The 55,266-nt window shown below is 66.2% G+C and carries 54 protein-coding genes and 7 tRNA genes (2 of these 61 only partly in view); 43 read left to right on the forward strand and 18 right to left on the reverse strand.

What is annotated here, in order from left to right; genetic code table 11:
- The 5 genes from ACIPR8_RS05030 to ACIPR8_RS05050 all read left to right on the forward strand — a co-directional run.
- Positions 1-301 carry the final stretch of a PilW family protein gene (locus ACIPR8_RS05030; protein ID WP_446540328.1) on the forward strand. It extends 887 nt beyond the left edge of the window, so the window shows 301 of its 1,188 coding nt (coding positions 888-1,188); its start codon lies beyond the left edge, outside the window; the stop codon is at positions 299-301.
- Between the two features lie 7 nt (positions 302-308).
- Positions 309-794 (forward strand): pilus assembly PilX family protein, encoded by a 486-nt coding sequence (locus ACIPR8_RS05035; RefSeq protein WP_323439415.1) that lies wholly within the window; start codon positions 309-311, stop codon positions 792-794.
- A complete protein-coding gene (locus ACIPR8_RS05040; RefSeq protein ID WP_446540329.1) occupies positions 791-5,446 on the forward strand; it encodes a pilus assembly protein in 4,656 nt (1,551 codons plus the stop codon). Before ACIPR8_RS05035 ends, ACIPR8_RS05040 begins: the two co-directional genes overlap by 4 nt.
- An 11-nt stretch (positions 5,447-5,457) precedes the next feature.
- Positions 5,458-5,877, forward strand: a complete 420-nt coding sequence (locus ACIPR8_RS05045) for a type IV pilin protein (protein ID WP_446540330.1) — start codon at positions 5,458-5,460, stop codon at positions 5,875-5,877.
- Positions 5,878-5,931: 54 nt separating this feature from the next.
- Positions 5,932-6,008: transfer RNA gene (locus tag ACIPR8_RS05050), tRNA-Asn, on the forward strand.
- Positions 6,009-6,070: 62 nt separating this feature from the next.
- Here the strand turns inward: ACIPR8_RS05050 and ACIPR8_RS05055 are convergent.
- The gene (locus tag ACIPR8_RS05055) at positions 6,071-6,625 is read right to left on the reverse strand and encodes a GspH/FimT family pseudopilin (RefSeq protein ID WP_446540331.1); all 555 of its coding nucleotides are present in this window, start codon (positions 6,623-6,625) and stop codon (positions 6,071-6,073) included.
- 151 nt (positions 6,626-6,776) lie between these two features.
- On the opposite strand from ACIPR8_RS05055, the gene uvrB reads away from it, so the two are divergent.
- The 3 genes from uvrB to ACIPR8_RS05070 all read left to right on the forward strand — a co-directional run bounded on the left by uvrB (position 6,777) and on the right by ACIPR8_RS05070 (position 9,154).
- Positions 6,777-8,792 (forward strand): excinuclease ABC subunit UvrB, encoded by a 2,016-nt coding sequence (gene uvrB, locus ACIPR8_RS05060; protein WP_313251362.1) that lies wholly within the window; start codon positions 6,777-6,779, stop codon positions 8,790-8,792.
- A 96-nt stretch (positions 8,793-8,888) separates the two neighbouring features.
- Positions 8,889-8,963 (forward strand) — tRNA-Val (locus tag ACIPR8_RS05065).
- 116 nt (positions 8,964-9,079) lie between these two features.
- A tRNA-Val gene (locus ACIPR8_RS05070) sits at positions 9,080-9,154 on the forward strand.
- 80 nt (positions 9,155-9,234) lie between these two features.
- Here ACIPR8_RS05070 and ACIPR8_RS05075 read toward each other — a convergent pair.
- Both ACIPR8_RS05075 and ACIPR8_RS05080 read right to left on the reverse strand, forming a co-directional pair.
- The gene (locus ACIPR8_RS05075; protein ID WP_446540332.1) at positions 9,235-10,293 is read right to left on the reverse strand and encodes a 4Fe-4S dicluster domain-containing protein; all 1,059 of its coding nucleotides are present in this window, start codon (positions 10,291-10,293) and stop codon (positions 9,235-9,237) included.
- Positions 10,290-10,580, reverse strand: coding sequence for a hypothetical protein (locus ACIPR8_RS05080; protein ID WP_132862702.1), 291 nt, complete (start codon positions 10,578-10,580; stop codon positions 10,290-10,292). Before ACIPR8_RS05080 ends, ACIPR8_RS05075 begins: the two co-directional genes overlap by 4 nt.
- Positions 10,581-10,776: 196 nt before the next feature.
- On the opposite strand from ACIPR8_RS05080, the gene hemN reads away from it, so the two are divergent.
- The 4 genes from hemN to ACIPR8_RS05100 all read left to right on the forward strand — a co-directional run bounded on the left by hemN (position 10,777) and on the right by ACIPR8_RS05100 (position 15,305).
- Positions 10,777-12,186: an oxygen-independent coproporphyrinogen III oxidase gene (gene hemN, locus ACIPR8_RS05085; protein ID WP_446540333.1), complete on the forward strand. Its 1,410-nt coding sequence runs from the start codon at positions 10,777-10,779 to the stop codon at positions 12,184-12,186.
- A gap of 67 nt (positions 12,187-12,253) precedes the next feature.
- Positions 12,254-12,340, forward strand: a tRNA-Leu gene (locus tag ACIPR8_RS05090).
- A gap of 22 nt (positions 12,341-12,362) precedes the next feature.
- Positions 12,363-13,652 (forward strand): nucleotide sugar dehydrogenase, encoded by a 1,290-nt coding sequence (locus ACIPR8_RS05095; protein ID WP_323439434.1) that lies wholly within the window; start codon positions 12,363-12,365, stop codon positions 13,650-13,652.
- 30 nt (positions 13,653-13,682) lie between these two features.
- Complete coding sequence (locus tag ACIPR8_RS05100) at positions 13,683-15,305, forward strand: FMN-binding glutamate synthase family protein (protein WP_446540334.1); 1,623 nt, start codon at positions 13,683-13,685, stop codon at positions 15,303-15,305.
- 121 nt (positions 15,306-15,426) lie between these two features.
- On the opposite strand, the gene ACIPR8_RS05105 is transcribed toward ACIPR8_RS05100, so the two are convergent.
- Positions 15,427-16,665 (reverse strand): TIGR03862 family flavoprotein, encoded by a 1,239-nt coding sequence (locus ACIPR8_RS05105; RefSeq protein WP_446540335.1) that lies wholly within the window; start codon positions 16,663-16,665, stop codon positions 15,427-15,429.
- Positions 16,649-17,080 carry an FKBP-type peptidyl-prolyl cis-trans isomerase gene (locus ACIPR8_RS05110; RefSeq protein WP_192288069.1) on the reverse strand — a complete coding sequence of 144 codons (432 nt, stop codon included), beginning with the start codon at positions 17,078-17,080 and terminating at the stop codon, positions 16,649-16,651. The genes ACIPR8_RS05105 and ACIPR8_RS05110 overlap by 17 nt, the downstream gene beginning before the upstream one ends.
- 61 nt (positions 17,081-17,141) lie before the next feature.
- Between ACIPR8_RS05110 and ACIPR8_RS05115 the strand changes: the two genes are divergently transcribed.
- From ACIPR8_RS05115 to ACIPR8_RS05125, 3 genes are all read left to right on the forward strand, one after another.
- On the forward strand, positions 17,142-17,507 hold the full coding sequence (locus tag ACIPR8_RS05115) for a DUF6164 family protein (RefSeq protein WP_132862708.1): 366 nt from the start codon (positions 17,142-17,144) through the stop codon (positions 17,505-17,507).
- A 26-nt stretch (positions 17,508-17,533) separates the two neighbouring features.
- A complete protein-coding gene (locus ACIPR8_RS05120) occupies positions 17,534-18,289 on the forward strand; it encodes a sulfurtransferase (protein ID WP_446540336.1) in 756 nt (251 codons plus the stop codon).
- Between the two features lie 188 nt (positions 18,290-18,477).
- Positions 18,478-19,470 carry an LLM class flavin-dependent oxidoreductase gene (locus ACIPR8_RS05125; protein ID WP_192288072.1) on the forward strand — a complete coding sequence of 331 codons (993 nt, stop codon included), beginning with the start codon at positions 18,478-18,480 and terminating at the stop codon, positions 19,468-19,470.
- Between the two features lie 64 nt (positions 19,471-19,534).
- Here the strand turns inward: ACIPR8_RS05125 and ACIPR8_RS05130 are convergent, their stop codons facing one another.
- Positions 19,535-20,194 carry an exopolysaccharide biosynthesis protein gene (locus ACIPR8_RS05130; RefSeq protein WP_132862711.1) on the reverse strand — a complete coding sequence of 220 codons (660 nt, stop codon included), beginning with the start codon at positions 20,192-20,194 and terminating at the stop codon, positions 19,535-19,537.
- Positions 20,178-21,488: a hemolysin family protein gene (locus ACIPR8_RS05135; protein ID WP_132862712.1), complete on the reverse strand. Its 1,311-nt coding sequence runs from the start codon at positions 21,486-21,488 to the stop codon at positions 20,178-20,180. The genes ACIPR8_RS05130 and ACIPR8_RS05135 overlap by 17 nt, the downstream gene beginning before the upstream one ends.
- Positions 21,489-21,763: 275 nt before the next feature.
- On the opposite strand from ACIPR8_RS05135, the gene ACIPR8_RS05140 reads away from it, so the two are divergent.
- Positions 21,764-22,390, forward strand: a complete 627-nt coding sequence (locus ACIPR8_RS05140; protein ID WP_132862713.1) for a DUF47 domain-containing protein — start codon at positions 21,764-21,766, stop codon at positions 22,388-22,390.
- A gap of 13 nt (positions 22,391-22,403) precedes the next feature.
- The gene (locus ACIPR8_RS05145) at positions 22,404-23,525 is read left to right on the forward strand and encodes an inorganic phosphate transporter (protein ID WP_132862714.1); all 1,122 of its coding nucleotides are present in this window, start codon (positions 22,404-22,406) and stop codon (positions 23,523-23,525) included.
- A gap of 370 nt (positions 23,526-23,895) precedes the next feature.
- Here ACIPR8_RS05145 and parE read toward each other — a convergent pair whose 3' ends face one another.
- Positions 23,896-25,785 carry a DNA topoisomerase IV subunit B gene (gene parE, locus ACIPR8_RS05150; RefSeq protein WP_446540337.1) on the reverse strand — a complete coding sequence of 630 codons (1,890 nt, stop codon included), beginning with the start codon at positions 25,783-25,785 and terminating at the stop codon, positions 23,896-23,898.
- 158 nt (positions 25,786-25,943) lie between these two features.
- On the opposite strand from parE, the gene ACIPR8_RS05155 reads away from it, so the two are divergent.
- From ACIPR8_RS05155 to truD, 8 genes are all read left to right on the forward strand, one after another.
- Positions 25,944-26,195, forward strand: a complete 252-nt coding sequence (locus ACIPR8_RS05155; RefSeq protein WP_132862716.1) for a hypothetical protein — start codon at positions 25,944-25,946, stop codon at positions 26,193-26,195.
- Between the two features lie 129 nt (positions 26,196-26,324).
- On the forward strand, positions 26,325-27,989 hold the full coding sequence (locus ACIPR8_RS05160) for a CTP synthase (protein WP_132862717.1): 1,665 nt from the start codon (positions 26,325-26,327) through the stop codon (positions 27,987-27,989).
- Positions 27,990-28,135: 146 nt separating this feature from the next.
- A complete protein-coding gene (gene kdsA / locus ACIPR8_RS05165) occupies positions 28,136-28,969 on the forward strand; it encodes a 3-deoxy-8-phosphooctulonate synthase (RefSeq protein WP_132862718.1) in 834 nt (277 codons plus the stop codon).
- A gap of 177 nt (positions 28,970-29,146) precedes the next feature.
- The gene (eno, locus tag ACIPR8_RS05170) at positions 29,147-30,439 is read left to right on the forward strand and encodes a phosphopyruvate hydratase (protein ID WP_446540338.1); all 1,293 of its coding nucleotides are present in this window, start codon (positions 29,147-29,149) and stop codon (positions 30,437-30,439) included.
- Between the two features lie 5 nt (positions 30,440-30,444).
- Positions 30,445-30,807: a cell division protein FtsB gene (gene ftsB / locus ACIPR8_RS05175; protein ID WP_313251336.1), complete on the forward strand. Its 363-nt coding sequence runs from the start codon at positions 30,445-30,447 to the stop codon at positions 30,805-30,807.
- Positions 30,804-31,502: a 2-C-methyl-D-erythritol 4-phosphate cytidylyltransferase gene (gene ispD, locus ACIPR8_RS05180; RefSeq protein WP_446540339.1), complete on the forward strand. Its 699-nt coding sequence runs from the start codon at positions 30,804-30,806 to the stop codon at positions 31,500-31,502. Before ftsB ends, ispD begins: the two co-directional genes overlap by 4 nt.
- 51 nt (positions 31,503-31,553) lie before the next feature.
- Positions 31,554-32,054: a 2-C-methyl-D-erythritol 2,4-cyclodiphosphate synthase gene (gene ispF / locus ACIPR8_RS05185; protein WP_192288077.1), complete on the forward strand. Its 501-nt coding sequence runs from the start codon at positions 31,554-31,556 to the stop codon at positions 32,052-32,054.
- The gene (gene truD / locus ACIPR8_RS05190) at positions 32,051-33,085 is read left to right on the forward strand and encodes a tRNA pseudouridine(13) synthase TruD (protein WP_446540340.1); all 1,035 of its coding nucleotides are present in this window, start codon (positions 32,051-32,053) and stop codon (positions 33,083-33,085) included. The genes ispF and truD overlap by 4 nt, the downstream gene beginning before the upstream one ends.
- A 69-nt stretch (positions 33,086-33,154) precedes the next feature.
- On the opposite strand, the gene ACIPR8_RS05195 is transcribed toward truD, so the two are convergent.
- Positions 33,155-33,694, reverse strand: coding sequence for a Smr/MutS family protein (locus ACIPR8_RS05195; RefSeq protein ID WP_446540341.1), 540 nt, complete (start codon positions 33,692-33,694; stop codon positions 33,155-33,157).
- A 170-nt stretch (positions 33,695-33,864) separates the two neighbouring features.
- Between ACIPR8_RS05195 and surE the strand changes: the two genes are divergently transcribed.
- From surE to ACIPR8_RS05215, 4 genes are read left to right on the forward strand one after another with little or no spacing between them, the layout of a single operon-like run.
- On the forward strand, positions 33,865-34,644 hold the full coding sequence (surE, locus tag ACIPR8_RS05200) for a 5'/3'-nucleotidase SurE (RefSeq protein WP_132862725.1): 780 nt from the start codon (positions 33,865-33,867) through the stop codon (positions 34,642-34,644).
- Positions 34,641-35,318: a protein-L-isoaspartate(D-aspartate) O-methyltransferase gene (locus ACIPR8_RS05205; RefSeq protein WP_132862726.1), complete on the forward strand. Its 678-nt coding sequence runs from the start codon at positions 34,641-34,643 to the stop codon at positions 35,316-35,318. Before surE ends, ACIPR8_RS05205 begins: the two co-directional genes overlap by 4 nt.
- A 19-nt stretch (positions 35,319-35,337) precedes the next feature.
- Positions 35,338-35,952, forward strand: coding sequence for a YqaA family protein (locus ACIPR8_RS05210; protein ID WP_192288079.1), 615 nt, complete (start codon positions 35,338-35,340; stop codon positions 35,950-35,952).
- Entirely contained in the window at positions 35,949-36,731 is a 783-nt protein-coding gene (locus tag ACIPR8_RS05215) for a peptidoglycan DD-metalloendopeptidase family protein (protein WP_446540342.1), read from the forward strand. Before ACIPR8_RS05210 ends, ACIPR8_RS05215 begins: the two co-directional genes overlap by 4 nt.
- A 129-nt stretch (positions 36,732-36,860) precedes the next feature.
- Here ACIPR8_RS05215 and ACIPR8_RS05220 read toward each other — a convergent pair whose 3' ends face one another.
- Both ACIPR8_RS05220 and yhbY read right to left on the reverse strand, forming a co-directional pair.
- Entirely contained in the window at positions 36,861-37,241 is a 381-nt protein-coding gene (locus tag ACIPR8_RS05220; protein ID WP_446540343.1) for an Mth938-like domain-containing protein, read from the reverse strand.
- A gap of 18 nt (positions 37,242-37,259) precedes the next feature.
- Positions 37,260-37,565 carry a ribosome assembly RNA-binding protein YhbY gene (yhbY, locus tag ACIPR8_RS05225; protein WP_132862730.1) on the reverse strand — a complete coding sequence of 102 codons (306 nt, stop codon included), beginning with the start codon at positions 37,563-37,565 and terminating at the stop codon, positions 37,260-37,262.
- Between the two features lie 64 nt (positions 37,566-37,629).
- Here yhbY and rlmE point away from each other — a divergent pair, with 64 nt between their 5' ends.
- The 14 genes from rlmE (at position 37,630) to ACIPR8_RS05295 (ending at position 50,527) form a co-directional block, all read left to right on the forward strand.
- On the forward strand, positions 37,630-38,262 hold the full coding sequence (gene rlmE, locus ACIPR8_RS05230; protein ID WP_192288081.1) for a 23S rRNA (uridine(2552)-2'-O)-methyltransferase RlmE: 633 nt from the start codon (positions 37,630-37,632) through the stop codon (positions 38,260-38,262).
- Between the two features lie 53 nt (positions 38,263-38,315).
- Positions 38,316-40,244 (forward strand): ATP-dependent zinc metalloprotease FtsH, encoded by a 1,929-nt coding sequence (gene ftsH, locus ACIPR8_RS05235; RefSeq protein WP_132862732.1) that lies wholly within the window; start codon positions 38,316-38,318, stop codon positions 40,242-40,244.
- A 110-nt stretch (positions 40,245-40,354) separates the two neighbouring features.
- A complete protein-coding gene (locus ACIPR8_RS05240; RefSeq protein ID WP_323439445.1) occupies positions 40,355-40,540 on the forward strand; it encodes a hypothetical protein in 186 nt (61 codons plus the stop codon).
- Entirely contained in the window at positions 40,540-41,436 is an 897-nt protein-coding gene (gene folP, locus ACIPR8_RS05245) for a dihydropteroate synthase (protein ID WP_446540344.1), read from the forward strand. The genes ACIPR8_RS05240 and folP overlap by 1 nt, the downstream gene beginning before the upstream one ends.
- Positions 41,436-42,389 (forward strand): tRNA (adenosine(37)-N6)-dimethylallyltransferase MiaA, encoded by a 954-nt coding sequence (gene miaA, locus ACIPR8_RS05250; RefSeq protein WP_446540345.1) that lies wholly within the window; start codon positions 41,436-41,438, stop codon positions 42,387-42,389. The genes folP and miaA overlap by 1 nt, the downstream gene beginning before the upstream one ends.
- A 91-nt stretch (positions 42,390-42,480) precedes the next feature.
- Entirely contained in the window at positions 42,481-42,759 is a 279-nt protein-coding gene (gene hfq, locus ACIPR8_RS05255; protein ID WP_132862736.1) for an RNA chaperone Hfq, read from the forward strand.
- Between the two features lie 14 nt (positions 42,760-42,773).
- Positions 42,774-44,084, forward strand: coding sequence for a ribosome rescue GTPase HflX (gene hflX / locus ACIPR8_RS05260; protein ID WP_192288084.1), 1,311 nt, complete (start codon positions 42,774-42,776; stop codon positions 44,082-44,084).
- Between the two features lie 105 nt (positions 44,085-44,189).
- Complete coding sequence (locus tag ACIPR8_RS05265) at positions 44,190-44,681, forward strand: CinA family protein (protein WP_192288085.1); 492 nt, start codon at positions 44,190-44,192, stop codon at positions 44,679-44,681.
- A 111-nt stretch (positions 44,682-44,792) separates the two neighbouring features.
- On the forward strand, positions 44,793-45,437 hold the full coding sequence (lexA, locus tag ACIPR8_RS05270; protein WP_132862738.1) for a transcriptional repressor LexA: 645 nt from the start codon (positions 44,793-44,795) through the stop codon (positions 45,435-45,437).
- A 187-nt stretch (positions 45,438-45,624) separates the two neighbouring features.
- Positions 45,625-46,662 carry a recombinase RecA gene (gene recA / locus ACIPR8_RS05275; RefSeq protein ID WP_132862739.1) on the forward strand — a complete coding sequence of 346 codons (1,038 nt, stop codon included), beginning with the start codon at positions 45,625-45,627 and terminating at the stop codon, positions 46,660-46,662.
- A 113-nt stretch (positions 46,663-46,775) separates the two neighbouring features.
- Positions 46,776-47,267 (forward strand): recombination regulator RecX, encoded by a 492-nt coding sequence (recX, locus tag ACIPR8_RS05280; RefSeq protein WP_132862740.1) that lies wholly within the window; start codon positions 46,776-46,778, stop codon positions 47,265-47,267.
- Positions 47,268-47,366: 99 nt separating this feature from the next.
- Entirely contained in the window at positions 47,367-50,018 is a 2,652-nt protein-coding gene (alaS, locus tag ACIPR8_RS05285) for an alanine--tRNA ligase (RefSeq protein ID WP_446540346.1), read from the forward strand.
- Positions 50,019-50,158: 140 nt separating this feature from the next.
- Positions 50,159-50,362, forward strand: a complete 204-nt coding sequence (gene csrA / locus ACIPR8_RS05290) for a carbon storage regulator CsrA (RefSeq protein WP_132862742.1) — start codon at positions 50,159-50,161, stop codon at positions 50,360-50,362.
- 72 nt (positions 50,363-50,434) lie between these two features.
- Positions 50,435-50,527, forward strand: a tRNA-Ser gene (locus ACIPR8_RS05295).
- Between the two features lie 501 nt (positions 50,528-51,028).
- Here ACIPR8_RS05295 and ACIPR8_RS05300 read toward each other — a convergent pair.
- The 7 genes from ACIPR8_RS05300 to ACIPR8_RS05330 all read right to left on the reverse strand — a co-directional run.
- Positions 51,029-51,105, reverse strand: a tRNA-Arg gene (locus ACIPR8_RS05300).
- Between the two features lie 50 nt (positions 51,106-51,155).
- A tRNA-Arg gene (locus ACIPR8_RS05305) sits at positions 51,156-51,232 on the reverse strand.
- Between the two features lie 62 nt (positions 51,233-51,294).
- Positions 51,295-52,137, reverse strand: coding sequence for an alpha/beta hydrolase family protein (locus ACIPR8_RS05310; protein ID WP_446540347.1), 843 nt, complete (start codon positions 52,135-52,137; stop codon positions 51,295-51,297).
- Positions 52,134-52,943: a bifunctional hydroxymethylpyrimidine kinase/phosphomethylpyrimidine kinase gene (thiD, locus tag ACIPR8_RS05315; protein ID WP_313251290.1), complete on the reverse strand. Its 810-nt coding sequence runs from the start codon at positions 52,941-52,943 to the stop codon at positions 52,134-52,136. Before thiD ends, ACIPR8_RS05310 begins: the two co-directional genes overlap by 4 nt.
- 34 nt (positions 52,944-52,977) lie before the next feature.
- Positions 52,978-53,649, reverse strand: a complete 672-nt coding sequence (locus tag ACIPR8_RS05320; RefSeq protein WP_446540348.1) for a YoaK family protein — start codon at positions 53,647-53,649, stop codon at positions 52,978-52,980.
- A gap of 11 nt (positions 53,650-53,660) precedes the next feature.
- Positions 53,661-54,152: a hypothetical protein gene (locus ACIPR8_RS05325; RefSeq protein ID WP_132866051.1), complete on the reverse strand. Its 492-nt coding sequence runs from the start codon at positions 54,150-54,152 to the stop codon at positions 53,661-53,663.
- A gap of 5 nt (positions 54,153-54,157) precedes the next feature.
- Positions 54,158-55,266, reverse strand: partial view of a PhoH family protein gene (locus ACIPR8_RS05330; RefSeq protein WP_132862792.1) — the 3' portion only. It continues 292 nt past the right edge of the window; 1,109 of the gene's 1,401 nt are visible here — the last part of the coding sequence; the start codon falls outside the window, past its right edge; it ends in the stop codon at positions 54,158-54,160.

A 55,266-nucleotide genomic window follows, 5' to 3' on the forward strand; every position in this document is an offset into this window, starting at 1 on the left:
CCAGGATCGCGAGCTGGACCCGGGCAAGTCGCCGACCGGCTATATCGACCGGCAGTACACCGCGGACGAGATCGAATCCACGCGTGCCGGAGCGGCCACGGTGGCCGATGCCTGGCGTCGCGTGGGGGCGGTGCAGATCGGTCTGGTGATGTCCAGTCCTGAGCGTGCCTCGTCGGTGCAGGCATCCGACGAGCACCGGTTGAATGCGCTGGGGGTGACGTTTGCCGCCCCGGAAGACAGGCGCTTCCGGTCCGTCTATCAGACGACCATCGCGTTACGTAACCGCCTTTACGGCAATTGAGGGCGCCATGAAGCGGATGAAGGGTTTGCGGGGTGGTCACAGGCAGCAGCGTGGCGTGGTGTTGTACATCGCGTTGATCATCCTGGTGCTGCTCGCACTGATTGGCGTCGTTGCCATGCGGGTGACGAACATGCAGGAGCGCATGTCCGCCAATTACATGCGAACGAATCAATCGTTCCAGCTGGCCGAAGAGTCGGCACGCAGCGTCGAGGCCGCCATCAATGCCGCGGTGACGGGGGCATCGGGGACTTATGCGGCCAACCAGGAGGTCTGCTCCCCGGTCTTCGATCCCCAGACCTGGGCCGAGGGCGTGGACACGGCGACCGCCACCTACACGCGGCGGATCGATACCTGTTTCGGTTCCTCCAGTTCGAAAATCGGCACCAAGCTCAACGAGCAGACCGGCAACATCTACGAAATCACGGTTCTGGCCAGCGACGATAACGCGAACGCCTCTTCCACGGCGGTCATCGACACGATCTTCATCCCATGAATACCAAGCGCTCTTTCTCGAAACTCTTCGGCTCGACGTGGGTCAAGCTGACGGCGGGCCTGGGAATGGTCGGCGGCGTGATCGCGGTGGTCGCGACGTTGCCGGCGGCGCAGGGGGACTACAACCTCTCCCAATCACCCTTGTACCTTGCCCAGTCGCAGCCACCGTTGATGATGATGGTGATGTCGCGCGACGAGCAGTTGTTCAACAAGGCGTACAGCGACTACACCGACCTGGACCCGGAAGCGAACGACGGTATCGATACCACGTACAAGAACTCGTTCGAGTACGCGGGCTATTTCGACTCGACCTTCTGCTACAACTACAGCGGCGGCGTGTTCAAGGCGGTAGGCAAGGCAACCGGCACCCCGGCGCGCTATTGCGGAAGCAGCACCGGTCGCTGGTCGGGCAACTTCCTGAACTGGGCGACGATGAGCCGGCTGGATATCCTGCGCCAGGTGCTCTACGGCGGTCAGCGCAGCGTTGATTCGACCACCCAGACCATCCTCGAACGTGCATCCATCCCGAACGACCTGCATGCCTGGGTCAAGGTGTACAGCGGGTCGGACCTCAGCCAGCTGACGCCGTACAGCGGGACCTACTCGTTCTGCAACGCGACCATTGCCTCGGGTGGCGCGCCGCTGATGCGTGCGGCCAGTGGCAACTGGTCCGAATGGGCGGCAACCGCGTCCTACCAGTGCGGCAAGGGCCGTTCAGGCGAGGGCAGTGCAGACACCCCGACCCAGACGACGGACTTCAATGTGCGCGTGGAGGTCTGCGACCCCGCCGCCAACGCGAGTGACCGCCGCGAGAGCTTCTGCCAGAAATACAGCAATGGCACCACCGATACGTACAAGTCGGTGGGCTTGCTGCAGCAGTATGGTGAAAGCGGACGCCTGCGCTTCGGCCTGATTTCAGGCACGTATTCCAATCCGCGTGATGGCGGCGTGCTGCGCAAGAACATCGGCAAGCTGGCGGGCAATTCGACCGGCAACTGTACGGCGAACTCGGGGGACGAGATCAACCTCTCCACGGGTCAGTTCTGCACCGGCGCCGCCGACAACGTTGGCAGCGTCATCCAGACCATCTCCAACTTCAACCTGCAGGGCTGGAACTACAGCAACAACTGGAGTGACTGCAATACCTACGGCATCCTCAATCGTCAGGGGCAGAGTGGCAACGGCAACCTGAAGGATCCGGGCACCACGGGCAGCGGCAGTTATCAGTGCAGTGCATGGGGCAATCCGCTTGCGGAAATGTATTCCGAGGCGTTGCGCTACGTCGGTGATATCGGCAACACGCGTGCCGGCACCTACAGTGCAAGCGGCGACCAGGCGGGCCTGCCCAAGACGGTGAGCTGGGCGGATCCCTATCGGTTGCCGGCGCAGGGCGGCAATTCCTACTGTGCCGCCTGCAACATCCTGGTGATGTCGTCGGGCCTGCCGTCCTTTGACAGTGACAACGTCCAGTCCGTGCCGCACCTGGAGGGTGCCGCGGCGGCGACGAATCGTCTCGGCGACGATGAGGGCATCAGCAACAAGAGCTACATGGTGGGCCGGGTTCAGGAAACGCCGCGCTGGGCCTCGATGAATACCCACGAGGATATCTGCACCAGCAAATCGGTAACCCAGTTGGGGCTGGTGCGCGGCATCTGCCCGGATATCCCGTCCATGGAGGGCGGCTACCAGATGGCGGGCCTGGCCTACGCGGCAGCGACCACCGATCTGCGCCCGGGCCTCCAGGACAAGCCCGATACCTACAAGGTGACCGCGCAGACCTATGCGGTAGCACTGGCGGAAACCCTGCCGAAGTTCGAGATCACGTTGGGTACGGGCAAGATCTCGTTGTCGCCGCTGTGCCAGGCGAACAATTCCGGGGGCGCGACAGCCGCAAGTAGCGGGTGGCGCAGTTGCTTCCTGGGCTCGGTTGGCGTTGGTCCGAAGACGGCCACGGTCAATCCGAAACATGTTTACGGCAGGCCGCTGCTGGCAAATGGCAAGGCCGGCAGCTTCTCGCTGGTCTGGGAGGACTCGTTGTGGGGCAACGACCACGATAATGACGTGGTCACCATGCTCACCTATTGCATCGGTGCGGCGTGCAATGACTCCGGCCTCAATCCGCAGAACAAGTCCACCACGAAGGACATCTGCTGGCGTGCATCCGGTGGTGGCTGTGCAGCCGGTACGTTGAACGTGGGTGAGAACGAGGTACTGGTTCGCGTCGAGAACCTGTCTGCCTATGCGGGCAACGCGATGCTCACCGGTTACGCCGTTTCCGGCTCGAACAGCGACGGCGTCCAGCGCATCCTGCTGCGGCCGGGCAACAGCAACGGCTCGGTACTGACGTCGACCGACACCGCTCCGACGAACTGGACCCAGGCGCAGGTGCGCCGATATACATTGGGCGCCAGCAGTGCGGGCGTGCTCGAGAGCCCGCTGTGGTACGCCGCCAAGTACGGCGGTTTCACCGACCTCAATGGCAATGGCAAGCCGGATCCGGGCGAGTGGGATACCCGCGAGGCCGGGTCGCCGGACAACTACTTCCTGGCCCGCAACCCGACCAAGCTGCGCGAGCGTCTCGGTGAGATCTTCGAGAAAGCCGCAGGCAGCAAGGCGCCGGTGTCCGGTGGTGCGGCCGGTGCACGTATTTCCAGCAACTCCCTCACCGTTGCCGCCAGCTACAGCGTGCCGGTGGATTCCAACGACTGGACCGGTGACGTCGTGGCCACGCGTGTGCAGAGTGATGGCACGGACGGTGCACAGATCTGGAGTGCCGCGGCAAAGCTGGATCCAAGTGCGCGTCGTATCTACATGGCGACCGCGCCCAACAGTGTTTCCGGCTCGACCAACGTCCCGGTGTCGGCGGCGGAGTTCACTTCGGCGAACGTCCCGGGTAACAGTCGCGAACAGAAGTTGGCGGCGATGGGGCTGGAAACGGTGCCGACCTGGTTTGGCACGCGCACGGTCGATACGCTGGTCAGCTACCTCAAGGGGGGCGTGGTCAGTGGCTTGCGCTCGCGTTCGACGATCATGGGTGACATCGTCAATTCCTCGCCCGTGGTTGTTTCGCGGAACGATGATTACGGCTACGGTGCATGGGCGACGCAGACCGACGTGGGCTGGAAGGCGCCGCTCGGCACGTCCTACAAGTCCTACCTGACGACGAAGCTCACCGGCGCGCCGCCGATGGTGTACGTGGGCGCGAACGATGGCATGTTGCATGCCTTCGATGCGACGGATGGTGCTGCGGGTGGCACGGAGCGCTTCGCCTTCATTCCGTATGGCTCGCTTTCGCACATCGCCGAATTGGCCAATCCGACCTACGCGCATCGTTACTACGTGGATGGCCTGATCACGGTTGCCGACGCCCACTTCGACTCGGCCTGGCACACGGTGCTGGTGGGTTCGACCGGTGCCGGCGGCGCATCCGTGGCGCCTTCGGCAAGCCTGGCCGGCGCTGGCTCGGTGTTTGGCCTGGATGTCACCGCACCTTCCTCGTTCGACCAGACCAAGGTGCTCTGGGAGATTTCAGGGAAGAATGACAGTGACATGGGTTTTGCCCTGGCCAAGCCTGCCATCGTCCCGATCGCCAGCGCTTCCGGTGTGCGCTTTGTCAGCGTGTTCGGCAATGGCGTGAACTCCAGCAGTGGCCGGCCGGTCCTGTTCGTCGTTGACATCCAGACCGGCGAAGTACTCAAGAAGCTGACGCCCACCGATGCCGCCTATGCCGGGCGCAATGGTGTGATGAACGTGGCGGCGGTCGCGCTGAACAACGGCAATGGCGTGGCTGACACCATTTACGCGGGAGACATGCAGGGCAACCTGTGGAAGTACGACATCTCCAGCGTCGATCCGGCCGATTGGAACGTCGCGTTCAGCGGAACGCCGCTGTTCACCGCGGAAAAGGATGGTGCCGCACAGCCGATCACCGGTGGCCTGGAGGCCTCCAGTGGGCCCGGCGGTGGTGTCAGCATCTTCTTCGGGACCGGTCGGTACTTTGCCGTGGGTGACAATACCGGCGGTACCGGGCTGCCCGTCCAGAGCATCTACGGCATCGTGGACAACCGCTCCACCGCGATTACTGGTGGGCGTGGCTCCCTGGTGGGACAGTCGTTGCTCGCGGCAACCAGCGACTCGGACCTCGAGGTGCGCGGCGTGACCTCCAACCCGGTCAACTACGTGACCAAGCGCGGCTGGTACGTCGATCTGCAGGTGATCGGCGGCGAGGCCAAGGGTGAGCGCGTCATTGGTACGCCCAGCATCCAGAACGGCAAGGTGTTCTTCACCACCTTCACGACGGCTGAGGCGCAATGTGGCGCGGGTGGTGGTATCAACTGGTTGTATGGGCTGGACGTCCTGACGGGCGCCGGTGGCCTGTCTGGCCTCAGCCTCACCCCGGGTGGTGAAGCCGTGTGCACCGGGAGTTGCGGTGGAGTGTCGCTGAACAACGCGAAGAATCCGACATCGCCGCCGGTCAAGGATTCCGCCATCTTCGTGCCGCCCCTGACACCGTGCGATCCCACGGACCCGGCTTGCACGATCGACAAGCAGATCCAGGGTGAAACATGTACGTTCGTGCTGCGTGCCAATGGTGCGCCCCCGCTGTACATGCCGCGTCCGTGCGGACGTCAATCGTGGCGACAGGTTCGGTGAGGAAAATGGCAATGAAATCTGCAGGCAAGCTTCATGCACGGGTGGCTGGTTTCACCTTGATCGAACTGATGATCGTGGTTGCGGTCATCGCCGTTCTGGCCGCCATTGCAATTCCCAACTACAGCGAACATGTGCGCAAATCGCACCGCGCCCAGGCCAAGGCGGACCTGGCCGAGTACATGCAGCTGGCCGAGCGTTACCACACGGTCAACAACACGTACGTAGGTTTCGGCTTGCCGAACGATCAGACGCCGCGCGAGGGTGGGGCGGCGTGGTACACGCTGGAGATCAGCCCGGACGCCACCGCCAGTGCGATCACGATCGTGGCGACCGCTGCGGGTGGGCAACTCAAGGACAAGTGCGGAAACCTCAGCCTCAGTCAGGCTGGGGAGAAGGGCGCAAGCAAGGGTGACCTGGCAGACTGCTGGTAAGCTGGGTCCGGGGTGTTGCCGGATCTGGCCTGGCTCTGTACAATGCGCCTCCTCGCCCGAATAGCTCAGCCGGTTAGAGCACTTGACTGTTAATCAGGGGGTCGTTGGTTCGAGTCCAACTTCGGGCGCCAGATTCGAAAAAGCCGCGAGCAATCGCGGCTTTTTCTTTGCGCCGATTCTTTTGTGCCGATGATCACGGGCAGGAGCGCGGGGATGAAGTGCGTTCGGCGCGGATCCTGCCCGGGTTGTTGATCACGATCCTGCCGCGCGGCCGGTCCCGCTCATAGAAGCAGATGCTGAGATTGCTGCCGCCGCTGCGTCCATCCGGTTGGAAGCGGGCATGGCGACGCCCGATGCTGGACCTGATTGCGGCAGTTACCGGTAGTCGCGGTGGATCGGTGACCTGCAGGATCGCCGCCGGGTTGGCGGGGTGCTTCTCCTGCCGTTGGGCCTGGAACATGAGCCAGCGACGGTTCCAGTTGCTGTCCTGGCTGCAATGCAGTCCGTCCTGGCTGGGGCAGACGCGAACGGTGACCTGGCGCGTGATGGCGGTGTTGCGCGCGATGGACAGTTGGGAGTGCAGCAGGTGCATGCTGGTTTCGATTCGAACCCGAGTGACCACGCCCGAGACCGCGGGCGCTGCCAGTGCCAGCAGGATCGCCATGATCCCCAGGGTGATCAACAGTTCGGTGAGGGTGATGCCCCGGGCGGTGGCACCAGGGGATTGCTTGGGTTGCGGCGGGGCCATGGTAGCGGCGTCCGAAGGTGGCGCGGCCATGGTGGGGTGCTGCGGGCTTCATTCATATTTCTGATGGCCGACTGTCGCCCTAATCCCACGCCGCAGAGGCGGGTAGGGCAGGCTCGCTATACTGGGCAGTCCACGCAGGCAAGGCCTCCCCATGTCCGACAGCTTCCAGCTCGTATCGCCTTACGCTCCGGCCGGTGACCAGCCTGCCGCCATCGAGAAGCTGGTGGCCAATTTCGAAGCGGGCATCGCCAAGCAGACGCTGCTGGGCGTGACCGGCTCGGGCAAGACCTACACCATCGCCAACGTCGTGCAGCAGATCCAGCGGCCGACGCTGGTGATGGCGCCGAACAAGACCCTGGCCGCGCAGTTGTACGGCGAGTTCAAGGCGTTCTTCCCGCACAACGCGGTGGAGTACTTCGTCAGCTATTACGACTACTACCAGCCGGAGGCCTACGTGCCGGCCTCGGACACCTTCATCGAGAAGGACAGTTCGATCAACGAGCACATCGAGCAGATGCGCCTGGCCGCGACCAAGACGCTGCTGTCACGACCGGACGCGATCGTGGTGGCCACCGTTTCGGCGATCTATGGCCTGGGTGCGCCCGAGGACTACCTGTCTTTGCGCCTGATCCTGTCCAAGGGCGAGCGCATCGACCAGCGTGACCTGATCAAGCATCTCACCCAGTTGCAATACACCCGCAATGAGTACGAACTGCAGCGCGGTACCTTCCGCGTGCGCGGTGAGGTGATCGACGTGTTCCCGGCCGAACTGGACAGCGAGGCGGTGCGCATCGAGCTGTTCGACGGCGAGATCGAGCAACTGAGCATGTTCGATCCGCTCACCGGGGAAAGCCTGCGCAGGATGCAGCGCTACACCATCTACCCCAAGACGCATTACGCGACCACACGCGAGCGCGTGCTGGCGGCGATCGAGACCATCAAGGTCGAGCTGAAGGAGCGGCTGGAGCTGCTGTACGCGCAGAACAAGCTGGTCGAAGCGCAGCGCCTGGCGCAGCGCACCCAGTTCGACCTGGAGATGATGGCCGAGGTCGGCTACTGCAACGGCATCGAGAACTACTCCCGCCACCTCACCGGCAAGGCTGCCGGCGAGCCGCCGCCGACCCTGTTCGACTACCTGCCGGCCGACGCCTTGCTGGTCATCGACGAATCGCACGTCACCATTCCGCAGATCGGCGCGATGTACAAGGGCGACCGCTCGCGCAAGGAAACGCTGGTGGAGTTCGGCTTCCGCCTGCCCTCGGCGCTGGACAACCGCCCGCTGCGGTTCGAGGAATGGGAGGCGCGCTCGCCGCGCAGCATCTACGTGTCGGCCACGCCGGGCCCGTACGAGCTGCGCGAATCCGGCGAGGAGATCACCGAGCTGGTGGTGCGCCCGACCGGCCTGATCGATCCGCAGGTGGAGATCCGCCCGGTCGGCACCCAGGTCGATGACCTGATGTCCGAGTGCAATGCGCGCATCAAGATGGGCGACCGCGTGCTGGTCACCACGCTGACCAAGCGCATGGCCGAGAACCTCACCGAGTACCTGGGCGAGCACGGCATCCGGGTGCGCTACCTGCACTCGGACGTGGACACGGTGGAGCGGGTGGAGATCATCCGCGACCTGCGCCTGGGCAAGTTCGACGTGCTGGTCGGCATCAACCTGCTGCGCGAGGGCCTGGACATGCCGGAAGTATCGCTGGTGGCGATCCTGGACGCGGACAAGGAGGGCTTCCTGCGCTCGACCGGTTCGTTGATCCAGACCATCGGCCGTGCCGCCCGCAACGTGCGCGGCAAGGCGATCCTGTACGCCGACAAGATGACCCGCTCGATGCAGGCGGCCATCGACGAGACCGACCGTCGCCGGCAGAAGCAGGTGGAGTACAACGAGTTGCACGGCATCGTGCCCCGCTCGGTGGCGCGGCCCATCGTGGACATCCTGGAAGGGGCGCACGAGGAGGGTTCGGCCAAGTCCAGCGTCAAGGGCAAGGGGCGTCGCGTGGCCGAGCCGGAGGCCGATTACCTGCCAATGGACCCGGGCAAACTGGCGGCGCGGATCAAGGAGCTGGAACAGAAGATGTACCAGCATGCCCGCGACCTGGAGTTCGAGGACGCGGCCCGGGTGCGCGACCAGATCCACAAGCTCAAGGAGGCCAATCTGGGCTGAGGTGGCCAGCGTGAAGATTTTTGCAGAAAACGGTTGTCCAACCGGGCCGGGTTGGTTAAGATACGCGCCCTCGCAACGGTGAATTGTTGCAGCGACGGGCGGTTAGCTCAGCGGTAGAGCACTACCTTGACATGGTAGGGGTCACAGGTTCGAACCCTGTACCGCCCACCACTCCCCGGAATCGGGTCGAGTGGACATCCAAAAAGGCCGGCCATCGGGTCGGCCTTTTTGTTGAAGCAGTACCCCGGTGCGGGCAGCACCACCGCAATGCACGCGTGTTGCGACAGGGGCGGTTAGCTCAGCGGTAGAGCACTACCTTGACATGGTAGGGGTCACAGGTTCGAACCCTGTACCGCCCACCACTCCCCGCAGCGGGGGTGGAAACAGAAAAGCCGGCCCAGGGCCGGCTTTTTCGTGTCTGCCCTCCACGAGAGGGCGAGCCTCAGTACGGCGCCCCGGCGGTAACGATGGTCAGTACCAGCGCCACCAGCATGGCGGCCGTGAACAGCAGGGGTTTGATGCGCAGCGCGGGCGGGGCCTGCTCGCCGTCCGGCTCCGGCGCCATGCGTCGGATCAGGCCTTCGGGGAAATGCCGGAGCACCATCGCCTCGTCGCAGGCGTCTTCGCAGGCGCCGCATTCGATGCAATGGCTGGAATGGCCATTGCGGATATCCAGCCGGATCGGGCACGCCTGCAGGCAGGCCCCGCAATCGGTGCAGTCGCCCAGGTGCTCGGGGTTGAACTTGGGCAAGGCGCCGGCAATCGCTGGATGGGCGGCACGAAACACGTAGTCGTTGGCGGTCACCGGGTCGAGCAGCCCGCGCGAGCGATGCAGCACGCTCGGACCGCCGTGTGGGCGTGGGCCGCGCGGCTCGCCGCGCGCGGCGATGTAGCGGACGGTGGGCGTGCGTGCATCGGTGATCAGGTGCTGCACGCGGCTGTAGGGGCACAGGTGGCTGCAGACCTGTTCATGCAGGTAGACCACGTTGGCCCAGGTGGCCAATGCGTAGAAGACGATCCAGAAGCCTTCCCACATGCCCAGCGAAAAATGCGTCAGGTCATGGATCAGGCCGCCGATGGGGCTGAAGTAGCCGACGAAGCTGATGCCGGTCCACAGCGCGATGGCGGCCCATAGCACGTGCCGCAGCGCCGGCCCGAAGCGGGCGGCCGGGCCATCGAAGGCGGTGAGCTGGTCGAGCTTGCGGAATACCCGGGTCAGCACGGTCTGCGGACAGACATGGCTGCACCACAGCCGGCCGCACATCACCGTGACCAGGCACAGCAATGCGGCGGCCGCGGTGACCAGCCAGAACAGGGGCAGGGCGTTCTCCGGCTGCAGGCTGTACCCGAACAGATGGAACCGCCGCGCCGACAGGTCCAGCAACAGGATCGGCTGGCCGTCCAGCCGCAGCCACGGCAGCAGGTAGAACGCGGCCAGCAGCGCCAGCGCGACGGCCGTGCGCAGCGCGGTGCGGGCGCGCTTGCCTTGCGACAGGCTCATTCGAAGGCGCTTCCGTCGTCGGCATCCCTGCGCGGGCGCAGCAACAGCGCGGTGACGGCGCTGGCCGAGGCGGTGGCCAGCCACAGCAGCAGAAAGCCGATGGTGTAGCCCAGTTCGCGGCTGATGCCGTGCTGCGGCAGGCTGATGGCGGCCAGTTTCAGGGGGTCGACCACCGAGAAGAACAGCGCAGCGGCGACCACGGCGGCGAAGAAGCTGGGCCAGAGCACCGCGCCAAGTTGCTGTGCGGCAGGGCGTAATGAAGGCGGCGCAGGGTCGATGTCGTTCATGGGTTCCGGAGGGAGGAGCGGGGCCGGTGCCGCGCGCCCGTGGGGGAGGCGGGTACGCGATGGATGGGCGCAATGACGAGGACCGCAGCCTAGAAGGCGATCGCGCCGAAGGCCTTGATCTGGATCAAGCCATGGGCTGCGGCCGGATTGATCTGGCTCAAGGCGCGGCCAGCCCGGCTGGCAGATCCTTGGCGCCATGGACACGAATCCCGTACTGCTGAACCCGCTGGGCTGGACCTTCGACCCGGAGCTGCTGCGCCGGCATGATCGTCCCGGGCCGCGCTACACCTCCTATCCCACGGCGCCGCACTTTCATGACGGCTACGGCCAATCGCAGCTGCAGGCCGCCATCGCGCGCAGCAATACCTCGGCGCGGCCGCTCTCGCTCTACGTGCATGTCCCGTACTGCACCAGCCCCTGCTTCTACTGCGGCTGCAACCGGGTGATCAGCCGTGACCGCAGCAAGGGCGAGCACTACGTGGACCAGGTGCTGCGCGAGGCGGACCGCGCCGCGCCGTTGTTCGACCCGGCCCGCGAAGTCATCCAGCTGCACCTCGGCGGCGGAACGCCCAACTTCCTGGAGCCGGCGCAGCTGCGGCGGCTGCTGGAAGGGCTGGGAAGGCGCTTTCGTTTCAGCCCGCGCGCCGAGCGTGATTTCTCCATCGAACTGGACCCCCGTTCGGTCAGCGTGGCCGATATCGCCGGACTGGCGGCGCTGGGCTTCAACCGCGCCAGCCTTGGCGTGCAGGACTTCGATCCGGACGTGCAGCACGCCATCAACCGCGTGCAGGGCGTCGATGACACGATGGCCATCCTCCAGGCCTGCCGCGACAGCGGCATGCGCTCGGTCAACGTGGACCTGATCTACGGCCTGCCGAAGCAGACGCTGGCCGGCTTCGGGCGCACGCTCGACACCGTGATGGCCGTGCGTCCGGATCGCCTGGCGATCTATGGCTACGCGCACCTGCCGCACATGTTCAAGGCGCAGCGCCAGATCCTCGATGCCGACCTCCCCGATCCGGACCAGAAGCTGGCCCTGCTGGGGCTGGCGGTGGAACGGCTGTCGGCGGCCGGTTACCAGTACATCGGCATGGATCATTTCGCCCTGCCGGAAGAGGATCTCGCGCGCGCCCAGCGGGCGGGCAGCCTGCATCGCAACTTCATGGGCTACACCACGCACGCCGACACCGACCTGCTGGGGCTCGGGGTGAGCGCCATCAGCCGCATCGACAACAGCTACAGCCAGAACCCGCGTGATCTCAAGGACTGGGAGGCGCGCCTGGAAGCGGGTGGCTTGCCGGTCTGGCGTGGCCTGGAACTGGATGCCGATGATGTGCTGCGCGCGGCGCTGATCCAGGAGCTGATGTGCCATGGCCGGGTGGACGGACGTGCATTGGGCCGTCGCCATGGCGTGGACTTCGACCGCTACTTCGCCGACGAGCTGCAGGCGCTGCGCCGCCTGGAGCAGGACGGGTTGGCCAGTTGCCGGGATGGCGTGGTGGCCGCCACGCGCCAGGGGCGCCCCCTGCTGCGCCTGATCGCGATGTGCTTTGACCGGTACCTGAAGGCACCCCAGCAACCGGCCCGCTATTCACGCGCGATCTGATGCCGGCGCCGCCCGCCGCGCCGGCCGCAATTCACAATTGCGGCCGGATCAGGCACGCTATCGCGATGCCCGGGTGGCGAAACTGGTAGACGCAAGGGACTTAAAATCCCTCAGCTGAAAGGCTATGCGGGTTCGATCCCCGCCCCGGGCACCACCTTCGTATTGTCAGGAGCGGCATGAGCGCCCGGATTACTGCTGCGGCCGAGCCGCGGATCGCCATCATCGGCCTGGGGTACGTGGGCCTGCCGCTGGCGGTGGAGTTCGGCAAGACGCTGGACGTGCTGGGGTACGACATCGATGCCGCACGCGTGGCCGAGCTGCAGGCCGGGCACGATCACACACTGGAACTGGAAGACGATGAACTGGCCGCAGGCGTGCATGCCCGCTACACGGCCGACGCCGCCGCGCTGGCGCCACGCAACGTCTACATCGTCACCGTGCCCACGCCCATCGACGCCTACGAGCAGCCTGACCTGGAGCCGATGCGGCGCGCCAGCGCGTTGATCGCCGGCGTGCTCAAGCGCGGTGACCTGGTGATCTACGAGTCCACCGTGTACCCGGGGACCACCGAGGAAGTCTGCGTGCCACTGCTGGAGCAGGGTTCGGGGCTGCGTTTCAACGAGGACTTCTACTGCGGCTACAGTCCCGAGCGGATCAACCCGGGCGACCGCCAGCGGCGCCTGCCGGACATCCGCAAGATCACCGCCGGTTCCACCCGTGAAGCGGCCGACGTGGTCGATGCGCTGTACCGGCGCATCATCACCGCCGGTACCTGGCCGGCGCCGTCGATCCGCGTGGCCGAGGCGGCCAAGGTGGTGGAGAACATCCAGCGTGACGTGAACATCGCGCTGGTCAACGAACTGGCGCTGATCTTCGACAAGCTGGAGATCGACACCCTCGATGTCCTCGAGGCGGCGGGCACCAAGTGGAACTTCCTGCCGTTCCGCCCGGGCATGGTCGGCGGGCATTGCATTGGTGTGGACCCGTACTACCTGCTGCACAAGTCCGAGAGCGTGGGGTACCACCCGGACCTGATCCATACCGCGCGCCAGGTCAACAATCGCGTGGTGGCGCACGTGGTCACGCGGGTGCGGTTGCTGCTCGAAGGCAAGGGCAAGGCATTGTCCGGTGCGCGCGTGCTGGTGCTTGGCGTCACCTTCAAGGAGGACTGTCCGGACCTGCGCAACAGTCGCGCGCTGGACCTGGTGCAGATGCTGTCCGCGGCGGGTGCTTCGGTCGATGCCTTCGACCCATGGGCGGATCCGCGCGGCGCGCACGACATGGGCGGGGTGACGCTGGCCGATGAACCCGCGGCCGGCGCATACGACGCGGTGGTGCTGGCGGTGGCGCACCGGCAGTTCCGTGAACTGGATGTCGACGCCATCCGTGCCTTGGGTGTGCCGGACGTGGTGGTCTACGACGTGAAATCGGCCTGGCCCCGGCAGGCAGTGGACGACCGGTTGTAGAATCCGCCATCCCCGACCGCGAGGACGGTAATGCATCGTTATCTGGTTTATGTGCTGGCACTGATCCTGTTGCCGGTATCGCTGGCCCTGGCAAGCCAATGGCCTGCCTGGTACTGGGGCGTGGCCCTGTTTGGCCTGATGTCGGTGCTCGGCACCTGGGATGTGCTGCAGCGCCGCAGTGTCCTGCGGCGCAACTATCCGGTGCTGGCGCATTTCCGCTATGGCTTCGAGTCGATCGGGCCGGAGATCCGCCAGTATTTCGTGCAGAGCGACCTGGAGGACGTGCCGTTCTCGCGCCAGCAGCGCCAGTTGATCTACCAGCGTTCACGCAACGAGATGGACGTGGTGCCGTTCGGCACGCTGCGCAGTGCCTATGCGGTGGATTACGAATGGATCAACCATTCACTCTCGCCGACCAGCATCCCGCATCATGATTTCCGCGTGGTCATCGGCGCCGATTGCGCCAAGCCGTATTCGGCGAGCGTGTTCAACATCTCGGCGATGAGTTTCGGCTCGCTGTCGGCCAATGCGATCCGCGCGCTCAACAAGGGCGCGCAGCTGGGCAACTTCTACCACGACACCGGTGAAGGCTCGATCTCGCCCTACCACCGCGAACAGGGCGGCGACCTGGTATGGGAACTGGGCTCGGGGTACTTCGGCTGCCGTGACGAGAATGGCCGCTTCAGCGAGGAGCGCTTCGTCGAGAACGCCCGGCTTGAGCAGGTCAAGATGATCGAGATCAAGCTCTCGCAGGGCGCCAAGCCGGGCCATGGTGGCGTGCTGCCGGCAGCCAAGGTCAGTGCCGAGATCTCGCAGACGCGTGGCGTGCCGATGGGCGTGGACTGCGTGTCGCCATCCAAGCATTCGGCGTTCTCCACGCCGGTCGAGCTGCTGCGGTTCGTGGCGCGGCTGCGCGAGCTGTCCGGCGGCAAGCCGGTGGGCTTCAAGCTGGCCATCGGCCATCCGTGGGAATGGTTCGGCATCGCCAAGGCCATGCAGGAAACCGGGTTGCTGCCGGACTACATCGTCGTCGACGGCGCCGAAGGCGGCACCGGTGCAGCGCCGGCCGAGTTCATCGACCACGTCGGCGTGCCGATGAACGAAGCCCTGATCCTGGTGCACAACACGCTGGTGGGCCTGAACCTGCGCGACCGCGTGCGCCTGGGCGCTGCCGGCAAGGTGACCAGCGCGTTCGAGATCGCGCGCACCATCGCGCTGGGCGCGGACTGGTGCAATGCCGGGCGTGGCTTCATGTTCGCGTTGGGCTGCATCCAGTCGCTGAGTTGCCACAACGACAAGTGCCCGACCGGCATCGCCACCCAGGATCCCAGCCGCTGGCGGCACCTGGAGCCGGTGGACAAGGCGCAACGCGTGTTCCGTTACCACGAGAACACCCTGCGCGCGCTGCGCGACCTGCTGGGCGCGGCCGGATTGAACGATCCGTCCGAGCTGGGCCCGGAGCATATCCTGCGCCGCGTGTCGCCGGTGGAGATCCGTTCGCTTTCCAGCCTGTACCGCTATCTGGCCCCGGGCGAACTGCTGAACAAGGTGCCGGAACATGTCGTGTTCCGCGACTACTGGGCCGATGCACGCAGCGATTCGTTCAATCCGCCCTCGCGCATCGCCGCGCTGCGCGCAAGCAAGGAACGCTGACCCCGGCAGCGCGGAGCCATGCTCCGCTGCGGTACTACCGGGAGAGCATCGTCGCGCATGGCTCGGCGCGCTCGCGACGATGTGCTCCCGGCAGGCCGGGATGGCGTCCGCGTATTGCGCCTTACCGCTGCGCCAACCAGGTGATCGCGCCTTCGGCAGCGCGCAGCCCGCTCGCGTAGCAGGCGGTGAGCAGGTAGCCGCCGGTCGGGGCTTCCCAGTCCAGCATCTCGCCGGCGCAGAACACGCCGGGCAGGGCGGTCAGCATCAGCCCGTCGTCCATGGCTTCCAGGCGTACACCGCCTGCCGTGCTGATGGTCTCTGCCATCGGGCGCGGGCGCAGCAGACGCAGCGGCAGGCGCTTGAGCGTACGCGCCACCGCGTGCAGGTCATTGCCGGCGTCCTTGCCCAGCACTTCGAACAGCAGCCCCGCCTTGACCGCATCCAGCCCCGCCGCATGGCGCAGGTGCTCGCCGAAGCTGCGGCCCTTGCGCGGCCGGCCGAGGTCGGCGAGCAGGCGTGCTTCCTCGCGGCCCGGGACCAGGTCCAGTTCCAGCTGCGCCCGGCCCTGCCGGTTGAGCGTCTCGCGCAGGTCGGCTGCCAGCGCATAGATCAGGCTGCCTTCAATGCCGTACTCGCTGATCACGCACTCGCCCTGGAGCTGCTGCGGCTGGCCCTGCAGGTCCGGCCAATGCGCAATCACCGGCTTGAGCGGTGCACCGGCATGGCGCTGCCGGAAATGCGTGCTCCAGTCGATGTCGAAACCGCAATTGGCCGATTGCAGCGGTGCCACGGCCACGCCGTGCTGCTGCAGCACCGTCGTCCAACCGCCATCGGAGCCGAGCTGCGGCCAGCTGCCGCCGCCCAGCGCCAGGACGGTGGCATCGGCGTGCACGCCGATCTCGCCGTCCTCATTGCGCAGGCGCAGGCTGCCGTCGCCATTCCAGCCCAGCCAGTGGTGCTGGACATGGAAGCGCACCCCCTGTTCCTTCAGGCGGCGCACCCAGCCCCGCAGCAATGGCGCGGCCTTGCGGTCCACCGGGAACACGCGCCCGGAACTGCCTACATAGGTATCCACGCCGAACCCCTGCGCCCAACGGCGCAGTGCCTCGGCATCGAAGCCGTCCAGCCAGCGGCCGACCTGCGCCTGCCGTTCGCGATAGCGGCTGTCGAACAGCGGGCGCGGGTCGGAATGGGTGAGGTTGAGCCCCCCCTTGCCGGCGATCAGGAACTTGCGTCCCGGCGAGCCCTTGGTCTCGTACAGGTCCACCTGCAGGCCGGCGGCGCGCAGCCGCTCGGCGGCGAACAGCCCGGCCGGGCCACCGCCGATCACCACGGCGTGTTTTTCAGCGGGGCTGGACATCAAGCAGTTCAACGTCAAAGACCAGCGAGGAGCCGGCCGGGATCGGCCCGGTGCGGCGGTTGCCGTAGCCATACTCGGCCGGGATCATCAGCGTGCGCTTGCCGCCGACCTTCATGCCGGCAACGCCTTCATCCCAGCCGCGGATGACCTGCTTCTCGCCCAGGTTGAAGGCGAACGGTTCGCCGCGGTCGAGCGAGCTGTCGAACTTCTCGCCATGCTTGTCGGCGGTGCGTTCGTCGTACAGCCACCCGGTGTAATGCACGGTGACCTTGGTGCCGGGCACCGCTTCGGCACCGGTACCCGGCTGGGTGTCGATGCGCTCGAACGTGGCGATGCTGCCCCCTGGTGGCGGCCCCGGAGGCGTGCAGCCAGCGGCGAGCAGGGACAGCAGAAGCGGGATGAACAGACGGCGCATGACGGGCTCCGGCGGAAAGGGCGTGCAAGGGTAGCGCATCGCTGCCGGGTATCATGGCGCGATGGCCAAACTGCTACTCAATCTGCGCAATGTCGGTCAGGACGAACGCCAGGAAGTCGGCGAGCTGCTCGACCGCAACGGCATCGCTTGGTACCGCACCGAACCCAGCCCGTGGGGGATCTCGCATGGCGGCATCTGGCTGCGCGAGAACGACGACCATCCGCGTGCCAAGGCGTTGATGGCCGACTACCAGGCCGAGCGCTCGCGACGGGTGCGCGGCGAGCGTGAGGCAGCGCTGCGCGATGGCACCGCTGAAACCTTTGGTTCCCTGTTCAGGCAGCGCCCGCTGTACGTGATCCTGGTGCTGCTGGGCATGCTGGCGGCCGCCGCGCTGGTGCTGCTGCCATTCATGCTGCTGCGCGGCTGAACCCGGCCGGCCGTTACAATACGGCCATGATCGTCAATACCGCCGCCTACCATTTCGTTGCCCTGGCCGATGCCGAGGCGTTGACCGCCACCCTGCTCGAGCGCGCCGAGGCGCTGGCGCTGCGCGGCACCATCCTGGTGGCGGAAGAGGGCATCAACCTGTTCCTGGCCGGCAGCGGCGAAGGCATCGATGCGTTCTATGCGCAGCTCACCGCCGAGCCGCGTTTCGCCGGCATGCGGGTGAAGTACAGCTACAGCCAGATGCAGCCGTTCGCGCGGCTCAAGGCCAAGGTCAAGCCGGAGATCATCAGCTTCCGCCGTGACGACGGACAGCCGCTGGACTACCCGCGCGCGCCGAGCGTGGCCCCGGCCACGCTGCAGCGCTGGCTGCGGCAGGGCCATGACGATGATGGCAAGCGCGTGGTGATGCTCGATACCCGCAACGAGCAGGAGTTCGCGCACGGCACCTTCGCCGGCGCGCTGACCCTGCCGATCACCAGGTTCACCGACCTGCCGGCCGCCCTGGCGCCGCACCGCGATGCACTGTCCGACGCCACCGTGGTCAGCTTCTGCACCGGTGGTATCCGCTGCGAGAAGGCCGCGCTGTGGATGCAGAACGACGGCATGCACAACGTGCTGCAGCTCGATGGCGGCATCCTGGGCTATTTCGAGGAAGTGGGTGGCGAAGGCTACGACGGCCGCTGCTTCGTGTTCGACGAACGCGTGGCGCTGGACCCGCAGCTGCAGCCGCTGGTCGACCACGACGCCAGCCAGGCCGCCTGAGGCGTCCCGACGGCCGTTGGCCGGTAGCCGCACGGCGAGGCCGTCTCCGGGCAGGCGCATTTCCCTGCGGGCGTGTACCTGAAGCGGCAGGGCAGGGGAGTTCTGCGGAAAACAGCGTTCAGGCTTCGCCTGTTCCTTAATCGATCCAGCTCCCCCATGTTGCGTGCATCGTCTTTGGAAGCCGCACCATGATCCCCCTTTCCATCCTTGATCTCGCGCCGGTCTGCGAAGGCGCCGGCCCGCGCCAGGCCTTCGCCAACATGCTCGACCTGGCCCAGCACGCCGAGCGCTGGGGCTATCGCCGTTACTGGCTGGCCGAGCACCACAACATGCCGGGCATCGCCAGTGCGGCGACCTCGGTGCTGATCGGTCATGTGGCCGGTGGGACCTCGACCATCCGTGTCGGCGCCGGCGGCATCATGCTGCCCAACCACTCCCCGCTGCAGGTGGCCGAGCAGTTCGGCACGCTGGCGTCGTTGTATCCCGGCCGCATCGACCTGGGGCTGGGCCGTGCGCCGGGCACCGACCATGCCACCGCGCGGGCGCTGCGCCGCTACTTCGACAGCGCCGACCAGTTCCCGCAGGATGTCACCGAACTGCTGCATTACTTCGAGCCGGCCGAGCCGGGGCAGAGCGTGCGCGCGGTACCGGGCGCGGGCGTCGAGGTGCCGGTGTGGCTGCTGGGTTCCAGCCTGTTCAGTGCGCGCCTGTCGGCGGCCATGGGCCTGCCGTTTGCCTTTGCCTCGCATTTCGCGCCGGACGCCATGGACGAGGCGGTGGCGATCTATCGCCGCGAGTTCCGCCCGTCCGCGCGCCTGTCACAGCCCTACGTGATCCTCGCCTTGAACGTGGTTGCCAGTGCATCGGAGGCGGAGTCACGCCGGCTGTTCACCACCCAGCAGCAGAGTTTCGTCAACCTGCGTCGCGGTCGCCCGGGCCTGATTCCGCCGCCACTGGACGACATCGAGGCGTTCTGGGAGCCGCACGAGAAGTCGGGCGTGGAGCGGGCGTTGGCCTGCACCGTGCTGGGTGATCCGGCGCAGGTGGCCGAAGGGCTCAAGGCCTTCGCCGAGCGGCATCGCCCGGACGAGATGCTGGTGACCGCCAACATCTTCGAGCACCGCGCGCGGCTGCGTTCATTCGAGCTGGCGATGCAGGCCTGGACCGAAGCCAATCGTTGACGCAGCGCAGGAGCGGCCTCGGCCGCGAAGCCGGTGAACCCCGACAGGCGTTGCAGCAGGGCGCTCAGCCGCCGGTCCAGCGCTGGAACAGCTCCAGCACGCCGCTCACCAGTTGCCCGGACCCCATGCCGAAGAACACGCCGCCGGCAATGGCGGCGATCCAGTTGAACAGCATCAACGCGCCGTCGCGTTCGATCAGTGCCAGCGCGAACAACAGCAACTGGAAGCCGAACAGATAGTTGGTGAAGGGGATCGGCAGGCTCAGCAGGATGCCGGTCAGGATCAGCAACAGTCCGGTCAGGATCCGTGCCGGCAGCGGGTCGATCAGCAGCGGCAGGCGGGGTTTGAGCATCCGGTCCAGGCGCTGCAGCGGGCGGCTGATCCGGTTGAGGAACTTGTGCATCGTGCCGCGCCTGGGGCCGCGCCGGGCGATGAAACCTGGCAGCCAGGGGCGCGACAGGCCGATGATCAGCTGCAGCCCGATCAATAGCACCAACGGGCCGCTGACCGCGCCGCCAATGCCCGGGATCGGGATGAAGGCGGGCAGGATGGCGATGAACAGGAACATGCCGAAGGCGCTCTGTTCCAATCCGTGCAGTACCTGCCCCAGCGACAGCTGCTCGGCCGGGTCACCCTTCTCGAACATCCCCAGCAGGGTGCGGATGCCCTCGTTCTGGTAGGCGTTGTCCAGTGCCGGGTCGTCCTGCTCAGCCGGTGGTGTCATCGGCATCTTCTTCCGGCAGGCGGTGCAGCAACAGCTTGTCGATGCGGGCGCCGTCCAGGTCGACGATCTCGATGCGCCAGCCGGCCCAGTCGAAGAACTCGCCAGCGTGCGGAATGCGGCCGAAATAGTGCATGCACATGCCGGCCAGGGTGTAGTAGTCACCATCCTCGGCGTCGGGCAGGCTGGCGCCGTCCATCAGCTCCTGCAGGTCGTCCACCGGCAGCGAACCGTCGACCAGCAGCGAGCCATCGGCGCGGGTCACCACCAGCGCGTCGTCGTCGGTGTTCTCGGCCGCCTGCAGGCGGCCGACCACGGCGCCCATCAGGTCGGAAATGGTCACCAGGCCCTGGATTTCGCCGTACTCGTCGACGACCAGCGCCATTGACTGGTGTTCCTCGCGGAAGATTTCCAGCAGCTTCATCGCATGCGTGGATTCGGACACGTACAGCGTTTCGCGCAGGTTCTCGAACAGCGAGCCGTTGCCGCCGTCCAGGCGGGTCACCAGCGACTTCACCTCGAGGATGCCGGCGATGTCCTGGTCGTGGCCGCGGTAGACGGGGTAGCGCGAGAACGCATGGTCGCGCATCGCCTGCAGGTTCTTCTCCGGCGCAGCGGTGGTGTCCAGCCAGGCAATGCGGTTGCGCGGGGTCATCAGGCTGTCGGCGGTGCGGTCGCCCAGGCGCATCACGCGGTTCATCATGTCGCGCTCATGGGTGTCGATCACGCCGGCCTCGTGGCTCTCGGCCACCAGCATGCGGATCTCCTCTTCCGTGACCGACGCCGACTCGGTCTTGCCCAGGCCGAGCACGCGCAGCACCAGTTGGGTGGAACGCGACAGCAGCCACACGCCGGGGGCGGCAATGCGGGCCAGCCAGCTCATCGGCACCGCAACGAAGCCGGCGATGTTCTCCGAGCGGGTCAGGGCGAGACGTTTGGGGACCAGTTCGCCGAAGATCAGCGTCAAATAGGTGATCAGGGCAACGGCCAGCGCCTTGCCGGTGAAATCGGAATAGGCGAAGCCCGGGGCCAGCTCATGCAGCCAGCCGGCGATCATCAGGCCGATCGATTCACCGCCGTAGACACCGGTAAGGATGCCGATCAGGGTGATGCCGATCTGCACCGTGGACAGGAAATTCTCAGGTTTTTCAGAGAGTTCCAGTGCGCGCTGGGCGCGCTTGCTGGTGGCGGCCTGCTGCTTGAGGCGGCTCTTGCGCGAGGTCATGACCGACATTTCGGACATGGCGAAGAACCCGTTCACAAGAATCAGGGCAAGTACGATGATCAGTTCAAACACGGGCGTCTCCCCGGGTTGGTGGCAGGGAGGGCGGGTGCATGCGATGGCGGCGGGCGCTCAGGAGCGGGATCCGGCGCGGCGGCGGGGGATAAGGGTCGTCGTCCATAGGGTGCGCCGTGAAGGCGCTGGCGAATAGTAGCAAACCGGGCCCCTTTCGCGGCAACGCCGTGTTCACATTTCTCGTTCAGGTGGGACGCAGGAATACCCTGATTGCCATCTAGTCGTCATAATTCGCCCCCGGTGCCGTCCCTCCCGCGACGGCGAATAGGTTCCCCATGTTTTCGTTGCAGACCATCTTTGGCTCCGGCAAGCAGTTCTACACCTACCTCGACGAGGCCGCGCAGGCCGCCTATGACAGTGCCAAGGCGCTGCACGGGATGATGCGCGAAGCCGATCGTCAGCCGGCATTGGATGCCTTCAAGCTCGCCCGTCTGCGCGAGCGCGCCGCCTCGGACAAGATCAGCCAGGCGCTGGTGGACAGCTTCATGACCCCGATCGAGCGCGAGGACATCGAAGCGCTGGGTTCGGCGCTGTACAAGATTCCCAAGCAGATCGAGAAGTTCGCCGATCGCTACTCGCTGGCCGTGCAGCACCTGGACCAGATCGACTTCGCGCCGCGCGCGGCGATGCTGGAGCAGGCGGCCGGGGTGGTGGTGGAAATGGTCAACGACCTGCGCCACATGAACCTGGACCGCATGACCGCGCTCAACGAGAAGCTGCGTGCGCTGGAGAACGAAGCCGACCGCCTGATGCTGGAGTTGTACCGCGACATCTACTCCGGTCGCCTGGACAACCTGCAGATGTTCCTGCTGAAGGAATTCTTCGAGATCCTGGAAAAGGCCATCGACCGTTGCCGCGAGGCCGGTGTGGTGGTTTACCAGATCGTGCTGAAAAACAGCTGACGGGGGCGGGTAGATGCTCACCCTCGTACTGGTGGTGATCCTGGCAGCGCTCGTCTTCGAGTTCATCAACGGCTTCCACGACACCGCCAACTCCATCGCCACCGTGGTGGCGACCAAGGTGCTCTCGCCCGGCTGGGCGGTGATGCTGGCTGCAGGCATGAACCTGATCGGTGCGCTGACCGGCACCGCGGTGGCGCTGACCATCGCCAACGGCCTGCTCAATACCGACGTGGTCGACGTGACCCCGCAGGTGATCCTGTGCGCGCTGCTCGGCGGCATCGTCTGGAACCTGATCACCTGGTGGAAAGGCCTGCCGTCCTCGTCCTCGCACGCGCTGATCGGCGGTCTGTGCGGTGCCGGCCTGGCGGCCGCGCACAACAACTGGGACGCGTTGATCTGGTCCAAGAACGTCGGCGACTGGGCGCAGAACAAGGGCCTGTTGTGGAAGGTGTTCGTGCCGATGATCACCTCGCCGGTGGCGGGCTTCCTGCTCGGCATCGTGGTGATGTGCCTGCTGTGGGCGATCATCGCCGGCATGGCGCGCGCCGGTGGCGTGCTTGGCCGCCTGGCCCGTCCGCGCTGGGTCAATGCCTTCTTCGGCAAGGCGCAGATCGTCTCGGCGGCCTACATGGGCTTCGCCCACGGCCACAACGATGCGCAGAAGACCATGGGCATCATCGCCATGACCCTGATCGGTGCCGAAGCGACCGGCGCGCTGAACGACCTGCCGTCCTGGCTGGCCTTCATGCACCCGGACGCGCATGCCGGTGACGGCATCGCGATGTGGATCGTGCTGACCTGTGCGGTGGTGATGGCTGCCGGCACCGCCTCCGGTGGCTGGAAGATCATCAAGACGCTGGGCCACAAGATGGTCAAGCTGCACCCGATCCACGGCTTCGCCGCGGAGACCAGCTCGGCGACGATCCTGACCCTGGCTGCCCACTTCGGCATGCCGGTCTCGACCACGCACAGCATCTCCACCGCGATCATGGGTGTGGGCTTCGCCAAGAACCCGAAGTCGCTGCGCATCGGCGTGATCGAGCGCATCATCTGGGCCTGGATCCTGACCATCCCGGCCGCCGGTGGCTGCGCCTATCTGATCCTCAAGCTGTTCGCGTTGATCGGCTGGAATTGATCAGTCGCTGATCGACGAAGAAGTGCGAAGGCCCGCCAGGAATGGCGGGCCTTTCTGCTTCCGGCATTTGCTCCGGTTCCCGGCGCCTCCCCTTGGCGAAGCCAAGGGGAAGGAATGAGGCTTGTCTGGCAAGCTCGTGGCGGAGCGAGGCGCCGCGCTGCCGGCAGGCGGCTGGAGCGGCCAACAAGAAGCCCGCCATGGTGGCGGGCTTCGTAGGCCGGGATGCAATCCCGGCGCTCTTGGGCGAGTCCGGCGATCAGGCTTCCAGCGAGGCCAGGTCGCCCTTGCTCTCCAGTCGTGCCAAGCAGTCACATCCGTTGCGGGAATGCTTGCACCGTCGCCACGGCTGGGGGCAATGAGTAGCCGCGCGTCAGGCTTCCAGTGAAGCCAGATCCCCCTTGCTCTCCAGCCAGCCCTTGCGGTCGGCCGCGCGCTTCTTGGCCAGCAGCATGTCCATCAACGAACGCGTCGCTTCGCTGTCGTCCACGGTCAGCTGCACCAGCCGGCGGGTATCGGGGTGGATGGTGGATTCGCGCAGCTGCGAGGGGTTCATCTCGCCCAGGCCCTTGAAGCGGGTCACGCTGACCTGGCCCCTGATCTTCTCGCGCTCGATCTTGTCCAGCATCGCGCGCTTTTCTTCCTCGTCCAGCGCGTAGAACACCTGCTTGCCCACGTCCACGCGGAACAGCGGCGGCATCGCCACGAACACATGGCCGGCGTCGACCAGGGCCGGGAAGTGCTTCAGGAACAGCGCCGCCAGCAGGGTCGCGATGTGCAGGCCGTCGGAATCGGCGTCGGCCAGGATCACCACCTTGCCGTAACGCAGGCCGGACAAGTCGTCCTTGCCTGGGTCGCAGCCGATGGCGATGGCCAGGTTGTGCACTTCCTCGGAAGCCAGCACGCTGCCGGAGGCGACTTCCCAGGTGTTCAGGATCTTGCCGCGCAGCGGCAGGATGGCCTGGAAGTCCTTGTCGCGGGCCTGCTTGGCGCTGCCGCCGGCCGAGTCACCTTCCACCAGGAACAACTCGGTGCGCGACAGGTCCTGGCTGATGCAGTCGGCCAGCTTGCCGGGCAGGGCGGGGCCCTGGGTGACCTTCTTGCGGGTGACCAGCTTTTCGGTCTTCAATCGCGCGCTGGCGCGCTCGATCGCGATCTGGGCGATCTTCTCGCCCAGCTCCACGTTCTGGTTGAGCAGCAGGCTGAAGGCGTCATGCGAGGCGCCCTCGACGAAGCCGGCGGCCTGGCGCGAGGACAGTCGCTCCTTGGTCTGGCCGCTGAACTGCGGGTCGGTCATCTTCAGCGACAGCACGAACGACACGCGGTCCCAGACGTCTTCCGGGGCCAGCTTGACGCCGCGCGGCAGCAGGTTGCGGAAGTCGCAGAACTCGCGCAGCGCCTCGGTCAGGCCGGTGCGCAGGCCGTTGGCGTGGGTGCCGTGCTGGGCGGTCGGGATCAGGTTGACGTAGCTCTCCTGGACCAGCTCGCCTTCCGGCAGCCAGGCCACGGCCCAGTCGACCACCTCGGTTTCCTTCTTCAGGCTGCCGGTGAACAGCTCGGCCGGCAGCATCTCGCGCTCGCCCAGCTCGGCCTTCAGGTAGTCGCGCAGGCCATCCTCGTAATACCAGGTGTCGACTTCGCCGGTGGCTTCGTCGGTCAGCTTGACGGTCAGGCCCGGGCACAGCACGGCCTTGGCGCGCAGCAGGTGGCGCAACGCACGCACGTTGAACTTGGGGGTGTCGAAGTACTTCGGGTCCGGCCAGAAGCGCAGGCGGGTGCCGGTGTTCTTCTTGCCGACGCTGCCGACCACTTCCAGCGGACTGGCGCGGTCGCCGTCGCGGAAGGTGATGCGGTGCTCGCTGCCTTCGCGGCGGATGTGGACCTCCACCAGGTTGGACAGTGCATTGACCACCGACACGCCGACGCCGTGCAGGCCGCCGGAGAAGGTGTAGTTGCGGTTGCTGAACTTGCCGCCGGCATGCAGGCGGGTCAGGATCAGCTCCACGCCCGGGATCTTCTCTTCCGGATGGATGTCCACCGGCATGCCGCGGCCGTCATCGCTGACCTCGCAGCTGCCGTCCTTGAACAGGGTGACTTCCACCGTCTTCGCGTGGCCGGCCAGGGCTTCGTCGACCGAGTTGTCGATGACTTCCTGCGCCAGATGGTTCGGGCGCGCGGTGTCGGTGTACATGCCGGGGCGGCGTTTGACCGGGTCCAGGCCGGAGAGGACTTCGATGTCGGCGGCGTTATAGCGGGCGTTCATGTATCTCGATCAGGCGCAAAGCGACGTGCGAGTTTGCGGTCTGCCGGCGATTTTTGCACGCAGGGCATTCAGGGGCGGGCGAGCCGGATCGGGGTATCCTATGCCCGGTCCAAGAAGAGCCCGGTCCCGTCGGACGGGGTGTTCCCAGGAGGAATCGGATGAAATCGTCGAAAATGCTGGCTCTGGCTGCTGTTGCTGCCGTAGTGGTGGCGGTTCCCTTCGTGATGGCGCAGGACGCCGGCAAGCCGAAGGCGGGCGAGACCGCCCAGAAGGCGCCGGAAGACAAGGCCCAGAGCGAGGCCGAGCAGAAGGCCAAGCGCCGTGCCGCCGCTGCCGCCCAGGATAGGGCGCAGGGCGACCAGTCGGCGCCGCGTGAAGAAGAGGAAGAGGAAGCCCGTCGCCGTCGCTGACGCGTTTCCCGCTGGATGACAGACGCCCCGGCGCAGGCCGGGGCGTCTTTTTTTTGATCTCGCCGCATCCTGCGCTTGGGTGTTTGGGCGACAACCTTTAAACTAGGGCTTTCCGGGAGGCAGTGAGCCGTGACCCCCCTTATTTTTGTTACTGGCGGTGTGGTGTCCTCGCTTGGCAAGGGCATTGCAGCCGCGTCTCTGGCCTCCATCCTCGAGGCACGTGGCCTGAAGGTCACGATGATGAAGCTGGATCCGTACATCAACGTCGATCCAGGCACGATGAGCCCCTTCCAGCATGGTGAGGTCTACGTCACCGACGACGGTGCCGAGACCGACCTGGACCTGGGCCACTACGAGCGCTTCGTCCACACCCGGTTGAGCCGCAAGAACTCGATCACCACCGGGCGCATCTACGAGAACGTGATCCGCAAGGAGCGCCGGGGGGATTACCTCGGTGCCACCGTGCAGGTGATCCCGCACATCACCGACGAGATCCGCCGCTGCATCGACGAGGCCACCGAAGGCTTCGACGTGGCGCTGGTGGAGATCGGCGGCACCGTGGGCGACATCGAGTCGCTGCCGTTCCTTGAGGCCATCCGCCAGGTGCGCACCGAGCGCGGCCCGGAGAAGGCGCTGTTCATGCACCTGACGCTGGTGCCGTTCATCGGCGCTGCCGGTGAACTGAAGACCAAGCCGACCCAGCACTCGGTCAAGGAGCTGCGCTCGATCGGCATCCAGCCGGACGTGCTGCTGTGCCGTTCCGAGCACGCCATCCCGGACTCGGAGCGCCGCAAGATCTCGCTGTTCACCAACGTCTCCGAGCGCGCCGTGATCAGCGTGCCGGACGTGGAAGTGCTGTACCGCGTGCCGATGGGCCTGCATGCGCAGGGCCTGGACGACATCGTGGTCAACCAGCTCAAGCTGGGCGACAAGGCCGGTCCGGCCGACCTGTCCGAATGGGAGTCGGTGCTCGACGCCGCGCTGCATCCGCTGGATGAAGTGACCATCGCCGTGGTCGGCAAGTACGTCGACCACCAGGACGCCTACAAGTCGGTCGGCGAGGCGCTCAAGCACGGCGGCCTGCGCCAGCGCACCAAGGTCAACCTGAAGTGGCTCGAGGCGCAGGAGCTGGCCGAGTCCGGCCTTGCCAGCCTGGACGGCGTGGACGGCATCCTGGTGCCCGGTGGCTTCGGCGACCGAGGCTTCGAAGGCAAGGTGCTGACCTCCCAGTTCGCCCGCGAGCACAAGGTGCCGTACTTCGGCATCTGCTACGGCATGCAGGCGGCAGTGGTGGATTACGCACGCCACGTGGCCGGTCTGGACGGTGCCAACAGCACCGAGAACGACCGCCAGTCGCCGAACCCGGTGATCGGCCTGATCACCGAATGGCGCACCGCCAGCGGCGAAGTCGAGAAGCGCGACGAGAAGTCCGACCTGGGCGGTACCATGCGCCTGGGCCTGCAGGAGCAGCGCCTGAAGCCGGGCACGCTGGCCCACGAGCTGTACGGCAAGGACGTGGTCGCCGAGCGTCACCGCCACCGCTACGAGTTCAACAACCGCTATCGCACCCAGCTGGAAGACGCCGGCCTGGTGATCTCCGGCAAGTCGATGGACGACACGCTGGTGGAAGTGGTCGAGTTGCCGCGTGACCAGCACCCGTGGTTCCTGGCCTGCCAGGCGCACCCGGAGTTCCTGTCCACGCCGCGCGGCGGGCATCCGCTGTTCATCGGGTTCATCCGCGCCGCGCGCGAGCGCAAGGCCGGCGGTGCGCTGCTCAAGGAAGCACGCGCCTGAGGTTCGTCCCTCTCCCGACGGGAGAGGGTGCCCCGCAAGGGGCGGATGAGGGCAGGGGCAGTGGTCGGCTTGATTTCACTGCGTCCTGCCCTTATTCCAGCTTCGTTCCCGACGGGGGCGAGGTTCCACCATCACGAGGTGATTGAATGAAGCTCTGTGGATTTGAAGTAGGTCTGGACCAGCCGCTGTTCCTGATCGCAGGACCCTGCGTGATCGAGTCGATGCAGCTGCAGCTGGATACCGCCGGCAAGCTCAAGGAAATCACCCAGAAGCTGGGGATGAACTTCATCTTCAAGTCCAGCTTCGACAAGGCCAACCGTACCTCCGGCACCAGCTTCCGTGGCCCGGGCCTGGAAGAAGGCCTGAAGGTGCTGGCCGAAGTGAAGAAGCAGATCGGCGTGCCGGTGCTGACCGACGTGCACGAATACACCCCGATGGACGAAGTGGCCTCGGTGGTGGACGTGCTGCAGACCCCGGCGTTCCTGGTGCGCCAGACCGATTTCATCAGGAAGGTCTGCTCGGCCGGCCGCCCGGTCAACATCAAGAAGGGCCAGTTCCTGTCGCCGTGGGACATGAAGCCGGTCGTGGAGAAGGCCAAGTCCACCGGCAACAACGACATCATGGTCTGCGAGCGCGGCGCCAGCTTCGGCTACAACAACCTGGTCAGCGACATGCGCTCGCTGGCGGTGATGCGCGACACGCAGTGCCCGGTGGTGTTCGACGCCACCCACTCGGTGCAGTTGCCGGGCGGGCAGGGCAGCAGCTCCGGCGGCCAGCGCGAGTTCGTGCCGGTGCTGGCGCGTGCGGCGGTGGCCGTTGGCGTGGCCGGCTTGTTCGCCGAGACTCATCCTGATCCGTCCAAGGCCCTGTCCGACGGCCCCAACGCCTGGCCGCTGGACAAGATGGAGGCGCTGCTGGAAACCCTGCTGGCGCTGGATTCGATCACCAAGAAGAACGGTTTCCTCGAATCCACCGTCTGATAGCTGCTTGAACCGATGGCCCGTGTTTCACGGGCCATCGGCGTTTCAGGGCCCGGCAGCGGGCCGCTTTCACCCGAAAGCAACGCCTCGCGCCGGCCTTCCCATCGTTTAAACTGCCCCGCAGTTTTACGAAACCCGTCGAATTCAGACTCAACCAACGAGCCTATCCCCCAGATCATGACCACTATCGCCAAGATCCACGCCCGTGAAATCCTCGACAGCCGTGGCAACCCCACGCTGGAAGCCGAAGTCACCCTGGCCGACGGCTCCTTCGGCCGTGCTGCCGTGCCCTCGGGTGCCTCCACCGGCACCAAGGAAGCCGTGGAACTGCGCGATGGTGACAAGACCCGTTACCTGGGCAAGGGCGTGCGCAACGCGGTGGCCAACATCAACGGCACCATCGCCACGGCGCTGGCCGGCTTCGATGCCGACGACCAGCAGGGCCTGGACCGTCGCCTGATCGATCTGGACGGTACCGAGAACAAGGGTCGCCTGGGTGCCAACGCGCTGCTGGGTGTTTCGATGGCCGCCGCGCATGCCGCCGCCGCCTCGAAGAAGCAGGCGCTGTGGCAGTACCTGGCCGGCAAGACCGGCGTCACGCCGTCGCTGCCGGTGCCGATGATGAACATCATCAACGGCGGTGCGCATGCCGACAACAACGTGGACTTCCAGGAGTTCATGGTGCTGCCGGTCGGCTTCAGCTCGTTCAGCGAGTCGCTGCGCGCCGGCACCGAAATCTTCCATGCGCTGAAGTCGGTGCTGAAGGGCCATGGCCTGAGCACGGCAGTCGGCGATGAAGGCGGTTTCGCACCGGACTTCCGCAGCAACGTCGAGGCACTGGACACCATTCTGGAAGCCATCGGCAAGGCCGGCTACACCGCCGGCGAAGACATCCTGCTGGGCCTGGACGTGGCGTCCAGCGAGTTCTACGAGAACGGCAAGTACAACCTGGTCGGCGAGAACAAGCGCCTGACCTCCGAGCAGTTCGTCGACTTCCTGGCCGACTGGACCAGCCAGTACCCGATCATCACCATCGAGGACGGCCTGGCCGAGAACGACTGGGCAGGCTGGAAGCTGCTGACCCAGCGCATCGGCAACAAGGTGCAGCTGGTCGGTGACGACCTGTTCGTGACCAACCCGAAGATCTTCGCCGAAGGCATCGAGTCGGGCACCGCCAACGCCATCCTGATCAAGGTCAACCAGATCGGCACCCTGACCGAGACCCTGGAAGCCATCGCGATGGCCGACAAGGCGCATTACGCCGCCATCGTCTCGCATCGCTCGGGCGAAACCGAAGACACCACCATCGCCGACATCGCCGTGGCCACCACCGCCACCCAGATCAAGACCGGCTCGCTGTGCCGCAGCGATCGCGTGGCCAAGTACAACCAGCTGCTGCGCATCGAGGAAGCCCTCGGTGCCGGCGCGCGTTACGCCGGCCGTGACGCGTTCGTGTCGCTGAAGCGCTGACGCTGATGCGCAACTGGCGCTGGCTGCTGCTGGTGCTCGCGGTACTGCTGGGTTTGCTGCAGTACCGCTTCTGGTTCGGCCCGGGCAATTCGGGTGAAGTAATGATGCTCGAAGCCCAGGTCGCCAACCAGAAGCGGGACAACGACGGCCTGCAGCAGCGCAACGATGCGCTTGCTGCCGAGGTCAAGGACCTGAAGGAAGGCGAGGCGGCCATCGAAGAGCGCGCGCGTAGCGAGCTGGGCATGATCAAGCCCGGCGAGAAGTTCTACCGCGTGGTGGAGGACGCCCCCGTGGCCGCGCCGGTCGCACCGGCTGCGCCGCCGCCGGCGGCGGCCGCGGTCGAGCATGGAACGGAGCCGGTGCCATGATGACCCAGGTCTGGGCGGTGGTTCCGGCGGCCGGCCGTGGCACCCGCTTCGGCGGCCCGGTGCCCAAGCAGTACCTGCTGGCCGATGGTGAACCGTTGTTGGCGCATACGCTGCATGCCCTGCTGTCCCATCCCGGGGTGGCCGGGGTGATGGTGGCCATTGCCGAGAACGATGCCGATTGGCCGGGCTGGACCTCCTTTGCCGACAAACCGGTGCTCACCTGCGTCGGCGGCGATACCCGCGCCGCGTCGGTGCTGGCGGGGCTGCAGGCCTTGCCGGACGGCGTGCGCGCCGATGACTTCGTGCTGGTGCACGACGCCGCGCGTCCCAACCTGGACGCGGTGGATCTGACCCGCCTGCTGGAAGTCGGTCGTGCCGATCCGGTGGGTGCCATCCTCGCCGCACCGGTGCGCGACACCCTCAAGCGGGCCGGCGACGATGGCGGCATCGACCGTACCGAGCCGCGCGAACGCCTGTGGCGCGCGCTGACCCCGCAGTTGTTCCGACGCCACCAGTTGAGCCGGGCGTTGATCGACGCGGCCACTGCCGGCATCGACGTCACCGATGAGGCGATGGCGATGGAACGGCAGGGTGTGCGTCCGTTGCTGGTGGAAGGGGCCGAGGGCAACTTCAAGGTCACCACGCCGGCCGATCTGGCCCGCTTCGAGTTCGAGCTGTCGCGCCGCGGCAGCTGATATCCCCGCTCGGCGCGCTGCGCCGGCACAGTTCTGACGTACGGTATTGCCATGAATGCTTCCACTCCGTTTCCGCCCATCCGCATTGGACAGGGCTACGACGTCCATGCCTTCGGCGAAGGCGACCACATCATGCTGGGCGGCGTGCGCGTGCCGCACCGTTGCGGCGTGCTCGCCCACAGCGATGGCGACGTGATCCTGCACGCGCTGTGCGATGCCATGCTGGGCGCGCTGGCGCTGGGCGATATCGGCGTGCACTTCCCGCCGTCGGATGACCGTTGGAAGGGCGCGGACAGCAGCCGCTTCGTCAGCCACTGCAATGCGCTGCTGGCCGAACGTGGCTGGCAGGTCGGCAACGCCGACATCACCGTGATCTGCGAACGGCCCAAGGTCGGGCCGCATGCGCTGGCCATGCGCGAGACGGTGGCGCAGCTGCTGGGCATCACGCTGGACCGGGTCAGCATCAAGGCCACCACCAGCGAGAAGCTGGGCTTCACTGGTCGTGAGGAAGGCATCGCCGCGCAGGCGACGGTGCTGTTGGTGGCGCTGTGACCGCGCTGCCGCTGGCGTTCGGTGCGCCGCTGTTGACGGCCTCGATCCGCAGCACGCCGGAGGATTTCCAGGTGGACGAGCTGCCGGCGTTCGAAGCCACCGGCGAGGGGGAACACCTGCTGCTCGACATCCGCAAGCGCGGCGCCAACACCGTTGCCGTCGCCAAGCAACTGGCGCAGTGGGCCGGCCTGCCGGAAATGGCGGTCAGCTATGCCGGGCAGAAGGATCGCCACGCGGTGACCACGCAGCGCTTCAGCGTGCACCTGCCCAAGCGGGTCGCCCCCGATCTGGCGGCATTGGCGTCCGACGACGTGCAGGTGTTGGCCTCGACCTGGCACAACCGCAAGCTGCAGCGCGGTGCGTTGGCGGGCAACCGGTTCAAGCTGGTGCTGCGTGACCTGCAGGGTGATGCGGCGGCCATCGATGAGCGCCTGCGACTGATCGCCGCACGTGGCCTGCCCAACTGGTTTGGTGAACAGCGCTTTGGTCGCGATGGCGGCAACGTGCCGGCCGCGCTGCAGATGTTTGCCGGACGTCGCGTGCGCAAGGACCAGCGTTCGATGCTGCTGTCGGCCGCGCGCTCGGCCTTGTTCAACCGCGTGCTGGCCGCGCGCGTGGAGCAGGGTAACTGGGACACGCCGTTGGACGGTGAGGTATGGATGCTGGACGGCAGCCGCTCGGTGTTCGGCCCGGAACCGATGAGTGATGTATTGGCCGAGCGCCTGGCGCGTTTCGATATCCATCCCAGCGCGCCGCTGTGGGGCGTCGGCGAGCTGCGTTCCACCGATGCCGCGCGTGCCCTGGAAGAACAGGCGCTGTCCGACGACCAGGCGCTGGCATTGCGGGTCGGGCTTGAAGAAGCCGGCTTGAAGCAGGAACGTCGTGCCCTGCGCTTGCGTCCGGCATTGATGCAGCACCAGTGGCTGGCCGCGGACGTGCTCGAACTGTCGTTCGCGCTGCCGCCGGGGTGCTACGCCACGGCGGTGCTGCACGAACTGGGCCAGACCAACGACGCCAGCCGCGCGGAATAGTCCCGCCGGTGGGAGCGGCCTCGGCCGCGAAGCCGATGAAAGCCCCGTCGCTCGGATTGCCGGTACCTGTCAGCGATGGGCCAACAACACCAACACCGCCCCGGTGCCGCCCTGTGCCGCCGGGGCGGAATGGAAGGCCAGCACGTCGTTGCGCTGACGCAGCAGGCGGTCCACCAGGTTCTTCAGCACCGGCGCGCCGCCATCGGCCTGCAGGCCCTTGCCGTGGATGATGCGCACGCAGCCGTGTTCATGGTCGCGCGCTTCGCCCAGGAACTGACGCAACAACCCTTCGGCCTGGGCGGCAGTGGCACCGTGCAGGTCCAGTTCGTCCTGCACCGAGTACTGGCCACGCTTGAGCCGCTGGAACATCCGCGCCGGCAGGTTGTCACGCCGGTAGCTGGCGGTGTCGCCGGCTTCCAGTGGCGCGCTGGAGCGCAGCAGCCGGGCGAACTCGCCCAACGCCTCCGATTCATCCTGTTCAGCCATGCGTGCGCGCGGTTTCGGGCGCGGCTTGCCGGTGGCCGGTGTCTCCACTGGCCGCATCGGCGTCACTTCGCCGATGGCCGAGCGGAACAGGGCGCTGTCATCTTCTTCTTCGGGGTACGACATGCGCACAGCGTAACCTGCGGCAAGTATCCGGCAAATGGCAGGGTAAGTGGCCCGGCGCATTCCGGTATCATGGCCCTTCAGGTCGGCCGGCCTGGCGCCAGGCGCAGGACGGTCCGGCGGTTGCGGCGCGCAGGGGGCGCCGCGTGTTGATCCAGTGATCCAGGTCTTTAATGCGCGTACTTGTAAGCAATGACGACGGTGTGGACGCCCCCGGCATCAAGATGCTCGCCGAGGAGCTCCGCAATGCAGGGCATGAAGTCACCGTGGTGGCCCCGGACCGTGACCGTTCCGGCGCCTCCAACTCGCTCACCCTCGACCAGCCGGTGCGGCTGCGTCGCATCGACCATTACACCTGCGCGGTGGCCGGCACGCCGACCGACTGCGTCCACCTTGCGCTGACCGGCATGCTCGAATACGAGCCGGACATCGTCGTGTCGGGCATCAACAATGCCGCCAACCTCGGCGACGACGTGATCTATTCCGGGACCGTGTCCGCGGCGATGGAGGGGCGCTTCCTCGGCCTGCCGTCGGTGGCCGTCTCGCTGGTCACCCACAAGCACGAGGCCAAGCACTTCCGCAGCGCGGCACGTGCGGCGGTGGAGATCGTGGCGCGGTTGATCGCTGATCCATTGCCGGCCGACACCATCCTCAACGTCAACGTGCCGGACCTGGCCTGGGAGGATATCCGTGGCTTTGAGGTCACCCGGTTGGGCAACCGCCATCGTGCCGAGGCCTGCGTACCGGCGACCGACCCGCGCGGCAACACCGTGTACTGGATCGGCCCGGCGGGCAGCGAGCAGGATGCCGGGCCTGGCACCGATTTCCACGCCGTGCGCACCGGGCATATCTCGATCACCCCGATCCAGGTGGACCTGACCCGCTACGAGGCACTGGAGAAGGTCGCCGGCTGGGTGGGCGGGCTCACCGAATCGCTGGGGAAGGCGGAATGACCCCGCGCCTGCGCCTGCAGCCGGAGGCGGTCGGGATCGGCATGACCTCCCAGCGCGTGCGCGACCGCCTGGTCGACCGCCTGCGCGAAGCCGGCATCGTCAACGAAGCGGCCCTCAACGCGGTGCGCGTCGTGCCCCGTCATCTGTTCATCGATGAAGCATTGGCCTCACGCGCCTATGAGGACACCGCACTGCCGATCGGCCATGGCCAGACCATCTCCCAGCCCTGGGTCGTGGCGCGCATGACCGAGGCGGTGCTGGCGGTGGAGCCCAGGACCGTGCTGGAGGTCGGCACCGGTTCGGGTTACCAGGCCGCCATCCTGGCCGCGCTGGGGCTGGAGGTGTTCACCGTGGAGCGTATTGGCGACCTGCTGCGGCAGGCCCGCAAGCGCTTCCGCCAGCTGGGCATGAACGTGCGCAGCAAGCATGATGACGGCCGTATCGGGTGGCCCGAGCATGGTCCGTATGACGCGATCGTGGTGACCGCCGCCGCGCCGGCGCTGGTGGACGCGCTGATCGACCAGTTGGCCGTGGGTGGCCGGTTGGTCGCGCCGGTGGGCGGTGCGGGCGGACAGGTGTTGTTGCAGTTGACCCGGCAGGCCGATGGCACCATCGCCCAGGAAGAACTGGCGCCGGTGAGCTTCGTGCCCCTGCTGTCGGGCATGTTGGATTGAACCGGGAACAAGGACTGCAATGAAGATCTTCGGGCCGTTGTACGACCGTGCGATGCGCTGGGCCAACCACGAGCGCGCGCCGACCTACCTGACGGTGCTCAGCTTCGTCGAGGCGATCATCTTCCCGGTGATGCCGGAGGTGATGCTGATGCCGATGTGCGTGGCGCAGCCGCGCAAGGGCTGGTGGTTCGCCACGCTGAGCCTGATCGGCTCGATGGCCGGCGCCCTGGTCGGTTACGCGCTGGGCCATTACGCCTTCGAGGTGCTCAAGCCGGTCTTCGAGTGGATGGGCATGCTGCCGGCGATCGAGTCGGGCATCGCCACGCTGCAGGAAAAGATGATCGAATCGCCGTGGGCGGTGTTCACTTTCCTGGTGCTGGGTGGTTTCATGCCCATTCCGATGAAGGTCTTCACATGGGCCTCGGGTATCGTGGGCGTGCCGCTGCCGCAGTACGTGTTGAGCATGCTGGTCGGGCGCGGCAAGCGCGTGTACCTGTTGGCGGCGGTAATCCGCTTCGGTGGCGCGCGCGCGGTCGAGGCGCTGCGTCGTTGGATCGAACCATTGGGCTGGATTGCCACCGCGCTGGTGGTGGGCCTGGTGGGCTGGCTGGTCTGGAGAGCGAAATTCGCATGAATGCAAAGAAGTTGGGCAAGGGGATCCGCGGTGCGGCGGCAGCGGCGATGGTCATCGCGCTGGCGGCCTGCGGTACGGCCACGGTGGTCAAGAAGCCGGCAGGTGGCTCGTCCGCGGGCGCCGCGTCGACCACGCCGCGTACCTCGGTGCCGCGGCCGGGACAGACGGTGACGGTACGCCGCGGCGATACGTTGTTCGGCCTGGCCCGCATCAACAACATCACCCCGAGTGACCTGGCTGCGTGGAACGGCCTGTCCAATCCCAACACGATCTACCCCGGGCAGACCCTGAAGCTGTATCCGCAGGGCAGCGGCACCGCCGCCACGCGGCCGTCCGGCAGCGGTTCGGCCACGACCACGACGCGCCCGCCGACCCCGACGGCGCCGGTCACCGCGCCGGTCAACAGCGGCATCAGCTGGCGTTGGCCGGCCGACGGCGCGCTGGTCGGGCGTTTCGTGGCCGGCGAGACCACCAAGCAGGGCGTTGATATCGCCGGTTCCAGCGGGCAGGCCGTGCGTGCGGCCGGTCCGGGCGTGGTGGTGTACTCCGGCGCCGGGCTGGTCGGTTACGGCGAGCTGATCATCATCAAGCACAACGACCAGTGGCTGTCGGCTTATGGGCACAACCGCAAGCGCCTGGTCAACGAAGGGCAGAGCGTGAAGGCCGGCGACCAGATCGCAGAGATGGGCCGCACCGGCACCTCGCGCGACATGCTGCACTTCGAGATCCGCTACAACGGCAAGCCGGTCGACCCGCTGCAGTACCTGCCCAGCCGCTGATGCATCGCCGTCGGCCGGGATGAAGTGCAGAACGCTCCCGGCTGCTGGGTATTTACGCGATCAAACAAAAAGCCCGATGCGATGCATCGGGCTTTTTGCGTTGGGCGAGCGCGGGGGATGGGCGAACGCTCAGGCGGCGGGTTCCAGGATGAACGCGACCACGACCTTGCGGTTCTCGCCGGCCAGCACATTGAAGGTGCGGGCGGCGGAGGCATTGTTCATCACCTCGATGCCGATGCCGCGGGTCAGGCAGGCCGCCATCACCGCCGGGGCCGGGAACACCTGCTTCTCGCCGGTGGCCAGGATCACCAGCTCCGGGTCCTGCGCCAGCGCGGCATCCAGGTGCTCGGGCGTCAGTGTTCTGGCGGAGCTGACCGGCCAGTTCTCGATCAGCTGGTTGGGGGCCAGCACGAAGCTGTGCTGCAGGGTCTGGTCGTTTACCCGGGCCTGGTGGCCATCGGCCGATCGCAGGGAGTAGGTGTAATCCGGCAGTTCACGGCTGAGCAACATGTGGGGAATCCTCGGCGGTCAGCCGCGGGGCAGCACGATCTGGCGCTTTTCCTTGGCCGGGCGGTACAGCACGGCGACGAAGCCGATGCGCTGCACCAGCGCGCTGCCGCTGGCCTGGACCAGTTCGGCGACGATGGCTTCACGGGCTTCGCGGTCCTCGGCGCCCACCTTGACCTTGATCAGCTCGTGGCGTTCCAGCACTTCGTCCAGCTCCGCCAGGAAGGCGGGAGTAACCCCCTTGCCGCCGATCTGCAGTAGTGCTTTCAGATCGTGCGCCACGCCGCGCAGGAATCGGTTTTGGGCCGGGGTCAGGACAATGGACATGCAGGAATACGGGTTATCAAGGGGGTTCAGGGTATCATGACCACCCCTGTAAGCCCCATTCTCGATGCCTTCCCATAGCAAGAGCAGCCAGCGCTGGCTGAAAGAACACTTTTCCGATCCCTTTGTGAAAAAGGCACAAAAGGAGGGGATGCGCTCGCGTGCGGCCTACAAGCTGGAAGAGCTGCTGGAGCGCGACCGCCTGCTCAAGCCGAACATGGTGGTGGTTGACCTCGGTGCCGCCCCGGGTGGTTGGTCTCAGCAGGTGCGGAGACAGATGGGCGACACCGGCCGGGTCCTGGCCCTGGACATCCTGGAGATGCCGCCGCTGGCCGGGGTTGAGTTCCTTCACGGTGACTTCAGGGAAGAAACCGTCCTATCCCAGTTTGAAGCCATGCTGGGGAATCAGCCGGTAGACCTTGTGCTGTCGGATATGGCCCCCAATAAGAGTGGCATGGATGCGGTCGACCAGCCGCGGATGATGCACCTGGCCGAGTTGGCGATGGATTTCGCCGACAACCACCTCAAGCCGGGTGGGGCGTTCCTGATCAAGCTATTCCAGGGCGTTGGCTTTGATGACTACGTGCGCGAGATGCGCCGGCGTTATGACAAGGTGTCCATCCGCAAGCCGGAGGCCTCGCGCAAGCGTTCGCCCGAGGTGTATGCCCTGGGCCAGGGCAAGCGCAAGCAGATCAAGTAAGCTCAACCATACGACCGCGTTAAGAAATTAGAGGGACATCGGAGCCGATGAGGATGAACGACCTGACCAAGAACCTCCTGCTTTGGGTGGTTGTCGCCGTCGTGCTGATGGTGGTGTTCCAGAGCTTTGCCCCGCGTGGCGGAGCCGTTGCTGCAGGCGATGCGCGCAATTACACGCAGTTCCTGCAGGAAGTGGACTCGGGCCGGATCAAGTCGGTCGAGTACACCGACAAGACCACGCTCACCACCAACCACCTGCGTTTCAAGCGCTCCGACGGCTCGGAGGGCCAGCTGTTCGCGCCGGCCGACCCGAAGCTGCTGGACCAGCTGTATTCCAAGAACGTCGAAGTGGCACGCCAGGAACCGGCCACCGGCCCGGGCTTCTGGGGCCTGGTGCTGCAGTTCCTGCCGGTATTGCTGCTTATCGGCTTCTGGATCTTCATGATGCGCCAGATGCAGGGCGGTGGCGGTGGTGCCAAGGGCGCGATGTCCTTCGGCAAGTCGCGCGCCAAGCTGCAGGGCGAGGACCAGATCAAGGTCACCTTCGCCGACGTCGCCGGTTGCGACGAGGCCAAGGAGGAAGTGGGCGAGCTGGTCGAGTTCCTGCGTGACCCGACCAAGTTCACCAAGCTGGGCGGCAAGATCCCGCGCGGCGTGCTGATGGTAGGCCCGCCGGGTACCGGCAAGACGCTGCTGGCCAAGGCCATCGCCGGCGAGGCCAAGGTGCCGTTCTTCGCGATCTCCGGTTCGGACTTCGTCGAGATGTTCGTCGGCGTTGGTGCCAGCCGCGTGCGTGACATGTTCGAGCAGGCCAAGAAGCATGCGCCGTGCATCATCTTCATCGACGAAATCGATGCCGTCGGCCGCCATCGCGGCTCCGGCATGGGCGGTGGCCACGATGAGCGCGAGCAGACCCTGAACCAGATGCTGGTCGAAATGGATGGCTTCGAGGGTGGTGAGGGCGTGATCGTGATCGCCGCCACCAACCGTCCGGACGTGCTGGACAAGGCGCTGCTGCGCCCGGGCCGCTTCGACCGCCAGGTCATGGTTGGCCTGCCCGACATCAAGGGCCGCGAGCAGATCCTGCGCGTGCACCTGCGCAAGGTGCCCGCCGCCGATGACGTGCGTCCGGAAGTGCTGGCACGGGGTACCCCGGGCTTCTCCGGTGCGGACCTGGCCAATCTGATCAATGAAGGCGCCCTGTTTGCGGCTCGTCGCAACAAGCAGGAAGTCGACATGAAGGACTTCGAGGACGCCAAGGACAAGATCTACATGGGGCCGGAGCGTCGCAGCATGGTCATGCGCGAGGATGAGCGTCGCAACACCGCTTATCACGAGTCCGGCCACGCCGTGGTGGCGATGTCGCTGCCCAAGGCCGACCCGGTCCACAAGGTGACGATCATGCCGCGCGGCTGGGCATTGGGCGTGACCTGGCAGCTGCCGGAGCACGACCACATCAGCAAGTACAAGGACCGCATGCTGGAAGAGCTGGCGATCCTGTTTGGTGGCCGCATCGCCGAGGAGATCTTCGTCGGCCAGATGTCCACCGGCGCGTCCAACGACTTCGAGCGTGCGACCAAGCTGGCCCGCGGCATGGTCACCAAGTACGGCATGTCCGATGTGCTGGGCACCATGGTCTACGCCGATGACGAAGGCGGCTATGGCATGCACAACAAGACCATTTCCGAGGCTACCCAGCAGAAGGTGGACGCGGAGATCCGTCGCATCCTCGACGAGCAGTACGCCGTTGCCTACAAGATCCTGGAAGAAAAGCGCGACGTGGTCGAGGCCATGACCGCGGCGCTGCTGGAATGGGAAACCATCGACGCCGAGCAGGTGAAGGCGCTGATGGAAGGCCGCGAACCGTCGCCGCCGGCCGGTTGGGTGGCCAAGGGTGGCAACAACGACCGCACCGGTGATGGCAAGGGCGGCGACGACCAGCGCCCGGTGACGCCGATCACCGATCCGGCCGGCCAGCACTGACCGTCCAGTGATGAGCGTGACGAAACGGGCCGGTCTTCCGGCCCGTTTCCGTTTGCGGCCACCCCGCGCTGGGCGAGAATAGGCGCGACTCCTGTTATCCCGGTACCGACATGAACACCCCCAAGCCGCAGCAACCACCACCGCTCAACATGCCGGAAATGGTCATCGCGACCGTGGCCGGCGTTGCCTTCGGGGTGAAGACCGGCAACTACCTGACCGGCATCTTCGTTGGCGTGGTGCTGGGCGTGGTGTTGAGCCTGGTCGGCAACAGGATCCGTTCGAGGAACAAGCGCTGATGTTCGATATCGCCCCCATGCTCGATTGCGCCGGCCGCAAGCTGCGGTTGGACCGCCCGCAGGTGATGGGCATCGTCAACGTCACCCCGGATTCGTTTTCCGATGGCGGCCAGCATTTCAGCGTGGACACCGCGGTTGCACACGCGCTGGCGCTGGTGGAGCAGGGTGCGGACCTGCTCGATATCGGGGGAGAGTCGACCCGCCCGGGCGCCACGCCGGTATCGGTGCAGGAGGAAATCGATCGCGTTGCCCCGGTGATCGCCGCGCTGCACGAACGTACCGGGGTGCCGCTGAGCGTGGATACCTTCAAGCCGGAGGTGATGCGGGCGGCGCTGGCGGTCGGTGCCGGGATGGTCAATGACGTGCAGGCGCTGCAGCAGCCCGGGGCGATGGATGTAGTGGCCGGCGCCGGCGCAGCGGTGGTGCTGATGCATGCGGTGGGTGGGCCGTACGCGGCAGGACAGGCGCAGGCCTATGACGACATTGCCGGCGACGTCCAGCGCTTCCTTGCCGAACGTGTGTTCGCCGCGGAGATGGCCGGGATTGCCCGTAACCGGCTGGTGGTCGATCCGGGCTATGGCTTCAACAAGGACAGCGCGCAGAATTTCGCGCTGCTGGCGGCCCAGGAACGCCTGCTGACGCTCGGCGTGCCGGTGCTGGCAGGCTTCTCGCGCAAGCGCTGCATCGGCGATGTGACCGGGCGTGCGCTGGCGGCCGAGCGGGTTGCCGGTTCGCTGGCGGCGCACCTGCTGGCGGTCCAGCGCGGTGCGAAGATCGTGCGGGTGCATGACGTCGCCGCGACCGTGGATGCATTGAAAGTACTGGCTGCAGTCGATGCGGTACCGGCCCCGCGAGCCGACACGCCGGCGATGCCGCGTTGGCCGGACGAGGAGTGATGGCCGTCGACCAGCGGCCCTTGGCCATCGCCCTGATGGGCCCGACCGCCTCCGGCAAGACCGCGGCGGCGATCGCCCTGGCCAAGGCGCATGGCGGCGAGATCGTCAGCGTCGACTCGGCGCTGGTCTACCGTGGCCTGGAGATCGGCGCAGCCAAGCCGGATGCTGCAGAGCAGGCGGGCATTCCCCATCACCTGCTGGACCTGCGCGACCCGTGGCAGACGTACTCGGCGGCGGAGTTCGCCGCCGATGCCGCGGCCGCGGTGCGTGACATCGTCGCGCGTGGCAAGCTGCCGATCCTCGCCGGTGGAACGGGGTTGTACTTCCGGGCGTTGCTGCAGGGGTTGTCGCCGATGCCCGAGGCGGATCCGGCCATGCGCGCGCAGATCGCCGCCGAGGCCGGGGAAACGGGGTGGGCAGCCTTGCACGCGCAGCTGGCGGGGATCGACCCGGTGGCCGCGAGACGCATCCATGCCACCGACCCACAGCGCATCCAGCGGGCCCTGGAGGTCTATCGCCTGACCGGCAAGCCGATCAGCTACTGGCAGGCCCAGCCCGGCATCGCCCGCCTGCCGGCGCGGGTGCTCAAGCTGGTGCTGTCACCGGCGGACCGCTCGGTGCTGCACCAACGCATCGAGCAGCGCTTCGACCTGATGCTCCAGCACGGTTTCCTTGACGAGGTGCGTGGGCTGCGGGCCCTGCCACAGATGGCGCAGGTGCCCTCGCCGCTGGACCTGCCGGCCATCCGCGCGGTCGGCTATCGCCAGGCCTGGCAGTTCCTGGACGGGCAGGGCAGCGTGGCCGAGTTCCGTGACAAGGGGGTCTTCGCCACCCGCCAACTGGCCAAGCGTCAGTTGACCTGGTTGCGTGGCGAACTGGATGCCCGCTGGTTTGACCCGCAGCACGAAATGGACCGCCTGCGGAACGCGGTTTCGCTGTTTTTGGGAAACTGAGAGGCCCCCGGCCGGTGTTACCATCGGGGTTCCGGATCGGCAGGGGAGTGCCGGCCATCCGGCCCATAAGAACAATAACGAGGAGTAGACGATGTCCAAGGGGCAGTCTTTGCAGGATCCGTTTCTGAACGCATTGCGCCGCGAGCGCGTGCCGGTTTCGGTGTACCTGGTCAATGGCATCAAGTTGCAGGGCACGATCGAATCGTTCGATCAGTTCGTGGTGCTGCTGCGCAATACCGTCAGCCAGATGGTCTACAAGCACGCCATCTCCACCGTGGTGCCGGCGCGCAACGTCAAGGTTGGCCCGGGCGGTGGTTACGTGCAGTCCGCCGACAGCAGTTCCCAGGCAGGCGATGACGACAACGAATAAGCAGGTGGCGGCGCATGTTTGACCGCTCGAAACGGGGCGAACATGCGTTGCTGATCCAGCCGCATGCAGGGCGGCTGGAAGAGGATGTGCTGGAGGAGTTCACCGATCTGGCCCGCTCCGCCGGTGCCAGCATCGCGGCGACCATCACCGCGCGCATGGATCGGCCCAACCCCTCCACGCTGATCGGCAGCGGCAAACTGGACGAGGTGAAGGCTGCGGCCGACGCCACCGGCGCCGACCTGGTGCTGGTGAACCATCAGCTCACCCCCGTGCAGGAGCGCAATCTGGAGCGCTTCCTGGAACGGCGCGTGATTGATCGTACTGGCCTGATCCTGGACATCTTCGCCCAGCGTGCGCACAGCCATGAAGGCAAGCTGCAGGTCGAGCTGGCGCAGTTGCGCCACCTGGCCACCCGGCTGGTCCGCGGTTGGACCCACCTGGAGCGCCAGCGTGGCGGTTCCATCGGCCTGCGTGGCCCGGGCGAAACCCAGCTGGAAACCGACCGCCGACTGCTGCAGAAGCGGGTGGAGCAACTGCAGAAGCGCCTGGAAAAGGTCGAAGTGCAGCGCACCCAGATGCGTCGCGCGCGCGTGCGCAGCGAAATGCCGCGCGTGGCGCTGGTGGGCTACACCAACGCCGGCAAGTCCACGCTGTTCAATGCACTGACCGGTGCGGGTGCGTATGCGGCGGACCAGTTGTTCGCCACGCTCGACCCGACCGTGCGGCGCATCGCGCTGCCCGGCGGCAAGGCGATGCTGGCCGACACCGTGGGCTTCGTCCGCGACCTGCCGCACGAACTGGTCGCGGCCTTCCGTTCGACCCTGTCCGAGGCGCGCGAAGCGGACTTCCTGCTGCACCTGGTCGATGCGGCCGATCCGCTGCGCGAGGAGCGCATCGCGCAGGTCGACGAGGTGCTGCAGGCGGTGGGTGCCGGCGAGCTGCCGCAGCTGCTGGTGTTCAACAAGATCGACCGGATCGAAGGTGCCGAGGTGCGTCATGACGCGCAGGACGGCGTGCCGGATGAGTCACGCCGCGAGCGCGTCTGGATTTCGGCGCGCGACGGACGCGGGCTGGAACTGTTGCAATCCGTGCTGGGCCGTCGACTCGGCCTGCAGCACGTGACCGGCACGATCCGGCTGCCGCCCAGTGCGGGCCGCCTGCGTTCGCGCCTGCATCAGCTGGAGGTGATCCGCAGCGAGCAGGCCGACGAGGAGGGCTGGTTGATCGAAGTAGACCTGCCCATTGCGGAGGCGGAGAAACTGGCGGCCGGCGCCGACGGTGCGGTGATCCGCGCATTGCTGCCGGAGCCGGAACCGGAGTGGTGACATCGAAGGGCCGCCAAGCGGCCCTTCTTCCATCCAGGGCTCGGCAAAGGGGCGCATCCGGCGGTGATTTGCGTTACAACGCTGTCATCCCCCACGGACGTTCCCATGAGCATTCCCACCGACTTCGACCTGGACCAGTTGGCCACCCAGCTGGGTGAGCGCCTGCGCGCGGCGCGTGATCACGTGGTCACCGCCGAGAGCTGCACCGGCGGCTGGATCGCCAAGGCCATGACCGGCGTTGCGGGCTCGTCGGACTGGTTCGACAGCGGCATGGTCGTCTACAGCTACGAGGCCAAGCAGGCACTGTTGGGCGTCAGCCCGCAGACGCTGGAAAGCCATGGCGCGGTCAGTCGCGAAACCGTGATCGAGATGGTTTCCGGCGCACTGGTGCGCTCGGGTGCAAGCGTAGCCGTGGCGGTGACCGGCATCGCGGGGCCGGGTGGCGGCAGCGAGGACAAGCCGGTTGGCACCGTGTGGATCGGCTGGAAGCGTCGCGGGGGCTACACCCGCGCTGAGTTGTTCCATTTCGAGGGTGACCGCGAAGCCGTGCGACGGCAGACCGTGGGCGCCGCGCTGCGCGGCCTGGAAACCCTGTGAGGGCATTCAGGCCGGGATGAAGTCCTGGCCGGCCGGAACGTCGTGGCGGTTCAGCCAACTGAACTCCTGCCCTGTTGACGGCGGGTTTTGTTAGTAGCAATACTACTAATCATGAACCTGACCGATACCCAGCAGGCCATCCTCGACCTGATCGCCGAGCGCATCGAAGCCGAGGGCGTGCCTCCATCGCAGACCGAGATCGCACGTGCCTTTGGCTTCAAGGGCGTGCGCTCGGCCCAATATCACCTGGATGCCCTGGAAGCGGCTGGCGCCATCGAGCGCGTGCCGGGTCGGGCGCGTGGTATCCGCGTGGTACGCCCCTCGGCCGGGACAGACGCCGCCGTGCCGGCCCTGCCTGCCGCCAACGACCAGATCCTGCGCTTGCCGGTGCTGGGGCGCGTGGCCGCGGGCCTGCCGATCGGCGCGGATATCGGTTCGGATGACTTCGTGGTGCTGGACAAGGTGTTCTTCTCGCCGGCGCCGGACTACCTGCTCAAGGTGCAGGGCGATTCGATGATCGACGAGGGCATCTTCGATGGCGACCTGATCGGCGTGCACCGCACCCGTGACGCGCGCTCGGGCCAGATCGTGGTGGCGCGGATCGATGAGGAGATCACGGTCAAGCTGCTCAAGATCGCCAAGGACCGCATCCGCCTGCTGCCCCGCAATCCCGACTACGCGCCGATCGAAGTGCTGCCCGACCAGGACTTCTCGATCGAAGGCCTGTATTGCGGCCTGCTCCGGCCAAACCGCTGATGGGGACGGATTGCGCAGCCATAACCACCTGTTTTTCTTACGTTAGAGGGCTGGTTGTGCTGCTGCCGGTATCCTTGCCGACCCAATAATTTTGTCGTCTCGCCGCCAATCTCAGCCTTTGCGATACGACACCCCTACAGTGGACCCCATGACGAAATCTACGAAATCAACGACGAGGACGAACCCGATGGACGAGAACAAGAAGCGCGCGCTCGCCGCTGCACTGGGCCAGATCGAAAAGCAGTTCGGCAAGGGTTCGGTGATGCGCATGGGTGACCGTGTGGTCGAGCCCGTCGAGGCCATCCCGACCGGCTCGCTGATGCTGGATATCGCGCTGGGCATTGGTGGCCTGCCGAAGGGCCGCGTCGTTGAGATCTACGGCCCGGAGTCCTCCGGCAAGACCACCCTGACCCTGCAGGCCATCGCCGAGTGCCAGAAGCTGGGGGGCACCGCCGCCTTCATCGACGCCGAGCACGCGCTGGACCCCATCTACGCCGCCAAGCTGGGCGTGAACGTGGATGACCTGCTGCTGTCCCAGCCCGATACCGGTGAACAGGCACTTGAAATCGCCGACATGCTGGTGCGTTCGGGCTCGGTGGACATCCTGGTGATCGACTCGGTGGCTGCACTGACCCCGAAGGCGGAAATCGAAGGCGAGATGGGCGACCAGCTGCCGGGCCTGCAGGCCCGCCTGATGAGCCAGGCGCTGCGCAAGCTGACCGGCAACATCAAGCGTTCCAACACGCTGGTGATTTTCATCAACCAGCTGCGCATGAAGATCGGCGTGATGATGCCGGGCCAGAGCCCGGAAACCACCACCGGCGGCAATGCGCTGAAGTTCTACGCCTCGGTGCGCCTGGATATCCGTCGCATCGGCGCGATCAAGAAGGGTGACGAGATCATCGGCAACCAGACCAAGATCAAGGTGGTCAAGAACAAGCTGGCCCCGCCGTTCAAGCAGGTCATCACCGAGATCCTCTATGGCGAGGGCATTTCGCGCGAAGGCGAGCTGATCGACATGGGCGTGGACGCCAAGCTCGTCGAGAAGGCGGGTGCCTGGTACAGCTACGGCGACGAGCGCATCGGCCAGGGCAAGGACAACGCCCGTGGTTACCTGCGCGACAACCCGCAGGTCGCCGCGCGCCTGGAAGCCGAGCTGCGCGAGAAGTTCCAGCCGTCCGAAGCTGCGCGTGAAGAAGGCGACGACGAGCAGGACGAGGAATGAGTTTCCCGTGGGGGCGGGCGGCGCATCGTCAGTGACGTCGTCCCGCTCCCGCGGCATTTTATCCAGGAGCCGTTGTGCCAGGGATGGCGCCATCCTGGAGGGTGATGGACGCAATGAGCGAATTTGAGGAGCCAGCGGCCGGCAAGGGCAAGCGCCGTCGTGAGCAGACCCCCTTGCAGCGGGCGCTGGGCCTGCTGGTGCGCCGCGAGCATTCGCGCAAGGAGCTTGGCCGCAAGCTGAAGGCCCGGGGCATCGAGGCCGAAGCGGTGGACGCCGCTGTGAACCGGCTGGCCGAGGAGGGCTGGCAGGACGATACCCGCTTCGCCGAAGCGCTGGTCCGCAACCGGGCCAATACCGGCTATGGGCCGTTGCATATCCGGGCCGAACTGGGCACCCATGGGTTGAGCGGGGAGCAGATCGAGGCCGCGATGGCTACGTTCGAGGGCGATTGGGCGGAGAACGCCCGTGAGCTGGTATGCCGCCGTTTTGGCGAGGACGGCCCGCAGGAACTGCCACAACGGCGCAAGGCCGCCGACCTGTTGGCCCGGCGCGGGTTTGACGGCAGCTGTATCCGCAGCGCCACCCGATACGATCCAGAGGACTGAGAGGGCTGGGCCTGATACCCTTTCAGGGTTTCGGTTGTCCCGAATTCCCGTGCCCGCCAGGGTGGTCGGGACCCGTCTGCCAGCTTATTGCCAGTCCCCATGAATACACCTGTCAAATTCACTACCTCCCAGATCCGCAGCGATTTCCTCGAATTCTTCAAGAGCAAGGGCCACACCATCGTGCCGTCGGCGCCGCTGGTGCCGGGCAATGACCCGACCCTGCTGTTCACCAACTCCGGCATGGTGCAGTTCAAGGACGTGTTCCTGGGGGCGGAAAAGCGCAGCTACGTGCGCGCGGCCGACGTCCAGCGCTGCCTGCGTGCCGGTGGCAAGCACAACGACCTCGACTCGGTGGGCTACACCGCCCGTCACCACACGTTCTTCGAGATGCTGGGCAACTGGTCCTTCGGTGACTACTTCAAGAAGGACGCCATCGCCTGGGCGTGGGAGCTGCTGACCCAGGTCTGGAAGCTGCCGGCCGAGCGCCTGCTGGTCACCGTCTATCACACCGACGACGAAGCCCATGCGCTGTGGCGTGACATGGTGGGCATCCCGGAAGAGCGCATCGTGCGCATCGGCGACAACAAGGGTGCACCGTACGCGTCGGACAATTTCTGGCAGATGGCCGACACTGGCCCGTGTGGCCCCTGCACCGAGATCTTCTACGACCATGGAGCGCATATCGCCGGTGGCCCCCCGGGCTCGCCGGACGAGGATGGCGACCGCTTCATCGAGATCTGGAACCTGGTGTTCATGCAGTTCGACCGCCAGCCTGACGGCTCGCTGCAGCCACTGCCGGCGCCGTGCGTGGATACCGGCATGGGCCTGGAGCGCCTGGCGGCGATCCTGCAGCACGTGCATACCAACTATGAAATCGACCTGTTCCAGGCGCTGATCCGCAAGGCCGCGGAGCTGACCGGCACGGCCGACCTGGAGAACAAGTCGCTGCGCGTGATCGCCGATCACATCCGCGCCTGTTCGTTCCTGATCGTCGATGGCGTGCTGCCGTCGAACGAAGGCCGTGGTTACGTCCTGCGCCGCATCATCCGCCGCGCATTGCGCCATGGATGGATGCTGGGCGTGCGCCAGCCGTTCTTCAGCAAGCTGGTGCCGACCTTGGTCGAGCAGATGGGCGAGGCCTATCCGGAGCTGCCGGCGCAGGCCGATACGGTCGTGCGTGCCCTGCAGGCCGAGGAAGAGCGCTTTGCCGAAACCCTCGATGCCGGCATGAAGATCTTCGACGACGTCGCCGCCAAGGTGAGCGATGGCGTGATCCCGGGCGTGGATGCGTTCCGCCTGTACGACACGTACGGCTTCCCGCTTGACCTCACCCAGGACATCGCGCGCGAGCGTGACCTGACCGTGGACACCGACGGCTTCGACGCCGCAATGGAAGACCAGCGCCGCAAGGGCCGCGAAGCCGGCAAGTTCGGCGGTGGTGTGACGCTGTCCGCCGAACTGGTCGCTACGCTGAAGCCGACCGTGTTCCTGGGCTACGACCGCCTGCAGGCCGATGGCCTGACCGTGGTCGCGCTGCTCAAGGATGGCCGTCCGGTGGAGAGCGTCCAGGCCGGTGATGAGGTCATCGTGCTGACTGACCAGACCCCGTTCTACGCCGAGTCCGGTGGCCAGGTCGGTGATACCGGTACGCTGGTGGGCAACGGCTTGCAGATCGCCGTCGGCGACACCCAGAAGTTCGCGGGCCAGTTCCACGGCCATGTCGGTACGGTGAAGCAGGGTGCCCTGAAGATCGGTGACGTGCTGGCCGGGCAGGTGGATGCCCAGCGTCGTGGCGCCACCATCCTCAACCACTCCGCTACCCACCTGTTGCACGCGGCCCTGCGCGAAGTGCTGGGCACCCATGTGCAGCAGAAGGGTTCGTTGGTGGCACCGGATCGCCTGCGCTTCGACTTCTCGCACTTCCAGCCGATCACGGCCGAAGAGCTGGCTGTCATCGAGCGCAAGGTCAACGAGCAGGTGCGTGCCAACAATGCGGCCGAAGTGCACAACATGGGCATGCAGGAAGCGTTGGATTTCGGTGCGATGGCACTGTTCGGCGAGAAGTACGGCGAGCACGTGCGTGTCCTGAAGATGGGCGAGTACTCGACCGAACTGTGCGGCGGCACGCACGTGTCGCGCACCGGTGACATCGGCCTGTTCAAGATCACCTCCGAAGGCGGTGTGTCCTCGGGCGTGCGCCGCATCGAGGCGGTGACCGGGCAGGGCGCGCTGGACTACGTGGCCGACGAGGAGCAGCGCCTGCACGATGCGGCCCAGTTGCTGGGCGGCAGTGCAGGGGACGTGGTGGAGAAGATCCGCCAGCTGGGCGAGCGCCAGAAGAAGCTTGAGCGCGAGCTGGAAGCACTCAAGGCCAAGGTGGCCTCCGGTGCGACCGAGGACCTGGGCGCCTCGGCCATCGAGGTTGGTGGCGTGAAGGTGCTTGCCGCCCGCCTGGAAGGCTTTGACGCCAAGGCCCTGCGCGACGCCATGGACCGCCTCAAGCAGCAGCTGGGCGATGCGGTGATCCTGCTGGCGGGCGTGCAGGATGGCAAGGCGGCGCTGGTCGCCGGTGTGAACGGCGCCGCACTGGGCAAGGTCAAGGCCGGGGAACTGCTCTCCCATGTCGCCGGTCAGATTGGAGGCAAGGGCGGCGGCCGTCCAGACATGGCCCAGGGTGGCGGTGAGGATGGTCCGAAGCTCGTGTCGGCCCTTGACGGTGTGCTGGCGTGGATAAAGCCGCATTTGACCTGAACATGAACAGAAATCTGCCTTGAAGGTCTTTGCGCCCTGCCGTTAACATTGGGAGTCTTTTCCCTTTGTCGTGGGGCGCATCGCTTCAAAGCGCGCCAATGCCGGCGGGAAGCCCCCCGGTTCCATGGAGATTCGCAAAAATGTTGATCCTGACTCGCCGTGTAGGCGAAACCCTGATGATTGGCGACTCGGTCAGCGTGACCGTGCTCGGTGTCAAGGGCAACCAGGTACGTATCGGTATCACCGCGCCGAAGGATGTGGCAGTGCATCGCGAGGAGATTTTCCAGCGCATCCAGCGTGGCGATGATGCGGGTGCATCGGGAAGTGAAGAAACTTCCGAATAAGGGTTTACCTTTCACCTCGTTTAACGTTATTCTTCGCGCCCCGCTACGGAATACGCAGCGGGCAAGAAAAACGGAGTGATGCCCGAGAGGCCGAAGGGGCTCCCCTGCTAAGGGAGTATAGGGTCAAAAGCTCTATCGAGGGTTCGAATCCCTCTCACTCCGCCAGTCTAAAAAAGCCCCTTTTCAGGGGCTTTTTTATTGCCCGTGATATTGCCTCGGGGTGCGATGCATGTGCGTGTGTTCGAAGCCTGCCGGCTTCGTTGTCATCAATGCTGAGGGTGGGTTGAGGCGATGCCGTGGTGAATTGCATGCATTGCTTGGGGCATGCCTTTGAGGGCGTTTTCAGGCGGGATCCGCATGCGTGATGCGCACGGCGAAGCATGAGGCGGTAGGGTGCCGTGGTGGCGAGTGGTGCGCTGTCCTGTTGCCTTGCTTGGTGCGCGTCAGGGTGTACACGACGCCTGCCTGGGTGATGCAGGCGGCCAGGGGTTGTCGACGGAGCTGTATGTTGCGCGTGGCGCTGTGATCGCGCGCGTCTGAGGGCTGTTTCGTGCCGGGTGCGCGCGGCTGCCTTGCGGCGGCGCGTGCGAGGGAGGGGGGATAGGTAGGGCTGCCCGGACGACGGGCATAAAAAAAGCAGGCTGCGCCTGCTGTTTTTTATTGAAATGGTGCGCCCGGAGAGATTCGAACTCCCGACCGCCTGGTTCGTAGCCAGGTACTCTATCCAACTGAGCTACGGGCGCATATTTCATTAGGTTTTGAAGCATGCAGAATTGAATTCTGCTTTCTGACGTGGTGCGCCCGGAGAGATTCGAACTCCCGACCGCCTGGTTCGTAGCCAGGTACTCTATCCAACTGAGCTACGGGCGCGTCGTCAGGAGCGAGATTATGCGGATATGCTGCGGCTGCGTCAACGCCTTTGTGAAATTTTCTTAATCATCGTGATGAAGCAATGCCGAGGCGACGGCCTGCGGAGATTTCATCCAGTGGAAGTGATCTGCACGGGCGTTGAGCTGGGCCGAAGAGAGTAATTGCAGCGTGCTTGGAGCAGCCGGCATCTTCGCCAACAGGGCGCGCATGGAGCTGGCCGGTGCCAGCCAGTCCGCATCGAACACAACGGCCGCGACCGGCGCCTGGATGCGGCGCAGCCCTGCCTCCAGGTCAGCATCCAATCCTGCGGCGGCGTAGTGGTTGCTGAGGCCGACGCGGGCCCAATCGCGGATCAGACCACGGGCCTCGGTACCGCCGAAACCCACGCGACGTCCGGGCAGGGTGCCATTGCGATCGGCGAGCCAGGGCAGGAAGCGATAGGCCAAGGGGAGCAGGTAGCCACGGGGCGGGGGAAAGCTGCGCCACCATGGCGTGCCGCTGGCGACCAGGTAGAGCGCATCCAGTTCGTCGGTCCGTTGGCCGGCGTAACAGCTGCCGAGCTGTCCGCCGAGGCTGTGCCCGCCCAGGCGCATCGGCAGGCCCGGCAGCGCAGCGTGCAGCGCGGCTTGGGCGGCGGGCAGGTCGTGCTGCAGCAGCTCGCGGTAGCCCCAGTCCTGGTGGCGGCCCGGGCGCAGGCTGCTGCTGCCGTTGCCACGCCACTCATGCAGGAACACAGCGATGTTGCGTGCCGCCAATGCTTCGGCGAAGGGAAGGTAGTGGCGGGCGGCGACGCCCAGGGCGGGCAGCCACAGCAGGCTGGCAATGGGACGGTCAGGCAACTGCGCCAGCAGTTCGAAGCGGTGCCCATCGGTCGTGGTGACGTCCAAGCGGGCCTCGCCGATCATGCGGAAGGTGCCGCGCCAAAGTGATCCAGCACCATGACCTCGCTGCGGCCGGGCAGGTAGCCGCCGCGCAGGCCGCGTGCGACGTAGTCGATCGCCGCTTCGCAGGCGTTGGCCGCGCTCAGGCCGCGGCACAACTGGGCGGCGATGGCCGAGGCAAGCGTGCAGCCGGTGCCATGGGCGTCCACCGGCAGTCGTGCGTGGCTGAACTCCTCGCTGCTGACACCGTCGAAATAGCGGTCGATGACGCGGCTGCCTTCGTGCAGGTGGCCGCCCTTGAGCAGGACGGCGCCGGCCCCGAGCTGGATCAATGCGGCGGCGGCATCCTCGGCGTCACCGGCATGGGTGATGCGTCGGCCGAGCAGCAACTCGGCCTCGGGTGTGTTGGGGGTGAGCAGCGTAGCCAGCGGTACCAGGCGTTCGCGCATGGCCTGCAGGGCGCTGTCTTCGAGCAGCTTGGCGCCGCTGGTGGCGACCATCACCGGGTCCAGCACCACGTGGGCGGGACGGCGTTGCTCAAGTACATCGGCGACGAGATGGATCACCTCGGCATTGGCCAGCATGCCCAGCTTGACGGCATGGATGTCGAAGTCGTCGAAGCAGGCGTCGATCTGCGCGCGCAGGAAGCCCAGCGGCGGAACATGCACGGCGGTGACGCCGCGGGTGTTCTGCGCGGTCAGCGCGGCGATGGCCGACAGCCCGTGCACGCGATGGGCGGCAAAGGCCTTGAGGTCGGCCTGGATGCCGGCGCCGCCGCCGCTGTCGGAGCCGGCGATGGTCAGGGCGGAAACGGGCGTGGAAGGAGTCATGCGCCGATTGTGCAGTGTTTGCGCGATGCCCGCCTCAGTGATGCCGGAACAGCGCCCATTGGCGATACAGCACGTAGCCCAGGCCGGTCAGGCCGGTCAGCAGGGCCGGGACCAGCAGCGCGTCGTACTGCCAGCGCACGAACAGCCAGGCGCCGATCACGCCGCCGGCGAGGAAGCCGCTGATGATCAGGCCGCTGAGGGTCAGTCGTCGCAATTGCAGTGGCAGGCCGCGCAGCAGATGCCCGAGGCCGATGCCCAGGTCGGTGAACATGCCGCTGAGGTGGGTGGTGCGCACCACCGCGCCACTGAAGGTGGTGGCCAACGCGTTCTGCAGGCCGCAGGCCATGGCCGCGGACATCGCGCCCCACGCCTGGTGTTGCTTGAACAGGGGAATGGCCAGCAACAGCAGCATCGATTCCAGCGCAAGGGCCACGCCGTAGCGGCGGCCCAGTTGCAGGGTGCTGTCCTGGATGAGCAGCCCGCTGAGCATGGCGCCCAGCGAGAAGGCGATCAGCAGGCCCCAGAGGTGGCCGACGCTGCGCCAGTCTCCCTGGGCCAGTGCCATGCCCAGCTGGCTGGTGCTGCCGGTCAGGTGGCTGACGGCCTGGTGCTCGAAGCCGAGAAAGCCGACCACGTTGACCATGCCGGCAACGCACGACAGTGCGACGGCACCAATCCAGACCCAGGTGGGCAGGCGTATTCCCACGTCCCTCGCACTCAGGGCGTCGCGGGCGGGCCGTTGAACTGCACGTCGGAGAAGCTGCCGGCCTGCGGGTCGTAGACCGCGCCCCAGAACTGGCGACCGCCATCGCAGACGCGGATGGCTTCACGGGCGGGGTTGATCTCGCTGTGGTCCGGCAGCGGGAAGGCGTTGACGTAGATCAGGCGCCTGCCTTCGGATTCGAAACCGACGTACTGGCGGTTGGACTGCGCAGCATCCGGCACCGAGGCGGACAGCTGCGGCAGGTGGCTTTCCAGCGCATCGACATCGCTGCGGCTGGGGGCCCAGTAGCCGGTTACCGCGCCGGCATGGCGGGCCGGGCTGTCGCGCGAACAGGTGTCCAGCACCTGCGCGGCGACGACCGGGCGCGTGACCACCCAGGATTGCCCGGCCTTGATCGCGGTCGGCACGAGGGCGCCGGGCTTGACGTTGGACGGGGTGCAGGCGGCCAGCGCGAGGATCGCGCCGGCCGACAGCAGGACATGCAGGTGTTTCACAGGACCTCCGAGGCGTAATCGGCCAGGCGCGAACGCTCGCCCCGGCGCAACGTGATGTGCGCACTGTGCGGCCAATTCTTGAAACGGTCCACCGCGTAGGTGAGGCCGGAGGTGGTTTCGGTCAGGTACGGCGTGTCGATCTGCTCCACGTTGCCCAGGCAGACGATCTTGGTGCCCGGGCCGGCGCGGGTGATCAGCGTCTTCATCTGCTTGGGGGTGAGGTTCTGCGCCTCGTCCAGGATCAGGTAGCGCGACAGGAAGGTGCGCCCGCGCATGAAGTTCAGCGAGCGGATCTTGATGCGGCTGGCGAGCAGGTCGTTGGTGGCCGCGCGGCCCCAGGCGCCGCCCTCCTGGTTGTGGGTGAGTACTTCCAGGTTGTCGGTGAGCGCGCCCATCCACGGCGTCATCTTCTCTTCCTCGGTGCCGGGCAGGAAGCCGATGTCCTCGCCGACGCTGACCGTGGCGCGGGTCATGATGATCTCGCGGTAGCGCTGGGTATCCATGGTCTGGGCCAGGCCGGCGGCCAGCGCCAGCAGGGTCTTGCCGGTACCGGCGGTGCCGAGCAGGGTGACGAAGTCGATCTCCGGGTCCATCAGTGCGTTGAGCGCGAAGTTCTGCTCGCGGTTGCGCGCGGTGATGCCCCAGACCGAATGCGAGCCATGGCGGAAATCATCCACCAGGCTGAGCACGACGCGGCCATCGCCCTCGACCTTGGCGACCTTCAGTTCCACCTCGTCGTCACCGGGCAGGTAGACGTACTGGTTGGGATGCCAGTCCTCGTCGTCGGTGGCGCGGATCTCGTAGCTGGTGCGGCCCTTGTCGCTCCAGCTGCGCAGGTCGTCGGTGTGCTTCTTCCAGAAGTCTTCCGGCAGCGCGTTGGCGCCGGTGTAGAGCAGGCTGAAGTCGTCCAGCGCGCGGTCGTTCTCGTAGTCCTCCGAGTCGATGCCGGCGATGGCCGCCTTGATGCGCAGGTTGATGTCCTTGGAAATGAACACCACCGGTGTTTCCGGGTGCTGCTCCTTCAGCGCCAGGATCGCGCCGAGGATGGCGTTGTCCGGGATGACCTTGCCAAAGCTCTTGCCAGCGTCGAAATGGCTGGTCTGGA

Source organism: Stenotrophomonas sp. LARHCG68 (assembly GCF_052871705.1).

Coding starts and splice junctions, on each gene's coding strand:
- ACIPR8_RS05035 (WP_323439415.1), top strand. CDS start 309: ATGAAGCGGATGAAGGGTTTGCGGGGTGGTCACAGGCAGCAGCGTGGC.
- ACIPR8_RS05040 (WP_446540329.1), top strand. CDS start 791: ATGAATACCAAGCGCTCTTTCTCGAAACTCTTCGGCTCGACGTGGGTC.
- ACIPR8_RS05045 (WP_446540330.1), top strand. CDS start 5,458: ATGAAATCTGCAGGCAAGCTTCATGCACGGGTGGCTGGTTTCACCTTG.
- ACIPR8_RS05055 (WP_446540331.1), bottom strand. CDS start 6,625: ATGGCCCCGCCGCAACCCAAGCAATCCCCTGGTGCCACCGCCCGGGGC.
- uvrB (WP_313251362.1), top strand. CDS start 6,777: ATGTCCGACAGCTTCCAGCTCGTATCGCCTTACGCTCCGGCCGGTGAC.
- ACIPR8_RS05075 (WP_446540332.1), bottom strand. CDS start 10,293: ATGAGCCTGTCGCAAGGCAAGCGCGCCCGCACCGCGCTGCGCACGGCC.
- ACIPR8_RS05080 (WP_132862702.1), bottom strand. CDS start 10,580: ATGAACGACATCGACCCTGCGCCGCCTTCATTACGCCCTGCCGCACAG.
- hemN (WP_446540333.1), top strand. CDS start 10,777: ATGGACACGAATCCCGTACTGCTGAACCCGCTGGGCTGGACCTTCGAC.
- ACIPR8_RS05095 (WP_323439434.1), top strand. CDS start 12,363: ATGAGCGCCCGGATTACTGCTGCGGCCGAGCCGCGGATCGCCATCATC.
- ACIPR8_RS05100 (WP_446540334.1), top strand. CDS start 13,683: ATGCATCGTTATCTGGTTTATGTGCTGGCACTGATCCTGTTGCCGGTA.
- ACIPR8_RS05105 (WP_446540335.1), bottom strand. CDS start 16,665: ATGTCCAGCCCCGCTGAAAAACACGCCGTGGTGATCGGCGGTGGCCCG.
- ACIPR8_RS05110 (WP_192288069.1), bottom strand. CDS start 17,080: ATGCGCCGTCTGTTCATCCCGCTTCTGCTGTCCCTGCTCGCCGCTGGC.
- ACIPR8_RS05115 (WP_132862708.1), top strand. CDS start 17,142: ATGGCCAAACTGCTACTCAATCTGCGCAATGTCGGTCAGGACGAACGC.
- ACIPR8_RS05120 (WP_446540336.1), top strand. CDS start 17,534: ATGATCGTCAATACCGCCGCCTACCATTTCGTTGCCCTGGCCGATGCC.
- ACIPR8_RS05125 (WP_192288072.1), top strand. CDS start 18,478: ATGATCCCCCTTTCCATCCTTGATCTCGCGCCGGTCTGCGAAGGCGCC.
- ACIPR8_RS05130 (WP_132862711.1), bottom strand. CDS start 20,194: ATGACACCACCGGCTGAGCAGGACGACCCGGCACTGGACAACGCCTAC.
- ACIPR8_RS05140 (WP_132862713.1), top strand. CDS start 21,764: ATGTTTTCGTTGCAGACCATCTTTGGCTCCGGCAAGCAGTTCTACACC.
- ACIPR8_RS05145 (WP_132862714.1), top strand. CDS start 22,404: ATGCTCACCCTCGTACTGGTGGTGATCCTGGCAGCGCTCGTCTTCGAG.
- parE (WP_446540337.1), bottom strand. CDS start 25,785: ATGAACGCCCGCTATAACGCCGCCGACATCGAAGTCCTCTCCGGCCTG.
- ACIPR8_RS05155 (WP_132862716.1), top strand. CDS start 25,944: ATGAAATCGTCGAAAATGCTGGCTCTGGCTGCTGTTGCTGCCGTAGTG.
- kdsA (WP_132862718.1), top strand. CDS start 28,136: ATGAAGCTCTGTGGATTTGAAGTAGGTCTGGACCAGCCGCTGTTCCTG.
- eno (WP_446540338.1), top strand. CDS start 29,147: ATGACCACTATCGCCAAGATCCACGCCCGTGAAATCCTCGACAGCCGT.
- ftsB (WP_313251336.1), top strand. CDS start 30,445: ATGCGCAACTGGCGCTGGCTGCTGCTGGTGCTCGCGGTACTGCTGGGT.
- ispD (WP_446540339.1), top strand. CDS start 30,804: ATGATGACCCAGGTCTGGGCGGTGGTTCCGGCGGCCGGCCGTGGCACC.
- ispF (WP_192288077.1), top strand. CDS start 31,554: ATGAATGCTTCCACTCCGTTTCCGCCCATCCGCATTGGACAGGGCTAC.
- ACIPR8_RS05195 (WP_446540341.1), bottom strand. CDS start 33,694: ATGTCGTACCCCGAAGAAGAAGATGACAGCGCCCTGTTCCGCTCGGCC.
- surE (WP_132862725.1), top strand. CDS start 33,865: ATGCGCGTACTTGTAAGCAATGACGACGGTGTGGACGCCCCCGGCATC.
- ACIPR8_RS05205 (WP_132862726.1), top strand. CDS start 34,641: ATGACCCCGCGCCTGCGCCTGCAGCCGGAGGCGGTCGGGATCGGCATG.
- ACIPR8_RS05210 (WP_192288079.1), top strand. CDS start 35,338: ATGAAGATCTTCGGGCCGTTGTACGACCGTGCGATGCGCTGGGCCAAC.
- ACIPR8_RS05215 (WP_446540342.1), top strand. CDS start 35,949: ATGAATGCAAAGAAGTTGGGCAAGGGGATCCGCGGTGCGGCGGCAGCG.
- ACIPR8_RS05220 (WP_446540343.1), bottom strand. CDS start 37,241: ATGTTGCTCAGCCGTGAACTGCCGGATTACACCTACTCCCTGCGATCG.
- yhbY (WP_132862730.1), bottom strand. CDS start 37,565: ATGTCCATTGTCCTGACCCCGGCCCAAAACCGATTCCTGCGCGGCGTG.
- rlmE (WP_192288081.1), top strand. CDS start 37,630: ATGCCTTCCCATAGCAAGAGCAGCCAGCGCTGGCTGAAAGAACACTTT.
- ftsH (WP_132862732.1), top strand. CDS start 38,316: ATGAACGACCTGACCAAGAACCTCCTGCTTTGGGTGGTTGTCGCCGTC.
- ACIPR8_RS05240 (WP_323439445.1), top strand. CDS start 40,355: ATGAACACCCCCAAGCCGCAGCAACCACCACCGCTCAACATGCCGGAA.
- folP (WP_446540344.1), top strand. CDS start 40,540: ATGTTCGATATCGCCCCCATGCTCGATTGCGCCGGCCGCAAGCTGCGG.
- miaA (WP_446540345.1), top strand. CDS start 41,436: ATGGCCGTCGACCAGCGGCCCTTGGCCATCGCCCTGATGGGCCCGACC.
- hfq (WP_132862736.1), top strand. CDS start 42,481: ATGTCCAAGGGGCAGTCTTTGCAGGATCCGTTTCTGAACGCATTGCGC.
- hflX (WP_192288084.1), top strand. CDS start 42,774: ATGTTTGACCGCTCGAAACGGGGCGAACATGCGTTGCTGATCCAGCCG.
- ACIPR8_RS05265 (WP_192288085.1), top strand. CDS start 44,190: ATGAGCATTCCCACCGACTTCGACCTGGACCAGTTGGCCACCCAGCTG.
- lexA (WP_132862738.1), top strand. CDS start 44,793: ATGAACCTGACCGATACCCAGCAGGCCATCCTCGACCTGATCGCCGAG.
- recA (WP_132862739.1), top strand. CDS start 45,625: ATGGACGAGAACAAGAAGCGCGCGCTCGCCGCTGCACTGGGCCAGATC.
- recX (WP_132862740.1), top strand. CDS start 46,776: ATGAGCGAATTTGAGGAGCCAGCGGCCGGCAAGGGCAAGCGCCGTCGT.
- alaS (WP_446540346.1), top strand. CDS start 47,367: ATGAATACACCTGTCAAATTCACTACCTCCCAGATCCGCAGCGATTTC.
- csrA (WP_132862742.1), top strand. CDS start 50,159: ATGTTGATCCTGACTCGCCGTGTAGGCGAAACCCTGATGATTGGCGAC.
- ACIPR8_RS05310 (WP_446540347.1), bottom strand. CDS start 52,137: ATGATCGGCGAGGCCCGCTTGGACGTCACCACGACCGATGGGCACCGC.
- thiD (WP_313251290.1), bottom strand. CDS start 52,943: ATGACTCCTTCCACGCCCGTTTCCGCCCTGACCATCGCCGGCTCCGAC.